Genomic DNA, 56,100 nt, shown 5'->3' on the forward strand with positions numbered 1-56,100 from the left:
CTCGAACAACATCTGCCGACACCTGCCACAAGGCATCAAAATCTCGCCGCGTGAATCGGTGACCGAGACCGCGATTAGGCGTCCCCCACCCGAGGAAATTAAGTTACCGACGAGTACACATTCGGCACAGAGCGTGAGTCCATATGAGACATTTTCCACATTGCATCCGCTCACCATCGCGCCAGTTGAACTGAGAGCAGCGGCGCCAACCGGAAAACGCGAATAAGGCGCGTACGCGCGCTCCATGACCTGAATCGCCTTGTCGCGCAAGGTTTTCCACTCGATATCGGCCATTGCGCACCCCTCGAAAGACCTGCGGCGGACCCCGATTTTCGGGCCTTCACGCCAGTATCGGACACCGAGAAAGGTTTACCTAACTCGCTGTTTTAGTGGCCAACGCCCGGTGATCCGAATTAGTTCCGCGTAACGGAGAGGATTAGAGTCATCCCAGATCGGTTCAGGTCCCGGCGCCAAGCCAGCGCTCCCTAGTATTACAGCGCGGCCACCTGGGTGTATTGCCTCTGCACGCAATAACTCGCGCGCAGGCGTCGGATCTGTGACCGGGTCCATCAACGACGTTGGAGGCACCGCACTCTATGACCACGATAGAAGCTCCGGCTCCGGCCCAGCCGAAGCGCAAGACGCTGTACCGCGGCGACCCTGGCATGTGGTCGTGGGCGCTGCACCGGATCACCGGTGTCACGCTATTTTTCTTCCTTTTCGTCCACGTGCTCGACACCGCGCTCGTGCGCGTGAGTCCTGACGTCTACGACCAGACGATCGCGACCTACAAGAACCCGCTCGTCGCGCTCATGGAAATGGGCCTTGTTGTTTGCGTGCTCTTCCACGCCCTCAACGGCGTCCGCGTGATCCTCGTCGACTTCTGGTCGCAGGGTCCGCGTTTCCAGAAGCAGATGCTCTGGACCGTGCTGGCGATCTGGATCCTGATCTCCGCCGCAGGCATCGGCCGCCAGTTCTTCTACCTGTTCACGGAGCACTGATCACATGAGCGTCGCACCTGTTATCGGAAAGTCCTACGACCGCCCGGCCAGCCTGGACCTCCCCCGCTCGCCGCGCCCCCGGTCCAACAGCAACTTCGAGAAGTACGCGTGGCTGTTCATGCGCTTCTCCGGTCTGCTGCTCATCGTGCTCGTCTTCGGGCACATGTTCATCATGTTGATGATCGACGGCGGCGTGCAGCGGCTGAACTTCGCCTTCGTCGCGGGTCGCTGGGCGAGCCCGTTCTGGCAGATCTGGGACCTGAGCATGCTCTGGTTGGCCCAGCTGCACGGCGGCAACGGTCTCCGCACCGTCATCGACGACTACTCGCGCAAGGACTCGACCCGCTTCTGGCTCAAGACCGCGCTCGTCGTCTCGATGATCCTCGTGCTGGTCACCGGCACGTACGTCATCTTCACCTTCGACCCCAACATCACTGGTTAGGAACAGGCCACTTCGCATGAGTGAATCCCGACCGATTCAGGAACACCGCTACGACGTGGTCATCGTCGGCGCTGGTGGCGCCGGCATGCGCGCGGCGATCGAGGCGGGCCCCCGGGCTCGCACCGCCGTCCTGACCAAGCTTTACCCGACCCGCAGCCACACCGGCGCTGCTCAGGGTGGCATGTGCGCCGCGCTGGCCAACGTCGAAGAAGACAACTGGGAATGGCACACCTTTGACACCGTCAAGGGTGGCGACTACCTCGTCGACCAGGACGCCGCCGAGATCATGGCCAAGGAGGCCATCGACGCGGTAATGGACCTGGAGAAGATGGGTCTGCCGTTCAACCGCACGCCTGAGGGCAAGATCGACCAGCGTCGCTTCGGTGGTCACACGCGCGACCACGGCAAGGCGCCCGTTCGCCGTGCGTGTTACGCCGCCGACCGCACCGGTCACATGATCCTGCAGACGCTGTACCAAAACTGCGTCAAGCACGACGTTGAGTTCTACAACGAGTTCTACGTGCTCGACCTGGTCATGACCGACACCGAACGCGGCCCCGTCGCGACCGGCGTTGTCGCCTACGAGCTGTCGACCGGCGAGATCCACGTCTTCCACGCGAAGTCGATCGTGTTCGCCACCGGTGGCTCGGGCCGCATGTACAAGACCACGTCGAACGCCCACACCCTCACCGGTGACGGCATGGCGATCGTGTTCCGCAAGGGCCTTCCCCTTGAGGACATGGAGTTCCACCAGTTCCACCCGACAGGTCTCGCCGGACTCGGCATCCTGATCTCGGAGGCGGTTCGTGGTGAGGGCGGCATCCTGCGCAACGCCTCCGGCGAGCGGTTCATGGAGCGTTACGCACCGACCATCAAGGACCTCGCGCCCCGCGACATCGTCGCGCGTTCGATGGTGCTTGAGGTTGCCGAAGGTCGCGGCGCTGGCCCGAACAAGGATTACGTCTACATCGACGTGACCCACCTCGGCGAAGACGTGCTCGAAGAGAAGCTCCCCGACATCACCGAGTTCGCGCGCACCTACCTGGGCGTCGACCCGGTCAAGGAGCTCGTCCCGGTTATGCCGACCTGCCACTACGTGATGGGCGGTATCCCCACCCGCATCCGTGGTGAGGTGCTGCGCAACAACACCGACATCGTCCCCGGCCTTTACGCCGCTGGCGAGTGCGCGTGCGTTTCGGTGCACGGTGCCAACCGTCTCGGCACCAACTCGCTGCTCGACATCAACGTGTTCGGTCGTCGCGCCGGTATCGCCGCCGCCGAATACGCGCAGCGCACCGAGTTCGTTGAGATGCCCGAAAACCCCGCGCAGATGGTGCAGGACTGGCTTTCGCTGATCCTGTCGGATCACGGCAACGAGCGCGTCGCCGATATCCGCACCGAACTGCAGGCGACGATGGATGCCAACGCGGGCGTGTTCCGCACCGAAGACACCCTCAAGAAGGTGCTCGGCGACATCCACGCACTCAAGGAGCGGTACACGCGAATCACGGTGCAGGACAAGGGCAAGCGCTACAACAGCGACCTGCTCGAAGCCGTCGAGCTTGGCTTCCTGCTCGAACTGGCTGAGGTCACCGTCGTCGGCGCGCTCAACCGCAAGGAATCGCGCGGCGGCCACGCTCGCGAGGACTACCCGGATCGCGACGACACGAACTACATGCGCCACACCATGGCGTACAAGGAGGGTCCGGAGCTCATCTCCGATATCCGCCTCGACTACAAGCCGGTGGTGCAGACCCGCTACGAGCCGATGGAGCGTAAGTACTGATGACTGCCGCCGTAACTGAGACTCCGCAGAAGGCCGCGCCGGTTCCCGACGGCTCGGTCCTGGTCACCGTCAAGGTGGCGCGGTTCAACCCCGAGGACGACAAGGGCGCGTACTGGGACACCTTCCAGGTGCCGGTGCTCCCGACCGACCGCTTCCTCAACGTCTTGATCTACATCAAGTCCTACCTCGATGGCACGCTGACCTTCCGGCGTTCCTGCGCCCACGGCGTGTGTGGTTCCGACGCGATGCGCATCAACGGCGTGAACCGCCTTGCCTGCAAGGTGCTCATGAAGGATCTGCTGCCCAAGGGCGACAAGACCCTGACGATGACCGTCGAACCGATCCGCGGCTTGCCCGTTGAGAAGGACCTCGTCGTCGACATGGACCCGTTCTTCGACGCGTTCAAGGCGGTGAAGCCGTACCTGATCACCTCGGGCAACGAGCCGACCCGTGAGCGCATCCAGAGCCAGGCCGACCGCGCGCGTTTCGATGACACAACCAAGTGCATCCTGTGCGCGTGCTGCACCACGTCGTGCCCGGTTTACTGGAGCGACGGCAGCTACTTCGGCCCGGCCGCGATCGTGAACGCGCACCGCTTCATCTTCGACAGCCGTGACGAGGCCGCCCGCGAGCGCCTCGACATCCTCAACGACACCGAGGGTGTGTGGCGCTGCCGCACCACCTTCAACTGCACCGACGCATGCCCGCGTGGCATCGAGGTGACGAAGGCGATCCAGGAAGTGAAGCGCGCCCTGCTCTTCACGCGCTAGGAAGTTGTTGGCCGAAAGCCGCTTACGTCCCCCGACGTGAGCGGCTTTCGTCGTTGCAGGGTCGAGTCCTGGTGCGGGACAAGCACTTTGGTCGATAGCATCGGCGCATGTCGCAATCGTGGGTTCCTCTCTTTTATGACCGCGCTCGCGGAGCTGAGATCGTGATGGGCGTCAGCGCGGTCGCCATCATCGTCGGGCTATGGCTGCCGATGCTGACGGGCAAGGACACCTTCCCGCGCCGCGAGGTGAGCTTTTCGGTATGGGACTTCCGCGATGCTGGGACGCCACTGGTTTCGTGGTTAATGATCGGTGCGCTCATCCTGCTCGGCGTCGCGCTGCTACCGGATCGCTACAACGCGTTGGTAGTCCGCACATTCGCACTATGCGTCGCCTTCGCCGAGGCAATCGCGCTGCCCATCGTGATCACGTTCGGCTACCGAGACGTGCCAAACGGCGACGTCTCAATAACCTTCACCCCGTGGTTGCTGGCCCTAATCCTCGCCGTCGCAGCCGCATTCGTTGGGGCGCTGATGGTGTTTGTAGCTGACTTCACGCGCGCGGCAGCAAGGCGTTGAGCGCGTCGGCTGGCTAGTGACCATTGTCGTGTCGCACGTCAGTCAGGGACGGGTTAAGCTACGCCGTTCCCCTGCCGGGGAACTTTAAACCCGTTGTGCGAAGGAACTTTTCAGCGTGGACAACTCGCTAGTGCCCGTCATTTCTAATCCGATCACCAAGTGGCTGTGGCGGTCGCGAGTCGCGATCATCGCGTTTGTCGTGCGCATGGGCAAGCAACACGTCGACGCGTGGACTCGGCCCGACGGCCGCGCGGCAATCGCCTGGGGCGCTGGCATGTTCCTCGGCCCGATCGGCATCCCTTTCGCCGTGGCACTGGGAGTCTGGTCGCTGCGCCAACTCGACCACGAGGACCAGAACGGCCGCGACCTAGCAATCGGCGCCCTAATCGCCGCCCTTGCATGGACAACCGCCGCAGCCCTGTACTTCCTCGCGTAACAGGCGCGACGAGGAGCTGCCCGCCTACTAATCTGATGGGTACGGTTCGCGCAGAAACTGGGTAGTGACTTGGTCGTGCACTTCGGTCGCGATGGCTTGCAACTCGGGGCTGCCGACATAGCGCCGGGTGCGGGCGTGGCCGACTGGGACAATCAGGCCCATTCGCTGAAGTTGCTGGATATCGCGCACGGAAACGTCGCGGGTGAGGTCTTCGTCGGTGGCATAGGTCGCCCGACGAAGATGGCCCTGAGCGGCGGCGTACAGTGCGGCGATGGTGCGTTCGGGAAGTCGGTTCCGCGTCGCGGCCTCATCCATCCGCGCCCACAACTGAGCCGCGAATTCGAACCGACGTTGCACTCCTTGAGCCTGCAAATGATGTGCGCGCAGAGAAAAGCGCACCCAGTGATGGGTGTCGTTGCCTGGCGAAAAGGTGCCCTTCTGGGTCTTGCGCAGCGCGGCGTAGTACTCAAGGGTGTTGATCTCCGACATTCCCAACCACTCCTCGATACTGGAGAACTCGGGGGCCAAGACCTGTTCACGGGCGAGGACAAGCGTGTGCAGACAACGCGACATTCGCCCGTTCCCATCGCGCCACGGATGGATCGAGACAAGATTCAAGTGGGCGAGCGCGGCGCGGACGTAAGGCGAGGCGTCGCGGTCGCCGTTGTTAAGCCAGTCGATCAATTCCGTCATTAACTCCGCGACCTCGTCGGCACCAGGTCCCTCGTATACCGGTGGCTGCCCTGCGCCGCCACTCACCCAAATGCCGCCGGGACGATAGCGCCCCGGCCATTGATCAAGATGGTGTTTCACCAGCATGAAGTGCAAGACCGAAAGCAGCATCTCCTCGTAGCGAAACGCGGCGAAATGAGCTGCCTGTTGGACGTAGGTGAGCGCATCCTTGTAGCCCTCAACCGCTGCTCGGGTGTCTCCGTCCGCCTCTGCCGACATCTGCTCGCCCGACGCGAGCGCCATCGCATCATCGACGCTGATGGTGTAGCCCTCGATGGTGTTGGAACCGCGAATCGCGGCCGCCGACAGACTGCGACGTAGTTGCCCTTGCCAACGGCGTGGTTCTGCCAGTCGGTGCCTAAACTGGTCGCGGAATTCCTCGATTTCCTCAAGTACTCGCAGGTCGGCGGCATCTAGTTCGGGCACTTGAAACAGCATGCGACGATGCTACCAGCCTGATAGCAACCGGCGGGCTAGTCGTCGGGTGGGGCCGGGGACCACTGTTCTCCCGCCACCACTATGTGGTCCAAAAAGCGTAAGCCCACCGCGGTGGCCGCGTGGTAGAGCAGGGCAGAGGCTCGGCGGTCGTCGGGGCTCGGGGTTGGGTCGCCCGATGGGTGGTTGTGGATTACCGCGAAGGCGCGGCCGTCGTTGCGCAAAACCGCGTTGAGGATTTCGCGTACCGGGACAGCGACGTGGTCGATGGCGCCCTGAGCGACGAAAACCTGTTGGCGTACCCGGTGGCGCGTGTCGCAAATCAGGACGAGCAGGCGTTCAACGCGTGCGTCGGCGAACAGCGGGATGGCGATGCGGGCGATGTCGGCGGGCGCGGAGAGCACCGGCGACAACGCGCGTATCCGCGAACGCGTGCCAAGGTGAAAAGCCGCGATGACCGTCGCCGCCTTCGCAGGCCCAATCCCCGCGCGCCGCGCCAACTCCTCGGGGCGCGCCGCCGACAAAGCGGCGAGATCGCCGTACTCACCAAGCAATTCGGCGGCTAACTCAAGCGACGAACGCCCACGCGTGCCCTGCCCAAGCAGCAGCGCGAGCAACTCCGCATCCGTGAGCGCTATTGGCCCGAGAGAAAACAACCGCTCCCTAGGCCGTTGCGCCACTGGCACATTCGCGATTGGTACCGACACTTTCGCACCCCCTCGATGACGTGGGGCTAGTGTCGCACCGACCACCGACAGGTTCGGCTAAGCGCTATTTGCCTCGGGAACGGGCGCGAGTATCGACTCGGCCATGAGCCGTTCGAGATTCCGTAGTTGACGCTCATGCACGACGATGCGTCGCAGCGCCTCGTTGATCGTCGCGTAGTTGTCGGCGGTACCCATGATGTGGGCGGCCGCGGCGAGCAGTTCGGCGTCAAGGTCGATCCGCAGGGTGGCCAAGCGTCCTCCTTCTCCATTCGCCATCTTGCGTTATCACCGGAAGCGACACCTGGCGATTCACCACGTCGTTACCCGAATGGCGCTTCGCAAGCACACACAGCAACACCAACAAGCAAGCATCAGCAACTGGACAGAAAACGCTGGTAAACGCGGCAATCGGTGCCCCAACTGAGCACTTTGCGCAGTTGTGTGGCTCGACGTTGTCGGTTCACGCGACCGGTGCTTGCCTTGAAACATGTTCACCGAGGCACAGTTGTACTCGCCGGTGACGCGCTCGCGCGACGGTGACGTAACCGTGCACTTGAGCGATGAGCACCCCGGCATCAACGACGCCGAATACCGAGCAAGACGCAACGCCATCGCCGCGCTCGCCCTCAATTACCAACCCGGCACCGGCATCCCCCACGTCAACTACACGCAGGCGGAGCAAGACGTCTGGCGTACGGTTTCCGCCGAGCTCAACGCGAAACATCAACGCCTCGCCTGCACCGAAATCCGTGACGCGGCAGCCGCACTCGCGCTCCCAACCGACCACGTCCCGCAACTCGACGAGGTCAGCGACCTACTCGCCCCGCTCACCGGGTTCAGCTACATCCCCGCGGCCGGCCTTGTCCCGCTTCGCGAATTCTTCGGCTCCTTCGCCGACCGCACCTTCCACGCGACCCAATACCTTCGCCATCACAGCGCCCCGCTCTACACCCCCGAGCCGGACGCGGTACACGAGATCATCGGGCACGCGACGCAACTCGCGAGCGAACGCTTCGCCGCGCTCTATGTCGAAGTCGGCGCCGCCATTTCACGCTTGGAAACCGAAGCGGCGGTGAAGTTCTTCGCCGACGTTTTCTGGTTCTCACTTGAGTTCGGCGTTGTCCGCGAAGCGGGCGAGGTGCGTTGTTACGGGGCCGGATTGCTTTCGTCGTATGGCGAGATCGAGGAGTTTCGCGACGCCGTCCTTCGCCCACTCGACGTTGGTGCGATGGGCACGATCGACTACGACATCACCCACTACCAGCCCGTGCTGTTTTGCGCTGAGTCAGTTGGTCACATCGAAGCGGTGCTCGGTGAGTTCTTCACCACCATCGACGACGAAACTCCTTCGCGCTACAGCTATTCCGCGAAGTCCGCGTCATAGCTAACTCGAAAAATGTTGTCGCAGAACACACTTCACTAAATCGTGGATCTCACATTTTGAGACGCAACGCGCGAGGAACAGGACGAGACTGTTAGGTTCGGAATGTTGTTTTTGAGCGTTTCGAAAGGGTCGGGGACCGACGAATGAGTGTGGACGTTACGGATACGCAGTCTGAGCAGACGCCAGAGGAGCCCGCCGCTCCGCTGTGGCTGCAGGGCCGCGAGGCGGTCATCGCCGCCGCCGCCCCCGAAGAGTGGCGTGAAAAGGCCCCCGATTACGCGCTGAGCCACGAGGTCATCCCGCGTGAGCGCGTCTCCGAGCACGCGCCGGGTTCGCTTGAGGCCATCGTCGAAGACCTCGTGAAGGTTTTCGAGATGGAGGTCTCGCACAAGGCCGATCCCGCGACCTGGCTGTCGGTCGTTGCCGAGCAGTACCGCGGTCGCGTCAACGGTGGCGTGTGGCAGGACGCCGAGGAGTTCGCTCGCATCGGCAGCTACAACATCCTCATCGGCGACAACCCGTACTACGACGGCGCCAACGAGACGTTCGACTCCTCGCACAAGATCTTCCACACCGCCTTCCCCGGCGGTTTCTTCTGGGAGGTCCTCGAGGTGCTTTCGGGCCCGCCGAACGTGACCATCCGCTGGCGGCACTGGGGCAAGTTCGAAGGTGAGTACAAGGGCCACGCCCCCACCGGCGAGCAGATCGAGATGTACGGCGTGACCATCGCTCGCGTGAGCGAAGACCTGCGCATCGTCGAGCTTGAGCACTTCTACGACAACAACCAGCTGCTGGGCCCGCTCGCCCACGGCTGCCCGGTCAAGCATTCCTGAGTTTTTGACCTACTCGGCGCGCCGTCATTTGACGGCGCGCCGAGTGCGTTCAGGCGGCTTAACCCCGTCTCGCTAGGCTCCTCGACGATGATCGCCCGCAACACCCGCGCAGACGCACGCGACCGCGTTCTCCGCAGCTGGGTTCGTGTCGCCGCTGCCACCGCAGTTACCTGCGCGACCGTCGCGTTAAGCGCCACCGCCTTCGCCGTACCGGCGAGCACAACAACGACGACGACAACGCCGTTCACCACGCCCAACACCGATAGTTGCCCGCAGAAAACGCAGCCTCCGCCGCCGATTGACGCGTCGGAAGTGCCGTTGCCTGGTCAGCCGACACCGTCGCCGTTGCCCGTCCCGCGCGACCCGATTGGTGGTCAGCGAATGGGCGAGTGCGGGCTCGTGCTGCCCAAGGGCGCTCCCCCGGTCCCCGAGGAAATCTCGGCGACGTCGTGGTTGGTCGCCGATCTTGACACCGGTCGGGTGCTTGCCGCGAAGGACCCGCACGGTCGGTATCGGTCGGCGTCGACGATGAAGATCGCGTTGGCGATCGTCGCGTTGCGCACGCTCGACATGGACAAAGTGGTCATCGGCACGCAGGCCGACGCTGACGTCGACGGCACGCGCGTCGGTATCGGACCGGGCGGTCGCTACACGAACCGGCAGCTGATGCAGGCGCTTGTCATGCACTCCGGCAACGACGCCGCCCACGCGATCGCCGCCCAGCTCGGCGGTGACGAAGCCGCCGTCGCGAAAATGAACGAAGTCGCGAAGTCGTTGCGCGCACTGGATACTCGCGCGTCGACACCGTCGGGCCTCGACGGGCCAGGCACCGCGATTTCGGCATACGACTTGGCCGTTTTGTTCCGCGAGGCGATGACCATCCCGCTGTTCGCCGAGCTCATCCACACTGAGCAGGTCGACTTCCCCGGCTACCCCGCCGACCCGAAAATCCCTGACGACAAAGATCATCCAGGCTTCCCGATCGCCAACGACAATCAACTGCTTTACAACTACGAAGGCGCGATCGGCGGCAAAACCGGGTTCACCGACGACGCCCGTCAGACGTTCGTGGCAGCCGCCGAACGCGACGGTCATCGCCTCGTCGTGACGCTACTCAAAGCCGACGTGCTGCCGATTCGCCCAGCGCCACAAGCCGCGCGACTGCTCGACTACGGCTTCGCGCTGGAAAACAACACGGCCGAGTGGATCGGCAAGCTGCCCGAAACCGGCGTGCACGCCGTGGCACCGACGGTCCCGTTGGCGACACCGCCAACTCGCACGGATGATGTCGGCGCGCTTGGCGGCGAAGAAGTGCCACACACCGCGGCTCGTCTCGCGGTGATGGTCGTTGGCCCGATCCTTGTGCTCGGCCTCCTGCTAGCCGCTTGGCGCAGTTTCCGCCGGCGCTGAATTGTTCAGCGCCGCTTGCCGATTAGCACCAACGCGAGCGCTGACAACGCCCCAGCGCCAAACAGCGCGGCCCCTGCCGACGGCGAAAGTGGACTATCGACTACGCGCGGCGCGATAACAACGGGTCCGGGCGCGGGGTGAACCTGCTGCGCGTTGAGTTTCGACGTCGCCGCCCACGCGGTCGCGAGCAAGAGAATGCGAAAAGTGACGTAGCTGAACACCATCAGGCCGATGATCGACCCGAACGTCGCGCCAACCGGACTCGTCATCACGGCACGCAAGTAAATCGCGGCGATGAGCTTGAAAATCTCAAACGCGATCGCCGCCAACGCCGCCGCCTTGAACGCCGACCGCAGCGAGACGGGTTCGCGTGGCAGGCGCGCGATCATCCACGCGAAAACCGCCCACGACGCGACCCAGCCCAACAGCATGGAGACCAGCGCCAACGCCATACCAGCGCCCGGCAGGTGCGACAGGCCGATGGCGTCGGCGATGCGTTTCGCGAAGCCGCCAGAGCCGATCGCGGAAAGACCAAGCGACACAACGAAAGCCAACCCGAGGCCGATCAGCGCGCCCAGATCCGACAGCTTCGTCTTCCACCACGGGTCATCGGGACTCTTCGCCACCCACTGTTCAGTAAGGGCGGCACGGAGATTCGCGATCCAGCCGAGCCCGCTGTAAAGGCCAGCAAGCAAACCGAGCACACCGACGGTGCCACGCGAACCAATGGCCTTGGAAATCAAGTCATTGATTTGCGTGCCGAAGTCGCCGGGAACGTTCTCAACGACCTTGTCCTGCAACTCATTAAGCCAGTCAGGGTGGCCGGCGAGCACAAAGCCAGCCACCGAGAACGCGACCATCAACAGCGGAAACAGCGAAAGCACCGTGAAATAGGTGATGCCAGCGGCGAAATAGTCGCCGCGCTGATCCTGGTAGCGCTCGCCCGCGCGCACGAGGTGGTGCAGCCAAGGCCGACGCCGCACCTCGCGCTGAAGCGCCGCGGTGATGTTGTCGATCAGCTGCATGCGCGCGCTCCTAGGAAGGGTCAGCGAGCGAGGAAGCCAACCCGCTCATACACCTGTGCCAATGTGTTGCTGGCGATCTCGCGTGCCCGTTCCGCGCCTGCGGCGAGAACTCGATCCAGCTCGGCCTGGTCATCAAGGTAGTCCTTGACGCGCTTTTGCACGGGCGTCACGAATTCAACGAGAGCGTCAGCTACTTCGGCTTTCAGGTCACCGTAACCCTTACCGGCGAAATTCTCTTCCAGTGTGACGAGCGGAGTTTCGGTCAGCGCGCCGAGGATCACCAACAAATTGCTCACGCCCGCTTTGTTTTCCGGGTCGTAGCGGATCTCGCGCTCAGTGTCGGTGACCGCCGAACGCACCTTCTTCGCGGTGACCTTCGGGTCGTCGAGCAGGTTGATCAGGCCAGCGTCGGTCGCGGCCGACTTGCTCATCTTCGCGGTGGGATCTTGCAGGTCAAAAATCTTGGCGGTGCCCTTGACGATGTGCGGCTCCGGCACGACGAACGTCTTCTTGAAACGAGTATTGAAGCGCTGCGCGAGGTTTCGCGTGAGTTCAAGATGCTGGCGCTGATCCTCGCCGACCGGCACCTGATGCGGGCGGTAAAGCAGGATGTCGGCGGCCATGAGGACCGGGTAGGTGAACAGCCCGACCGTCGCGTTGTCGGCACCCTGTTTCACCGACTTGTCTTTGAACTGCGTCATCCGACTCGCCTCGCCGAAGCCGGTGATGCAGGAAAGCACCCACGCCAGCTCAGCGTGCTCGGGCACCTGACTTTGCACGAACAACGTCGACTTGGCCGGGTCGATGCCAAGCGCGAGCAACTGCGCGGCGGCGGCCTTCGTGCGCGCGCGCAGCGCCTTCGGGTCTTGGCTCACCGTGATCGCGTGCATGTCGGGGATGAAATACAGCGCGTCGTACTCGTCTTGCATCGTCACCCAGTACTGCAACGCACCCAGGTAATTGCCGAGGTGGAAGGAGTCGCTGGTGGGCTGGATGCCCGACAGCACCCGCTGTTTACGTTCGGCCGACGCGGCCGGGGCAGGACTGGACATACCCCGAATCTTTCCATGCTGCTCAAGCGGAATTACGCTGCACCCAGTTGCGCGGATCCACACCGGGCATGCTGGCGCGGCCAGCGCGAATCATGCGCTGCTCGCGTCGGGCGATGAGCTGGTAGGAAGGGGCGCTGCGGCCAGCGAGCGCGTTCGCGAGCACGCGCGGGGCCAGCGGCGGCGCGACATGCGCGGTCCGAATACCGCGCGCGAACGCCTGGAACGCGACTTCGTCGGTAAGCGACCAGTCCATGCCATAAAGTCCGCGAACGCGTGCGGGCAGACTGCCCTGGACCAGCAGATAGAGCGCGGAACCTACCTGCTCGGCTGGTGGCTGCAACCGATACGCGCGCTTGTGGCCGGCGAGGTACGAGCCGACAAGTCGCGCTTCGTCGGTGAGAAAAAGTTCGGCCGATTTCAGATACGCCTGGAAAAAGCGGTCGAAGGCGAGGTAGTCGAGCGGGGCCGCGTTGCGCGGCATGCCGAACAGCTCGCCCCAGCGCACGAAGTCGGAATACAGATCGGCGCGTTCGGTGTCGGTGAGTTTGCGGACCAGCAGGTCGTGCATCGTCATCGCCGATTCGAAGGTGAACGCCATCGTCATGAACAGCAGGTCAGGGTCGAAGGCGGAGTACGGCGTGCCTGCGGGGTGGGCGTCGCCCGCGTTTTCGGGCAGGGTGCCGACGACGCTCGCGTGCTTGCGCTTGGTGAATTTCAGCGCGCGATCAGCTTCGGTTTTGCTGCCGAGAAACACCGCTTCAAACAGCGCGCCCGTGGTCGCGAGGCGGGTGTACGGGCTGTCGCGATGCGCGGAATGTTCGGCGGTGCCGACGTAAAGCAGCGGGTTGATCGCGCCAACAACGAGTGCGCGCAGGCCGTAAGTAAGGCCGACCGCGCGCTTGCGCATCACTCGGCGAATCATGGAGTCATCGGCGAAATATCCCGCTTCGCCCGCGCTTGTGCCCATCGCGGTGTCTCCTCATTGAGTGCGATCTGCCTCAAGAGTCCTCCCAAACGAACGCTTGGGCAAGAGGCAGTTCGCGCTCCGTGAGAGCTAGTCCGTGAGGGAGACGGCATCGAACATCGTCGCGGGACCTTGAATCACGACATGGAACGCGACTTCACGGCGTCCCCAGTAGGCGGCAGCGTCGCTCATCGCGCTGGCGAACCAGTCGCGTTCGACCGGTTGTTCGCTCAGCAGTTCGCGCGCATCGCGGATCGCGATCACGTAGCCGGGCGCGCGACCGATGAAGTCGTCGAGGTCGCGCAGGCACTCATCGAACGCGTCCTTGTTCGCCCCGAAGTAGTACGGGAATTGGAACGCGGCGGCGAACTCGTCGTAGAGGCTCGCGACGGTCCGCATCTTGTTCCCACGCAATTCGCGAACCTGGTAGTCGGCTGGTGCGTCGTAGCGGACGCCACTGAACTCGCTCGCGTCGACGTCGAGCGCGCCGAACACGCTTTTCTGCGTCGGGGCGAGAAATTCCTTGAGCCGCATCAGCGCATCCTCGTGAAGGTCTCGTAGTGGTCGCCGGTGTACCAAACGCTGCCATCGCTGCCGGTCACGATGCGTTCGGCGTCGCGTGAACGGTTCCGCGCCTTCGGATTGACGTCCCATTCCTGATAGCTGATCGACTTGCCCGACGCGTCTTTCGCAGGCAAATCACCGCCGCGATTCATCCACGGGTCGCCGCCTTTGGTGCCAGGCGCGTTGGCCGAATCGGGCCAGCGACCGGCGTCGATTTCGGCGAGCGTCACGTACGCACGGTCAGGGACGCCGGGTGCGCGGGCGGTTTGGGTGGTGACCGGCTGTGGTTTAGCTGCCGGTTTCGCTACCGAGGTTGTTGTCGTTGCTGCTTTAGTTGACGTCAGTTGCGTGCTGCCGCCAGCGAAAAGCGTGAGCAGCACCGCGACGATCACGAGCGCGAGCCCACCGAGCAGGCCGAGTGTTTTAGCGGAAAGTTTCATCGGTACTGCACCGTCACTGGCGCGTGATCGGACCAGCGCTGGTCGTACGCGGCGGCGCGTTCGACGATGGCCGACTTCGCGCGAGAGGCGATGTCGCCGCGCGCGAGGTGATAATCGATTCTCCATCCACTGTCGTTGTCAAAGGCGCGACCCCGGTACGACCACCAGCTATACGGGCCGCTCACACCCGGATGTAGCTCGCGCACAACGTCTTTGAAACCGGCGGCGATGAGGTCAGCGATCCATTCACGTTCCTCAGGCAAGAAGCCCGCCGATTTTTGGTTGCCCTTCCAATTCTTCAAATCGAGCTCGGTCGGGGCGATATTCCAATCGCCAGTGACAACGAAATCGCCCTGCTTCGCTTTCAGATAAGCACCAAATTCGGCCATGAATCGGTACTTCTCGTCCTGCTTTGGGGTGTTTTCCTCGCCGGAATGCACGTATACCGACGCGACAGTGACGTCGCCGAAGTCCGCTTCGATGTATCGGCCCGAGTTCGCGAATTCGGCACTGCCAAAGCCAATTCGGACCGCGTCAGGGGTGCGTCGCGACAGAATGCCAACGCCCGCACGACCTTTCGACTCCGGTTCGGCGTGACTGAGCACCCAGCCCGCGTCGAGCGCTGGGGCGAGAGCGGTCGCGGTTTGCGCGTCGGTGGCTCGGGTTTCCTGAAGGCACACAACGTCGACCTCGGTTGCGGCTAGCCAGTCGAGCATCCCCTTAGTTGACGCGGCACGGATTCCGTTGACGTTGACGGTTGAGCACAGAATTCCCACGTCAGAACCGTACAATGGCTAGTCAGGCCCATTTTCGAAGGGGTGATTGACAATGACGTCATCACGATCCACCACGCCCGCTTCCACCCGGCCCGCGCCTGTCGCGGCACTGCATCTCGGCAAGGGCGATCCGGTCCTGTTGCTGCACGGTTTCCTACTTTCGCCGCACTGTTGGGAACAGGTCGCGCGGCGAATGTCGTCGCATTGCGAGGTGTACGCGCCCGCGTTCGCCGGGCACTGGGGTGGGCCGGAGTTGCGCGGTTGGTCGCTTGATGTGTACGCCTTGGCCGACCAAATCGAAAGCCAACTTGACGAGCTTGGCTGGCAGACCTGCCACATCGCTGGCAATTCGCTCGGCGGCTGGGTTGGTCTTGAACTCGCGCGTCGCGGGCGCGCACGCACGCTCACCGCGATCGCACCCGCGGGCGGGTGGGGTTCGCCGTCGCTGACCGCGGTGCGCGTTGGGTTGAAGTTCGCTTCGCTGATCCCGTTCGTCGCGGTTGGGCGGCGATTGGGCGCTGGCATCGTTGACAACGCGATCATTCAGCAGGTCGCCGCGCTGGTCGTCGCGAAGTCGACCAGCTCGGTGCCCCGCCGCGACCTCACCAACATGCTGTCGGCGGTCCTTGGCTGCGACGCGATGATCCCGATGCTGCTCGGCAGCCTTCGCGCCCCCGCGATGCAAGATTTGGACGAACTGTCGACCCCGGTCCGCCTACTGCTCGCCGAATACGACCGAGTAATCCCCAACCACGTATACGCGACCCGCTACCTACGCGACCTCCCCGAAAACGCCGACCGAATCCTGGTACACGGCGTAGGCCACGTCCCGATGCTGGAATCCCCGGATCGAATCGCGACCCTAATAGCCGAACACATCTACGCGAGCCGAGGCCATTTGCGCGCGGTTTGACCCGGAAACGCAACAGCGCAGGTGGTCGCTGCCCGCGACTACCTGCGCTGCGTTGTTACTGAGCTATCAGGCCTTCGGCGGCGTGGTGTAGAAGCTCGAGCCGAGGAGCAGAGCCTTCAGCAGGCCGTCGACGCCAGCGGACAGGGTGGCCGAGCCAGCTTCCGGCTTGGGCGGAACGGTGGCGGCCGGAGGCGGTGTGACGGTGTCAGCAGCAGGCTTGACGTCAGCCGCAGGAGCCGAGCTGGAACCCGACAGCAGCGTGGCGCTACCGACGAGGAGGGTGGCCGAACCGGCATCCGGAGCGTCAGCCGGCGGGGTAACCGTGTCGGCGATCGGCTTCGGGTCAGCAGGCTTGGTCGGGGCAGGAGCCGCAGCCGAACCCGACGCGAGGGCGTTCAGGCCAGCGAGCAGGGTCGCCGAGCCAGCTTCCGGCTTGGGCGGGGTGGTGGTGGGCGGCGGGGTGGCCGGATCGGCGATCGGCTTGGGGTCAGCAGGCTTCGGGTCAGCAGGCTTGGTCTCGGCAGGAGCCGCGGCCGAACCCGACGCGAGCGCGTTCAGGCCAGCGAGCAGGGTCGCCGAGCCAGCGTCCGGCTTAGCCGGAGTGGTGGTGGGCGGCGGGGTGGTGGTCTGGGCCGACGCGGTGCCCGCGACACCCAGGACCAGGCCCGACGCGATAACGACGGCAGCGCCGACCGTACGGAACTTCTTCACAGAATTCTCCTCATCTAAGACTTCATCGCGATGTTTAAGCCCCACCGGTACTCGCGGACCGGCCAGAAAGATATCCGGCGAGCAATTTTTAACACAGGTTCGATCAAACGTCCAACTGTGTTCCTGTTGAGGTGCGGCTATACCAAAACAGCACTACAGAGCACAGATTCACGCAGCCTGAACGATATGGACTAAAGCATGATGGGAATCACAACCGCATGTGCCCACAAATTGAAATCAGGGCGGATTTAAAGGTTAACTAAACGTGAACATTCATTCCCGAAACGGAAATACTCGGCGTGAATTATTTACCGCTCGACTACGAAATTCCAGCCGTTATAGCTTTTGGGAATGCCCGCGACCTGCCAAAGCGACGGTGATGGTGAAAAGGGCGACGCCTGCTACTGCCAAGATCGCGCCGACGGCGGCGGGGGCGGTGTAGCCCAAACCTGCCGCGATTACTAAGCCGCCCAGCCATGCGCCTGCCGCGTTCGCGATGTTCAGGGCCGCGTGGTTCAAGGCGGCGGCGAGGGTCTGGGCGTCGGCGGCCACGTCCATCAGGCGCGTTTGTAGGGCCGGGGCCAGTGCCGCGCCCGATGCGCCGACAAGGAACGCGCCTACGCCCGCGCTGATGGGGTGGTGAGCGGCGGCGACGAAGCCCGCGAGGATGAAGACCATCGAGATCAAGGCGACGAAAATCGCCTTGTCGACGCCATGATCGGCGAGGAAACCACCCGCGACATTGCCTGCGACCATGCCCAAACCGAACAGCATTAGGACGAGTGGGACCGTTGCCGCTGACATGCCAGCGACGTCGGTGAGCGTCGTCGCGATGTAGGTGTACACGGCGAACATGCCGCCGAAACCGATCGCGCCGACCGCGAGCGTGAGCAACACCTGCGGGCGTTTGAGTGCGCTGAGTTCGGTCATCGGGTTCGTCGGCTTCAGCCCGGTCAGCTCGGGAACGAACCGCCACAGCGCGAATACCGTCGCGACGCCAATCACCGCGACAACGCCAAACGCGTCACGCCACCCCAAACTCTGACCGAGCCACGTCGCGGCGGGCACACCAACGACATTGGCCGCGCTCAACCCCAGCATCACCGCGGCAACCGCTTTAGCGCGCTGACCGGCGGGCGCGAGCGTCGCGGCGGCAAGGGAGGCGACCCCGAAATAGGCACCGTGCGGCAACCCGCTCACGAACCGGGCCAAGATCAGCGTGGGAAACGTGGGCGCGAACACGGTCGCGAGGTTGCCGAGCGTGAACGCGATCATCAGGGCGATGAGCAATTTCTTGCGCGGAACTCGCGCGCAAAGCGACGCGATCAGCGGCGCGCCAACAACCACCCCGAGCGCGTAAGCCGAAACAGCATGTCCCGCAGTGGGTTCCGAGACGGAGAACGCTTTCGCGATGTCGGGCAACAGGCCCATCGTGACGAACTCGGTGGTTCCGATCCCAAACCCGCCGAGGGAGAGCGCGAGCATCGCGGGGATGTGCCAGGAGACGCGAGGCTCGTGCGCGGGCGCGGTAAGAGAAGTCACTAGGTCCATGCAACGGCGTTGAGATAACAACCGCTACTCGAAACCGCCGTGATTAATGCCACGGGTGAAAAATAGTTATGGCTATCGCCCGGGCGCGGGGTGGGGAGAACCGCTCGTCGACCGGCTTCCCCGCCCCTTCGCTAACTCTTACCGCAGTGCGCGCGCCAGGTTCGTGTCCAGTGCGCCGAGGAACTCCTCGGTGCTCAGGTAACCCTGGTCGCCGCCGACAAGGGCCGCGAGGTCCTTCGTCATCTGACCACCCTCGACGGTCTTGATGACCACGTCTTCGAGGGTCTGGGAGAAGCCGATCACCTCGGGGGTGTTGTCGAGCTTGCCTCGGTGCTCAAGCCCACGCGTCCACGCGAAGATCGACGCGATCGGGTTAGTCGACGTCGGCTTGCCCTGCTGGTGCTGCCGGTAATGCCGGGTGACCGTGCCGTGCGCGGCCTCGGCCTCACAGGTGCGGCCGTCCGGGGTGAGCAGCACCGACGTCATCAGACCGAGCGAACCAAAGCCCTGGGCGACGGTGTCGGACTGCACGTCGCCGTCGTAGTTCTTGCACGCCCAGACGTAACCGCCCTCCCACTTCATCGAGGAGGCGACCATGTCGTCGATCAGGCGGTGCTCGTAGGTGAGTCCGGCGGCATCGAATTCAGCCTTGAATTCGGCTTCGAAGATTTCTTCGAAGGTGTCTTTGAACATGCCGTCGTAAGCCTTGAGGATGGTGTTCTTCGTCGAGAGGTACACCGGGTAGTTCTGCTGCAGGCCGTAGTTAAACGACGCGCGCGCGAAGTCTTCGATCGACTTCTTGAAGTTGTACATACCCATGACGACGCCGCCGTCTTCGGGCATCTTCACGACCTCGTGCACGATCGGTTCGCCGCCGTCTTCCGGCGTGAACGTGAGCGTGACGGTGCCCGCTTCGAACACCTTGAAGTCGGTTGCCCGGTACTGGTCACCGAAGGCGTGGCGGCCGATGATGATCGGCTTGGTCCAGCCCGGCACCAAGCGGGGCACGTTCGAAATAATGATCGGGGCACGGAAAATGGTGCCGCCCAGAATATTTCGAATGGTGCCGTTGGGTGAACGCCACATGTGCTTGAGCCCGAATTCCTTCACCCGCGCTTCGTCGGGGGTGATGGTGGCGCACTTCACGCCGACGCCATGCTTTTTGATGGCGTTCGCGGCGTCGACAGTGACCTGGTCATCGGTCTTGTCGCGGTACTCGATGCCGAGGTCGTAGTACTCGAGGTTCACATCGAGATACGGGTGGATCAGCTTGTCCTTGATGAACTGCCAGATGATCCGGGTCATCTCGTCGCCGTCGAGTTCTACGACGGTGCCTTCAACCTTGATCTTGGACATGGATCTTCGTGTCCTCCTCGGTGGGTGCCCTTATTGCACGGCCAGGCGAACACGCTTGTGAGCGGACCCCAGCAGTTCCAACAGACAACGTATATGCCCCGCGTTGTCGGCGGGACGTGTGGTGTCAAACATGACGAGCGTACTGCTGCCGAAGTCCTCACCGCGAGTCGATCCCCCGCTGTGCGCGACCGTCGTCACCGTCACACGCCATTAGTTCGTTCTATGACTGATACCACCTCGTCGCCCGACCTGCTGAGTATCGGGCACTGCGACTGTTCGGACAGCCCTTCGCCCTGCGCAACATCCGCGCCGCGCGCGAGAACGTGTCAGACGTATCGGTTACCATCAACGCAAGGTCATGAGTACCAGCGCCAAGCCCCGGCTCGCTGGTCGGCAACCCTCCAGCAGCGGTGGGGTGCTCCGGGTGATGACCGGGCCCTCGAAGGTCGTGGGCAAGCGCGCTTTGCAGGAGGCACCCGATGTGTTGTTGTCAGTCGATCCGCCCCAAATGACGACATAAACCCGGCTTTTCACTCCCCTGGAGAACTGATGACCGACGCAACCCAGCCTGAGCACTGGTCGTTCGAAACCAAGCAGATCCACGCTGGTCAGGCCCCCGATGCGGCCACCGGCGCGCGAGCGCTCCCGATCTACCAAACCACCTCGTATGCCTTCCGCGACACCGACCACGCCGCCGCGCTGTTCGGTCTCGCCGAGCCCGGCAACATCTACACGCGCATCATGAATCCCACCCAGGACGCGGTTGAGCAGCGCATCGCCGCACTTGAGGGTGGTGTCGCAGCCCTTTTGCTCGCATCGGGCCAGGCCGCCGAAACCTACGCGATCCTCAATCTTGCCCAGGCTGGCGACCACATCGTTTCCAGCCCGCACCTCTACGGCGGCACGTACAACCTGTTCCATTACTCGCTGCCGAAGCTGGGCATCGAGGTGTCGTTTGTCGACGATCCCGATGACCTCGCGCAGTGGGAAGCCGCCATTCGCCCGAACACTAAGGCGTTCTACGGCGAAACCATCGCTAACCCGAGCAGCGCGGTCCTCGACATCCCCGGCATCGCTGGCGTCGCGCACGCGGCCGGTCTGCCGCTCATCGTCGACAACACCGTCGCGACGCCGTACCTCATCCAGCCGCTCGCGCACGGTGCCGACATCGTCGTGCACTCGGCAACCAAGTACCTCGGTGGCCACGGTGCCGCGGTCGCTGGCGTGATCGTCGACGGCGGCACGTTCGATTGGCGCGTCACCGACGCCGACGGAAATTCGCGTTTCCCCGGCTTTACCGAACCTGATCCCAGCTACCACGGCGCGGTCTTCGCCGACCTCGGCGCGCCCGCGTTCGCGCTCAAAGCGCGCGTGCAGTTGCTGCGCGACTTGGGCGCGGCCGTCGCCCCGTTCAACGCGTTCCTCATCGCCCAGGGCTTGGAAACGCTGAGCCTGCGCGTCGAGCGGCACGTCGCCAACGCCGAAGCTGTCGCGAAGTTCGTCGCCGAGCAGCCGGGCGTCGACGCGGTGTATTACGCCGGGCTTGAAAACTCGCCGTGGTACCAGCGCGCGCAAGAGTTGGCACCGAAGGGCGCGGGCGCGATTGTCGCGTTCGAACTGGCTGGTGGCGTCGATGCGGGCAAGAAGTTCGTGGACGCGCTCAGCCTCCACAGCCATGTCGCTAACATCGGTGACGTGCGTTCTCTCGTTATCCACCCCGCGTCAACCACGCATTCGCAGCTCACGCCGGAAGAACAGCTGGCTGCGGGCGTCACGCCGGGCCTCGTCCGGCTCGCTGTTGGTATCGAGGGCATCGACGACATCTTGGCCGACCTTTCTGCCGGATTCGCGGCGGCGAACAGTTGACCGTGAGCACCCCCTTCCCGCCCGCACGCACCGCGCCCGGGGTGGCCCTGCTGCCACCACCGGGCGGGCAACTCGGCACGGTTTCCATCGGCGATGTCACGCTGGAAAACGGCGTCGTGCTGCCCGATGTGCATTTGGCCGTGCAGCGGTGGGGGGTGCTTTCCCCGACACTCGACAACGTTGTGCTCGTTGAGCACGCGCTCACCGGCGATTCGCATGTCATCGGCGACGCCGATTCCGCTCCCGGTTGGTGGGAAGGCATGGTCGGCCCAGGCGCGCCGATCGACACCGACGAATGGTGTGTCATCGCCACCAACGTGCTCGGCGGCTGCAAGGGCAGCACCGGCCCGTCCACGCTCGCGCCCGACGGCAAGCCGTGGGGTTCGCGCTTTCCCGAACTCACCATCCGCGACCAGGTCAACGCCGAAGCGCAACTGCTGAGCCTGATTGGCATCGACCGGCTCGGTGCCGTCGTCGGCGGGTCGATGGGCGGCATGCGGGTGCTTGAGTGGATCGTCAGCCAGCCGGAGCGGGTCGCCGCGGCGCTCGTGTTGGCGGTCGGCGCACGGGCTACCGCCGATCAGATCGGCACGCAGACCACGCAGATGGCCATCATCAAAGCCGATCCCGACTGGCAGGGCGGCGATTACCACGGCACCGGCCGCGTCCCGATGACCGGCATGGGCCTAGCACGGCGCATCGCGCATCTCACCTACCGCACCGAGGGCGAACTTGAGCACCGCTTCGCCAACTCCGCCCAGGGTGCGGAAGACCCGTGGCAGGGCGGTCGGTACGCGGTCCAGAGCTACTTGGAACACCAGGCCGACAAGCTCTGCCAGCGCTTCGATCCGGCCACCTACGTGCTGCTGAGCGAAGCGATGAACCGCCATGACGTCGGTCGTGGTCGTGGTGGCGTTGCCGCCGCGCTCGCTTCGACGTCGGTGCCGGTTGTGGTTGGTGGCGTCGATTCCGATCGGCTCTACCCGTTGCACACCCAAGCTGAACTTGCCGACGGTCTGCCCGGCTGCGCTGGGTTGGAAATCGTGCATTCCCGCGACGGCCACGATGGCTTCCTCACCGAGGCGGCGGCAGTGGCGAAGCTGCTCACCGAGACCATGCGATTGGCTCGCGAAAACCGCTGAGCTTTTAGGCCACACCCAACGTGTTGATCGTCGCGGCGAGAAACACGACGGAACTGCCGAGCGCGGCTAGCGCGGCAACATCGAATGGCTTGCTTCGCACGGCGAGCAGCCCAACCTGCACGGTTGGCAGGCACAGTCGGAACGCGGCGGCAACGAGCGCGGCACTGCCGAAAATCAGCGCGCCACGACGCCACCGTTCCCACACCACAAACGCGATGGCGATCACGATCATTGTCGAGACCACGGTCATCGGCAGGTGGCTGCGCAGGTAAAGCTGCCCCGCGCTCAACCGCACGACCCGATGCTTGCCGGTCGTCTCCGCCTTATTCACGGCCCCGATTGTTCCACAGGTACCCTGCTGCGAGTGTTCAACGTGATGTTTCACCAGCCGGTCATCCCGCCCAATACTGGGAACGCGATTCGGCTCGTCGCGGGCACCGGGTGCGCGTTGCACCTGATCGAGCCGCTCGGTTTCGATTTGTCGGAGTCGAAACTGCGACGTGCTGGCTTGGATTACCACGACCTCGCTTCAGTGACCGTGCACCCCAACATCGAAGCGGCGTGGGAGTCGATCGGCCCGCAGCGCGTATTCGCGTTCACCACCCAGGCGACAACCCGCTACACCGATATCGCCTACCAACCCGGCGACATTTTGCTTTTCGGCACCGAACCAACCGGCTTGCCCGACGACGTACTCGCCGATTCGCACATCACCGAACAGGTGCGCGTGCCGATGCTGCCTGGTCGACGGTCGATGAACCTGTCGAATACGGCTGCCGTCGCGGTGTACGAGGCGTGGCGGCAACTGGGCTTTCCTGAGGGCGTTTAAAGATCAACGTCGAAACGCTTGAACCGCGACGTCGCCCCAGCCGAAAGTCGCACCGACGATTTCGAAACACCAAAGTGCTTGGCTAGCAATTCGATTGCCGCTTTATTTGCTTTACCCTCAACCGCGGGGGCACGCACGTAAAGGGTGAGCGTGCCGTCGTCAGCGGTTTCGACAAGTGGTCCTTTACTGCTGTTCGGTTTGATCGTCGCCCGCACTGTCGGCACCGGGACGCTCCTTCCTTCCACCACGTCGAACCAATCGCCAAGCGAACCAAGCGATTCCGCCGATGATGCCGAAAAGACCGAGCCACGGGACGGCACTACCGGCAAAAACGACGGCATCTTGTAGCCAGTCGACTAGCGAATTCCAGCCTGCGACGACGCCATCCCAGAAACTGTCGGGATCGCTGGGCGTGCGGTCCGACGGTGCCGTGACGGTGATGGTGATCGTCGACAACGCGATTTGCTCGTCGAGTTGACGCTTCTGGCCGGTAAGGCTGTCGAGTTCGCCCTGTCGCGACGACAGCGCGCTTTCGGCGGCGATGAGGTCGGCGGTATTCGATGCGGTCGCCATGAGCGTGCGCAACCGGTCGACCGAGGCTTGTAGGGCGCGGATGCGCGCGTCGAGGTCTTCCCACTGCATGGTGACGTCGGCGCGGCTTGTGCTTACGCGCGTGACGTCGCCCGTGTCGGCGAGCCCGGTGAGCAACGCTTCGGTTTTGTCGGCGGGCACGCGCACGCTCAAGGTGGCGCGCGCGTTGCGCTTCTCCGATGCGGGCTGCTCGGTGCGCTCGTCGACTCGACCGCCGAGTTCGGTAACACGACCGGTGATGCTCGCTGCCGCGGCGATCGGGTCGGTGGCGGTCATGTCGACGCTGCCGGTGACAACTTCTTTGCGATCAACGGTCTGCTGTTTGTTTTGATCGCCAGGGCCGGATTGCTCACGAAATCCGGGGGCGACTGGCGCGGAGGCGGGATTGGGCGCGCCTGCGGAATCGCTCACCTCTTCGCCGCCGCACCCCGCTAGGAACCCGAGTCCAACGAGCAAAACACAGACCATCGCGAACTTGCGCATGCTCGCACCCTAGCTACTTCGCGATGTTTGGACACTGCCGTTAGGTTCAGCGGAAATCGCGCGAGCGCGAGATGACGCGTAGGTCGAGGGGTTCCAGATAGTCGGCGGTGACGCTCGCCGCGCCTTCCGCGTTTTGAATTCGACCGCGAATGATCAGGGCGGGCGCGCTTTGCGCGAGGGTGCGGTAGCGCGTCCACAACCCGACTGAGCAGACGATGTTGACCATGCCGGTCTCGTCTTCAAGGTTCATAAACGTGACGCCACCTGCCGTTGCCGGGCGTTGACGGTGCGTGACCGCGCCTGCGACCAAAATGCGCGCACCATCTTCGACGGTGAGCACATCGCACGCGGGCACAACGCCGAGCCCATTGAGGTGTTCGCGAAGGAATTCGGTTGGGTAGCTGTCGGGTGAGACGCCGCTTGCCCACACGTCAGCGGCAGCGAGTTCAAGCGCGCTCATGCCAGGCAACGCGGGTGCGGCGACGGCGGGGCCCGTTCCCGGCAACAATCCTGGACGTTCGCGCGCGGCCGCACCCGCCGACCACAGCGCGGCCCGTCTTGCCTGCCCGTCGGCGCTGTGCTTTTGGCCGGTCACCGCGTTTAGCGCACCCGCGGTAGCGAGCGATTCGACTTGCGCCACCGTCATTTCCACGCGTCCGGTGAGGTCGAGCATGGACGTGTATGGCCCCGACGCGACGCGCTCAGCCACAATTCGCTCAGCCAATTCCGTGCCGATATGGCGAATCGCGGCCAGCCCTAACCGAATCTCGGTGCCCTTGTTTTCCAATGTCGCCTCAGCCAAACTCGCGTTGACCTCAGCCGCGTGCACAACAACCCCGTGACGGCGCGCGTCAGCGATCAATGACTGCGGCGAATAGAACCCCATCGGCTGAGCCCGCAGTAGTCCCGCGCAAAACGCTGCGGGATGATGCAGCTTGAACCACGACGAGTAGAAAACGATCGACGCGAAACTCTGCGAATGCGATTCGGGGAAGCCGAAATTCGCGAAGGCGTAGAGCTTCTCGTAGATGCGATCGGCAACCTCGTCGGTGATGCCATGCAAATCCCGCATGCCCTGATACAGCCGGTCTTTGAGGCGCGCCATCTTCTCGGGCGACCGCTTCGACCCCATCGCCCGACGCAACTGGTCGGCTTCGGCGGCGGTAAAGCCAGCAACATCGACGGCCATCTGCATCAACTGTTCTTGAAACAGTGGGATACCGAGCGTGCGACCAAGCGACTTCTCCAACGAAGGATGATCGAAGGTCACCTTCTCTTTGCCGTTGCGCCGCCGAATATAGGGATGCACCGATCCGCCCTGAATAGGCCCAGGTCGAATAAGCGCGACCTCAACAACCAGGTCATAGAAGCAGCGCGGTTTCAGACGCGGCAGCGTGGCCATCTGCGCGCGCGATTCCACCTGGAATACCCCAACCGAATCGGCGCGCTGCAACATCTCATACACCCCAGGCTCGGCTAAATCGAGCGCGTGCAGCTCGACGGTCTCACCCTTATGTTCGGCAACCAGGTCGATCATGTAATGCAATGCCGACAACATGCCGAGACCAAGCAGGTCGAATTTCACCAACCCAACAGCAGCGCAATCGTCTTTGTCCCACTGCAACACACTGCGGCCAGCCATGCGCGCCCATTCCACCGGACACACATCGGCAATGGGTCGATCGCAAATCACCATCCCGCCGGAGTGAATACCCAAATGCCGAGGCAGCCCCTCGATCTCCCCAGCTAATTCGAGAACAGGGGTGGGGATGTCGGTGCCACTTTCGGCCGAAACGCCCGTCCACCGGCTGACCTGTTTGCTCCACGCATCCTGCTGACCGGGCGAGAACCCAAGTGCGCGAGCCGCGTCACGCACTGCCGACTTCCCACGGTAGGTAATCACGTTGGCAACTTGAGCGGCGTAATCGCGACCGTATTTGGTGTAGACGTGCTGAATCGCTTCCTCGCGCCGATCGGATTCGATATCGATGTCGATGTCGGGTGGCCCGTCGCGTTCGGGGGCAAGAAAGCGCTCGAAGAGCAGATTGTTCGCGATGGGGTCGACATTGGTGATGCCGATCGCGTAGCAGACCGCCGAATTCGCTGCCGACCCTCGACCCTGGCAAAGAATGTCGTTGTTCTTACAGAAACTGACAATGTCATGTACGACGAGGAAATAGCCGGGGAAATTGAGCTTCTTGATCACGCGCAGCTCATGCTCGATCTGGGCATAGGCGCGTTCATTTTCCGCCGCACTCCCGTACCGTCGCGCCGCACCCTGATAGGTGAGTTCACGCAGCCACGAACTCTCATCATGCCCAGCAGGCACGTCGAATGGCGGCAGATTCGGGGCGATGAGACCCAGGTCAAAGGCGAATTCGCGCGCGAGCTTGGCCGCGTTGGCAACAGCGTGCGGGTACTCGGCGAACAGGTGTGCCATTTCGGCACCCGAGCGTAAATGCGCGCCGCCAGCAGGGGCGAGATAGCCCGCGAGGTCATCGAGACTGCGACGCGAACGAACTGCGGCAAGCGCCATCGCTAAGCGTCGCTGAGGTGGCGCGGCGAAATGCGCGCCGGTGGTTGCCAATACGGGCACGTCGACTCGGTCGGCGAGCGCGACGAGGAGGTCATTACGTTCATCGTCGGTCGCGACACCGTGATGGGTGAGTTCCACGCTCACATTGCCGTCGCCGAATCGCTCAAGCAAATCCCGAAGTGCCGCTTCCGTTTTGGGCAGACGCAGCGCACCTTCGCGTAAATCCTCATCAAGCGCGATCCGTACATGCCCTTTACGACAACCGGTGAGAATGTGCCAATTCCCCTCGGCCGCAGCCGAAAGCGCGTCGAAGTCATAACGCAGCACGCCTTTCTCCCCCGCCGCCATATGCGCTGCCGACATTTGCCGCGACAGTCGGCGATACCCCTCCTGCCCACGCGCTAAAACCAGCAAATGCGGGCCGAGCGGATCGGGCGTTTCGGTGCGCGGTTGCGAATCAGGCACGTCAGCAGAACGACGCCGGGCCGCAACCCCTCGGCCCGGCGTCGCCTTCGCATCGGTTCCCAGTGACAGTTCGGCACCGAAAACCGTTGGCATTCCCCATTCCCGGGCCGCCTCAGCGAACCGGACAGTTCCGTAGAAACCGTTGTGATCTGTGAGCGCGATAGCTTCCAGCCCGAGGCGCACGGCTTCCTCGACCATGGCCTCGGGCTGGCTCGCGCCGTCAAGAAAGCTGTAGGCCGAGTGAGCGTGCAGCTCGGCGTACGGCACTGTCGGCTCGACCGGCCGCGCGAGTTCGCTCGCCGTATAAGGCTTGCGACGCGACGCCGCCGGGCTGTCTTCGGCAGGATCGGGCAGGTCACGCGCGTGCGCTGGCCTGCCAGAGAGCACGCGTTCGAGTTCGGCCCACGACGGGGGCCCAGTACGCCAACCCACCCGATCCTCCTTGTCTCACTGGTTAATTCGTCGGTAGTCGCTCCATCGAGCTCGCCGCCAACGCCGCTTCAACATGCCCAAGCCCGGAGCGAATCACTTCGCCGTACGCGTCGTCGGCGAGCACATCGAGGTGGCCGCGCGCGATGGCCAACTGCATGTGCGCCATCTCGAAATCACCCACTCGCCGGTGACTGTCGGCGAGGTTGAGATAGAGCGAGGGCAAGAACCCACGCAGTCCCTCGTCGAGGGGAACACCCGGTTGAAATACCGCGCCGAGCGCCCGCTGATCCCATAGCAGCGCCGCATCAGCTGAGTCCTGCACATCCGCGAGGTGATGTGCGATCACGCAGCGATGAATCGGGTCGCCGCCTTCCCCAATCTCGTCCCAGAGCCTGGTCAGGGCGGTGCGCGCCGCCATAGGGTCGCCACCGCCGAGCCGCACCGCGGCATAAATGTCCGCCATCCGATCGTCCGCCATGTGCATCAGTATCGCACATACGTTCGAACAAGCGCGAGCCAGATTCGAACGTGTTTTCGAGTTTGCGAAGAAGCTCGCAAGGCGATCTTACTTTGGAGTAAGTTCGACGCAGGACCTGCGAAGGAGCAGCAATGGCCACTGCCAAACGTCGCCGCGACCTCACCGGCGCACATGTCGTCATCACCGGTGCGTCCTCGGGTATCGGGCGCGCCGCCGCCCACGCTGTCGCGGCCAAAGGCGGTGTCGTTTTCCTGCTCGCTCGCCGCGCCGACGAACTCGACGCTGTCGTCGCCGAGATCCGCGCCAACGGCGGCCAGGCGTTTGGTTACCCGTGCGATGTCACCGACGCCGAATCCGTCGACACCGCGACCAAGGCCATCCTCGATCAGCACGGCCACGTCGACATGCTGGTCAACAACGCGGGCAGGTCCATCCGGCGCGCCATTCACCGTTCAACCGACCGCATGCACGACTACGAGCGCACCATGGCGGTGAATTACTTTGGCGCGCTACGCATGACGTTCGCGTTGTTGCCGCAGATGCGGGAACGCGGATTCGGCCACATCGTCAACATCTCAAGTGCGGGCGTGCAAGTAGCGACGCCACGTTTTTCGGCCTATCTGGCATCCAAGGCCGCACTCGATAAGTTCGCCGATGTCGCCGCTGCCGAAACCCTTTCCGACGGAGTCACTTTCACCACGATCCACATGCCGCTAGTACGCACACCGATGATCGCGCCGAGTGGTGCGCAAGGTCCCGCGGAATCGCCCGAGTGGGCGGCCGACACCATCGTGCGCGCGCTGATCGAGCGACCCAAGCGCATTGACGTGCCCCTCGGCACGCTCGCGGAATACGGTGCCATCTTCGTACCCAAATTGCGCGACCGCATTATGCACCGGTACTACCGCGCGTTCCCGGATTCGCCTGCGGCAAAGGGCGAGGTAGCAGCCGAGACCGTTGCGGAAGTGGTTGCTACTCAAGCTGATTCAGGTCGCCAATCCACCATTGGCCGGGCTGGCCGAAACGTGGTGCGACGTGCGGCGCGTTGGGTGCCCGGCACTCATTGGTGAGCTTTTACAGCTCGACAACCGACGCGGGCTCTAGGTAGGTCGCGGGTTTCGGGGCAGCACCGCAGCTCGCTTGCCGAGGCAGCGCGGGCATGGTGCGCGCGGTCACCAACCAGCGTCGACCATCGCGATGGGCAACTTCGGCAGCACCCGCGATGGTGGGATCGGTTGTTGTTTCGGGGGCTCGACACACAGTGAACGCGTCTACCCCTTCATCCGGATTTGCTTGTCGCACAACAACTTCGGCAAGTTGCTCAACGGGGTCGTACGCGCTTCGACCGCGCAGGCCGGCCAACGAGACCTCGTTTTTGTCGGCGGCCGCGAGTAATCTCTGGGCAGCGGGGATATCAACACGGCCGTAGGTGAGGCCGGTGGGCAGTAATACAACGGCAGGGGCAAAACGGTGGCCGCCGGTGTGGGACGCCTCCCACACCCGATTCGGATGATCAGTAGCTAACGCGCCCGCGATTGGTCTACCAAAAAGAGCACAGCACTGGTCTCGTTTGCCGTGCGCGCACACCAAAACCACCGGTTCGGTGACCAGTGTGCCCACGCCCGGGGGCGGGCCTTCCACCACATGGAGGTCGAGATCAAAAAGCTCACGCAAGTCAGTGATTTCGAGTCGCTCGCACCAGGGATTCTCCGGTCGCGAACTCGCGAGCAGCACCGTGCGCGTCTTAGTCGCGGGCTGTCTTCCCGGCCTACGAATCAAGGTCGGGCGCACTTTCGCCGCCGCTGTTCGCGCGCCCAATTCCGGGGTGATTTCCGGGCCAAGTACCGCGTCGCCGATCACGTCGCGACCCCACGCACCAGGGTGTTCGATACACAACCACCCGGATACCTGCGCGGCGGTGCCTGGCAGTGGGAGGTCGGTGGCAGCGGCCGAACACAGCATTCCCTCGAACGGGTTCACCGGTTCACCACTTCACCACACGAGGCTTCATAAGGTCATCCTAACTCCCTACTCGTATACCCCCTCGGCATGCCAGGTGGGGGTCAGATAGCGCAAAAGCAAGGTACGGATCTCGGGTTCAGGTGCGTCGAGTTGCACCTGAGCGCGTGCGGTGGGGGCGGTCTGTGCCCCTTCCGCACTCCACCACTGCTCGTCGAGCGGCCACGGGCCCGCCCAACCGAGCAACGCCCACTGCTTGCTGCCCCACCGCAGCAGCGCGGGCGGCGCACTGAACAAACCACGAGCGGTCACGTGCACAGCGGTGCCGTCGGCTGCAAGCAGGTCAACAGGAGGACGGTTGCGTAACAACAACGTTGGCGCTGGTTCAGGCAATCTGCCAGGCCAAGGATGGGTCGGATCGGCGGTTGGGGTTAGTTCGTCGCCAAGCGGAATCATGGTCACGCGTTCGGCGGGTCCACGTCCGCCATTGAGCACGCCAATCCGCACGGCTTCGCCGCCGAGTAGCCCCTGCACGCGAACAAGCGCGCGTCTCGCCCGTTCGGTTTCCTCACCTTCGCCGCCCCACAAGCCAAGCTGCAGCGCGCCCGATGCCACCACTTCCACCGGTTCTAGCCGCAACGCGACGATGGGCGCGGTTGGGCGGTCACGCCGAGTCAGCCAGCCGTCGAGTTGCCAGCGGATGCGGTCGGCGGTGTCGGCGGGCGTCAGCGGTCGAGCGCAGCGCCAAATTCGCGACAGTTCCTCGCCTGCCTCGGTGCGCGCGGTAATCGCGAGTCGGGTGCACGCGGCGTTGGCTGCCGCGAGTGCGGTGTGTAGCCGGGTCGCCAACGTGCGACCTGCGAACGCAGCGGCGTCGATGCGGTCGATGGGCGGATCGCAGTCGAGTTCAACGGCCAACTCCGGCGGTGCCGAACGCGCTGATGGTGGACGTTCGGGCAGCGCGCGGGCACATCGGTGCGCCGCCGCCGCGTCGGCACCAAACCTCGACGCCACCTCGGTGGGAGTGAGCTTGGCGAAGTCGCCGATGCGGCGTAGGCCAAGTCGGTGGAGCAGGTCAACGAGGTCGCTTCGATCGGTCGTCGCCAAGCTTGGTTCAACGGCCAGTTCCGTCACCGGCAGCGGCGCGAGGAAAGCCGCGCCCTCGTTCGGCGGCACGATGGTTGCGTGTCGTGCGGCGAGCACGGCGGTCGACAAGGTGTCGGCGATCCCGATCTGCGCTTCCGCGCCTGCCGCCGCGCACGCGTCGATCAGTGCCACGGCGGCGGTGTCTTCCGAGCCGAAGAAGCGCGTGGCGCCCCGCACACCCAGCACAAGCAGGCCGGGGCGCAGCACTTCAACGCCGGGCACCGTCGCGTCGATGGCGGCGGCGATCGGTTCGAAGAACTTGGCGTCGCGATCCGAATCCGCTTCCGCGACAACAAGTTCCGGGCAGCACGACTGCGCGTCGCGGCGCCGTTGCCCGCGCCGCACCCCTTCCGCCCTTGCCAGTGCCGAACAGGCAACCACCCGATTGGCGCGAAACACGGCAACGGGCCGCTCCACCGAAATGCCAGTGGCGGCCGCGGCGGCGAGCGCGGGCCAGTCGGGGCACCACAGCGCGAGCACGCGTTCGTTGCGTGTCATCGCCGCACTGTTCGGGTTAGGGCAGTTGCTCGGGTTAGGGCGGCCGCTCGGGTTAGGGCTGCGACTCGGATTGGGACGCCAGCTCGGGTTCGGGCGACAGCTCGGGTTCGGGCGCCAGCTCGGGTTCGGGCGACAGCTCGGGTTCGGGCGACAGCTCGGGTTCGGACGCCAGCTCGGGTTCGGACGGCAGCTCGGATTAGGGCGGTACCTGATTCCCGCATTAGGACGCGACTTCCGCTGCGATGTTGCCCGGGTGGCTCACCAGGGCGAACCGGTTCAGCGGTTCGCGCGTCTGCCACTGGGTCCGCCCCGCACGCGCGCACAGGTCGATGCGGCCCTGTCGGGATGGGCCCGACTTCGCGCTTACGCGCACGTCAAGACAGATCGAGCGCAGCCGGCCACGGCCCGCACCCAAACCCTGATATCCAGCAACGCGCGTATCCAGGCGCAGCGATGGGTTCACCCAGCTACCGCCTGCCACTACGAGCGTGGTGTTGCGGTTGCGCGCACGCGCGGCGAGCACGCGGCAGCGAGCTGGCGGCACCGCGACGCCATCGAGGCCGAGCACAACCAAATCAATGCCGTCGAGCAACACCGCGGCCACCTCGACCGGGTCGTCGCCCGGTTCGGCGATCACCGCCAACCGCGACAGTTGCGCGCCCATTTCGACAGCGGCCAGCAAACCCAATCTTGGCATGCCAACTACTGCGGCGTGGCCGCCTTTTCCCGTCACTTCGGCGAGCAGGCCAACAAGCATCGAATGCGCGCCCGAGTAGGCGACAACCGACCCCTTCGCCAGGCCACCATCGGGCAAAAGCTCAGCGAGTGGCGCGGGAACCGGCAGCATATCGCGACTATGCGCGCGCCCAGTTGGCACGCGCTCGGCCGTCGACGCCCCCTTGCCGGGGATCGCGGCCATGCGCCTGCGCAAGTCTTCGAGCGTGCGCTCTTTGCGCTCAACGCGCTCTTGCGCCGTAGCCGTTTCCATCACAACCACCTACTTCCACGATGGACCAGCAACCGATCAGCATCGTTCCAGCTATCGATCGTATTCGAATATACGTTCGATGTCGCCAAGCCTGACAGTCGGGACGGTCAATGTCCACCGGCATTCCTCCCGCGTGTACACCGCACAATGCGAGATTCGACTACCCTCGCACCCGTGACCGAACGCGCTCGTCCCCATATCGGCCCCGACTACCTAGTCGCGGGTCGCTACCGTCTGCAGTCGAAATTGGGCGGCGGTGGCATGGGCGCGGTCTGGTTGGCCACCGACCGATTGCTGAATCGGGAAGTCGCGATCAAGCAGGTGCTTTCCACCGCAGGGCTCAGCGAAGCCGAAGCCGAGTCGATTCGGGCCAACATCGTGCATGAGGGTCGCGTCGCCGCCAAGCTTTCGCATGAGCACGCCATCGCGGTCTACGACGTCGTCATCGAGGCAGGCGAGCCGTGGTTGGTGATGGAGTACCTTCCTTCACGCAGCGTCGCCAAGGCACTCGCGCTCTATGAGACCCTGCCCGCGGTGGAAGTCGCGCAGATCGGCGCGCAGGTTGCCGACGCGCTCGCCGCCGCACACTCGGTCGGCATCGTCCATCGCGATATCAAGCCCGGCAACATCCTCGTCGCCGATCGTGGCGATGAAGTAGGCAAAGCCAAGCTCAGCGACTTCGGCATCTCGCGTGGCATCGGCGACGGCGACGACCCCGACGGCACCATCACCGGCACGCCCGCTTACCTGCCGCCGGAAGTGGCGCGTGGCGCGAAGCCAACCGAGGCAAGCGACGTATTCTCGCTCGGCGCAACGCTTTACACCACCTTGGAAGGGCAGCCGCCTTTCGGTTTCGATTCCGACGACAACGACGTGGTGACGGCGGCTGCGATGGGCCGCATCATCCCGCCTACGCGGTGCGGCATCCTTACCCAGCCGATCCTGCACATGCTCGAACCAGCGCCGCAACGTCGTCCGTCGATGGCCGAAGCGCGCGATGAAATCCTCACCGCCGCCTTCGGTCCTGGCACCGCCACCTACATCCTCGGCGTCCCGCTACGCACCGAAGACGGCACTATCCCGGCGTGGGCGGCACGCAATTCCGCTAGCGGACAACGGCATCCGCACGCCACTCCCCTACCGCGCCCGCAACGCGCGGCAAGTACGGGCATTGGCACGGGCGCACAGTCGCAGGCTCCCACGCAACGGACCGGCAGCTTCATCGACAACTTGCCCAACGGTGCCCCGCTAGCCGTCGGCGCAGGAATTCTGATCGGCTTAGTGATCTTGATCGGGATCATCATCGCCGTGATGTGAGGCGAAACCCGATCGGGCGCAGCCCAATTCGCCGCAATGGGAGGCGAACCGAATCGGCGCGGCGCACCTGCGCAGTTTCACTCGATCCGACGACGATGCGCCCATCGCGTTAGCGCGTTTCGGTTCGACTGCTGGGTCTTCCGCAACACGTTCGACGCGTGTGTCTCCACCGTTTTCACTGAGATGAAAAGCGATTCGGCGATTTCGCGGTAGGTGTACCCGCGTGCGAGTAGGCGCAGCACTTCCAGCTCGCGCGGGGTGAGGGAATCGAGTTCAGGGTCCAGCGGCGGCTCGGGCACCGGCGAACGACCGGTGAACGAGTCGAGCACGAACCCGGCAAGGCGCGGCGAGAACACCGCGTCTCCGCCTGCTACCCGTCTAATGCCATCAGCAAGTTCCGCACCGGAAATGGTCTTGGTGACGTACCCGCGCGCACCTGCGCGAATCACCGCGATCACGTCTTCAGCGGCATCGGAAACACTCAACGCCAAACACACCGGCCCTGGCGCGATCCGTGTCAGCACCGCGACACCACCACCGTCAGGCATGTGCACGTCAAGCAACACGACATCGGGCCGGTTGGCATCAATGCCAGCCACGGCTTCCGCGACGCCACCGGCTTCGCCAACGATGTCGATATCGGTTTCCCTACTCAGCTCCGCCCGGACTCCCGATCGGAAAACCGCATGATCATCAACGAGGAAAACCCGCACTGCCACCGCTCCCACTCCTTCGCGCCCAACTTAGGTCCGGCGTCAGTATTCATCTTCCATCGCCGAGCCGCTGTCGTTGCGCGGCATCACGATGCGCACTTCGGTACCGCGGCCCATTGTGGATTCGATCTCAGCGCTGCCACCTCGACGTTCGATGCGCGCGGTGATGGATTTCGCGATGCCTCGGCGGTCGGTGGGAACCGCTTCGGTGTCAAAGCCGGCGCCACGGTCACGCACGAAGACGCTCACCTGATGCGCTTCGGTTTCGGCGAAGAGGTCGATTTCGGGCACGTTGGCGTGCTTCGCCGCGTTGACGAGCGCTTCGCGGGCAGCGCCGAGCAGGGCGGTGAAGTGCTCTTTCGGGAGCCCAGCGCCGGTGTCGCCGGGGTCCATCGACACATCACCGACCGTGACGATGGTGACCTTGATGCCGTGCGCGTCCTCCACCTCGCCCGCGATCGTGCGCAACGCGGCAGCCAGGCTCGATTGGGTTGGCGCGCTGTCATCGAACAGCCATTTGCGCAGTTCACGTTCCTGACTGCGCGCCAACCGCAACACCTCTTGCGAGTCTTCGGCCTGTCGTTGAATCAACGCGAGCGTTTGCAGCACCGAATCGTGCAGATGCGAAGCGATTTCCTCGCGTTCGTCGTTGCGAATGCGCGCGGCGCGTTCGGCGTTCAGCGCGCGAACCATGCGCAACCACAGCGGCACGGTCAGCAAACCGGCGCCGATGAGCGTGACCGCGACCGCGATCAACGCCGACCCAAGCGAACTCAGGTCGATGCGCGCCAACACAACGACGCCAAGCCCAACAACGATCAGCGTCGCACCGGCAACGATGCGCGACCACGTGATCACCGACGGCCGCGTTGGCAGCCCGAAAAGGGCGCGCGGACCGGTGGCGGCAACATCGTATTCCCGCCACACGAGCGCGGCACCGACGGCGACAACAACAATCGGCGCGATCACCTTCGCCGCGGTGCCTTGAAACAGCCAGCCGACGGTGATGGCGAGCGCGAGCCCAAGCAGCGCGAGCCCGACCGCCTGCCTGCGCTCGTCGCCGGTCGGCGCGGTTTCGTCGGCGCCGCCGGGCGTGAAGATCCACAGCAGCCCGTAGGCGACCATGCCCGCACCGACCAACGCCGACAGCAAAACGAACGCCATCCGCACTTTGAAGACGTCGACGCCGAGATGGTCGGCGAGGCCGCCCGCGACACCGCCGACCACGCGCCCGCCGGTGCGCCGCACCAAACGCGGCATCGCGGGTTCATTTTCGGGAGGCGGGGTCGGTGACGGGATCGCTGGCCGATATCCCGACTGCGGCGGATACGTGGGGTAGGTCGGGTAGCCGTAGCGGGGCGCGCGGGGCGGAACGAAACCTGGGTGGCGCCGAGCGTGAAACCCGAACGGCCCATGTTGCCGATGGGTCATCCCAGCGGCACCGGGGACGGGAACAGACGGGTCCATGCTTCGATACTTCCACGCATCGCGACCTGCCGGTATCGGGAAGGTCCCTGATCCGTAAAGCTCAGGGTTACCCCCGATGCGCGAACCAGGCATTCGGACCCACGATGGACGCTATGAGCAGAACGAGCTTCGGCGACCAGCTCCAGCAGATGTGGCACACCCGCCCGGTCCGGTTGCCGCGTCAAGGTCCAATCGCGGGCGTCGCCGCTGGTTTCGGCAGGCGGTACGGCGTCGATCCGGTGCTGGTCCGCGTTGCCTTCGTTGTGTCGACCATTTTCGGCGGTGCGGGCATTGTGCTGTACCTGCTCGCGTGGCTTGTCCTTGGTTCGGCGGGCAACGAGCCGTCGCCTGCCGAAGCGTGGAACGGGCACCCGCACGGTAGTCATTCGCAGACCAAAACCATCGTGCTGATCGTCGCGCTCGCCATCGCGGTGTCGACGATGGGCCCGATGGGACTTGGCCTCGGCGGCTCCGGCGTGATCAGCATGGGGTTGATGCTCGGCGGCTGGTGGCTGCTGTATTTGCGCCGACCCGAACTACCGCCCGGCGCGGATAGCTATCCGTCAACGGGAGTCGGTGCAACCGGCTATCCCGGTGCCGCGTACCCGACAACGGTCGGCACACGCGATCCCTATACCGGCTATTCGCCGTATACGAATCTGCCTGACGCGTACGAGCCCGAGCCGGTCATGCACGTCGACGCGGCCGACACGGTAGTGCTGCACAAGCCGGACGAGAGCCAGGACGCGACCGCCGTACTCGCACGCCCAACGGCAGAACCGACCGCCCTCGCGCAGCCCCACACTGACTCCGCAGCAAGCTCGCCTGCCGCGACCAACTCGCCAACTGACTTGGTCAAGCACCAGGCTGACTCCACAGCGAACCCGACTGCCGACTTAGCGAAGCAGCCAACCGCCGCCGACCCAGCCACAGCCGACGAGCTTGGCTCAACCGCTCAACCTGACGTGGCAACCAACACAACCGACTCCGAATCACCCACGCGCGACCAAGCAGTCAACGCTGTCGACATCACCAAGCTGCCACCAGCTGAACCAGACCAGGCTCGCCCTGACCAAGCCGACGCGACCAACGACGGCACCCCATCCCCCGACCCCATCACCTGGCACAAGCTCGCACCCCAACGCGACCCCAACGCCCACGCCGAAGTCCCGCATGGCTGGGACCCTCTCGCCGTTGCCCCGCTCGCCTGGGAACTCCCCGAACCGGCACCGCAGTACGCCGTCGCCGTCCAACCTGCGCCCAAGCGGCCACGTTCGCGCCTAACCCCCATCACGATCGGGCTCGCGATTATCGCCGCCGCGATGGCGGGCGGAGCCGCGGCGGCTGGCGTCGAGTGGATGACTCCGGCGCGCATCGCGGCGATCGCTCTCGCGGTTGTCGGCATCGGGCTCGTTGTCGGCGCGTTCTTCCATCGCGGATACGGGTTGCTCGTGCTGATTGGTCCGCTCGCGGGCTTCGTTTTGCTCGCTGGTCTCATCGGTCCGATCAACTTCAACGATGGCAGCATTGGTGACCAAAAGTGGGCGCCCACTTCAGTTTCGGAGTTGAAGTCCCGTTACGTGATGAAGATGGGCTCGGGCACGCTCGATCTACGTAACCTAAATCTCACTGAAAACCGCAGGGTAGAAGTCGAAGTCAACGTGGGCGAAGCGAAAGTGCTTCTCCCAGAAGGAATGACGGTGCAAACCACGTGCAACATCCTTGACGACAACAGCTCTCGCTGCGTCGATGGACTGAGCGGCCCGAAGACCCCGGGTGCACCCGTCCTCGACCTACACGTTTCCGTTCACGTCGGCGATGCGGAGGTGTCCCGTGGCTGAGGAAATCAAAAAGCGCCGATCGCCGTCAATCCCCATGTTGCTCACCGGAATTCTCGCGCTGACGCTCGCAACCTGGGTTTTCCTCGGCACCCCAACCCCATCCAATGCTGGCGTGCTCCCAGTCGGCTGGACCGTCGTCAGTGTGGCGACTGTCGTCGGCCTGCTGCTTGTCCTGAACCCTCGTCGCCATCGCAGGTAGGCAAACAAAAAAGTGGCCGTGCCCCGCAATCGGGGGCACGGCCACTTCCTAACTCACTCCCACTCGATGGTGCCCGGCGGCTTGCTCGTCACGTCGAGCACAACCCGGTTCACGTCGGCAACCTCGTTGGTGATGCGCGTGGAAATCCGTTCAAGCACGTCGTACGGCAACCGCGTCCAGTCGGCGGTCATCGCGTCTTCACTCGACACCGGGCGCAGCACAATCGGGTGACCGTAGGTGCGACCGTCGCCCTGCACACCAACCGAACGCACGTCGGCGAGCAAAACAACCGGGCACTGCCAGATCTGCCCGTCGAGACCGGCAGCGGTGAGCTCTTCGCGAGCGATCGCGTCGGCCTGGCGAAGCAGGTCGAGCCGGTCCGCGGTCACTTCACCGACGATGCGGATCGCAAGACCCGGACCCGGGAAGGGTTGGCGCGCGACGATTTCCTCAGGCAGGCCAAGTTCGCGACCAACCGCGCGGACCTCATCCTTGAACAGCAGCCGCAGCGGCTCGACAAGATCGAACTCAAGGTCATCGGGCAGCCCGCCAACGTTGTGGTGGCTCTTGATGTTGGCCGTGCCGGTGCCGCCGCCCGATTCGACGACGTCGGGGTACAGCGTGCCCTGGACGAGGAACTCGACCTTGGGGATTTCGCCATCGACGGCACCCTGTTCGGTCACGATGCCAGCGACCGCGTCCTCAAAGGACCGAATGAATTCGCGCCCAATGATTTTGCGCTTCTCTTCGGGGTCGGAAACGCCCTTGAGTTCGCCGAGGAACTTGTCGACCGCGTCAACCGTGACCAGCTTGGCCCCGGTCGCGGCGACGAAGTCCTGCTGCACCTGCTCACGCTCGCCCGCACGAAGCAGTCCGTGGTCGACGAAAACGCAGGTGAGTCGGTCGCCGATCGCGCGCTGCACGAGCGCGGCGGCAACGGCGGAGTCGACACCACCGGAGAGCCCGCAAATCGCGTGGCCGTCGCCGATCTGCTCGCGCACGTCCTCGATCAGCGCTTCGGCGATATTGGCAGGCGTCCACTGCGCGGGAATGCCAGCGACGTCGTGCAGGAAGCGCGAAAGCACCTGCTGACCGTGCGGCGAATGCAGCACCTCAGGGTGGTACTGCACGCCAGCGAGGCGACGCGCGCGGTCTTCGAACGCGGCGACCGGCGCGCCAGCCGACGTCGCGGTGACGTCAAAACCCTGCGGTGCGTCGGTGACCGCGTCGCCGTGGCTCATCCACACCGGCTGCAAGGTGGGCAAGCCGCCGTGCAGGATGCCACCGTCGACGCTGAGCTCGGTACGACCGTATTCGCGGGTGCCGGTCTGGGAGACGGTGCCGCCCAACGCCTGCGCCATAGCTTGGAAGCCGTAGCAAATACCGAAAACCGGGACGTTCAAATCGAAAAGTCGCGGGTCGAGTTGCGGTGCGCCGTCGGCGTACACGCTCGACGGGCCGCCGGACAGGATCACCGCGAGCGGCTCCCGTTCAGCGATCTCTTCAACGGTGGTGGTATGTGGAATCACCTCGGAGAACACGCTGGATTCGCGCACGCGACGCGCGATCAGTTGGGCGTACTGCGCGCCGAAGTCGACGACGAGGACCGGTCTCTGGGTTTCTGCCACCGGCATAGTTTAGTGAGCGGTGACCATCGATGATCACTCGGTGTCGATGCCGCGCACATGCGGCTGTGATTCCGTGCGCGCGCCGCCAACGGGCTGGCTATCCTCGTGCACGTGCCATTCGCCCGCGCGATCGATGCCGACATTCACTACGAGGACAGCGGTGGCGCGGGCCCTGTCGTTTTGCTAGCCCACGAGTTCTTCATGGACCGCACCATGTTCGCCTCGCAAACCGCGGCACTCGCACCGGAATTTCGGATCGTTTCGTGGGATGCGCGCGGTCATGGCCGCACGCGCGACCAGCGGTTGCCTTTCACGTACTGGACCTCGGCGCGCGACGCGCTCACGGTGCTCGACACCATCGGCGCTGAGCGCGCGATTGTGGGCGGTACCGCACAAGGGGGCTTTACGGCATTACGCGCCGCGCTTGTCGCACCGGAACGCGTTGCCGCGTTGATCTTGATCAGCACCGAGGCGCACGGCCCGACGCCCGAACAGTCCAAGGCGACGCAGCGCTTTCTCGACGAGTGGCGCGACCCAGGTTCCCGCGAATCGGCCGCGGTCCGCCTCGCCGACTGGCTCATCGGCGACGACGAGTGGTACCGCAAAATCTGGACTCGACGCTGGATCGGCGAAGCCCATCACGGCCTCGACGCCGCCGTCGGCTGCCTGCTTGGCCGCGACTCGATCCTCGACCGCATCGCCGAGATCACCTGCCCGGTCCTGCTGATTCACGCCACTCACAGCGGCATCGCCGACGACCGCGCGCGCCTGCTCGCCGAAGTGCTCAACGCGACCTACGTCGAAGTCGAAGGTGCCCGGCTCGCGGTGACGATGACCCACCCCGAGCCGGTCAACGCCGCGATCACGAAATTCCTCCGCGATCGCGTCGCGCTGACCAACGCACGCTAATTAGCGAACGGAAAGCCCAACCTTCTGGAATTCCTTGAGGTCGCTGTAGCCGGCCTTGGCCATCGAACGACGAAGGCCGCCAACGAGATTCAGCGAACCGAACGGGTCGTCGGACGGGCCGTAGAGCACGCGATCCAGGCTCGGCCGTGCGGGAACGCCAGCTTCGCCGTCGAGCCAGGTCTCATCGACGGGCAGGAACGACCCACGCGGCACCGACGGGTGCGCGGTCGCCGACGGCCAGTACCAGCCGTGACCAGGCGCTTCGGCAGCCGCCGACAGCGGAACGCCGAGCATCACGGCGTCGGCACCGCAGGCGATGGCCTTGGCAAGCTGACCCGAAGTCGCGATGTCGCCGTCGGCGATCACGTGGACGTAGCGACCACCGGTCTCGTCGAGGTAGTCGCGACGGGCAGCGGCCGCGTCGGCGATGGCGGTGGCCATCGGGACGCCAATGCCGAGCACCTCGCCGGTCGTGGTCGCGCCCGGGTAGGAGCCGTAACCGACGATGACGCCAGCCGCGCCAGTGCGCATCAGGTGCAGCGCGGTGCGGTGGTCGCTGACACCACCCGCGACGACGGGCACGTCGAGTTCGGCGATGAAGGTCTTGAGGTTAAGCGGCTCTTCCCCACCGACGTGCTCGGCCGAGATGATCGTGCCCTGCACAACAAGCAGGTCGATACCTGCCTGAACCAGCGCGGGAGTGAGCGCGCGCGCGTTCTGCGGGCTTACGCGCACCGACGTGGTGACGCCAGCGGCACGCACCTGCGCGACCGCGGCAGCGAGCAGGTCGGGCTGCATCGGCGCGGCGTGCAGCTCCTGTAGGAAGCTGATCGCCTGTTCGTAGCTGCCCTTGTCGACGAGCGCGATGAGCTGCTCGATCTTGTCGGCGACGTTGGCGTGGCGAGCCCACAGCCCCTCGCCGTTGATGACGCCAAGGCCACCAAGGCGACCGAGCTCAATCGCGAATTCCGGCGAAACGAGCGCGTCGGTTGGGTGCGCGACGACCGGGATCTCAAAGCGGTACGCATCGAGCTGCCACGCCACCGAAACCAGCTGCGATGAGCGGGTTCGACGCGAAGGCACGATGTCGACGTCGTCGAGTTCATACACCCGACGAGCAACGCGGCCCATCCCAATTTCCACCATGTCGCGCACTGCGGCTCCCTGCTTGTCGGGCGCGCATGCGCGCGCATTTGGCGAGAAGGTCCTCGCATGACTGTGCGCCGGGAGATCTTCGCCCCCCGGCGCACAAACGGATCTAGTGTACTCAGCCGCGACCGGTGTAGTTCGGGGCCTCGACGGTCATCGTGATGTCGTGCGGATGGCTTTCCTTGAGACCGGCAGCCGTGATCTGCACGAACTGCGCGTTCTGCAAGTGTTCGATGTTCTGCGAACCGGTGTAGCCCATCGCCGCGCGCAGACCGCCAACAAGCTGGTGAATCACCTGGTTGACCGGGCCGCGGAACGGAACTCGACCCTCGATGCCCTCGGGAACGAGCTTGTCTTCGGCGAGCACGTCGTCCTGGAAGTAACGGTCCTTCGAGTAGGACTTGGCTTCGCCGCGTCCCTGCATCGCGCCGAGCGAACCCATGCCGCGGTAGCTCTTGAACTGCTTGCCGTTGACCAGGATCAGGTCGCCAGGCGACTCTGCGGTGCCCGCGAGCAGCGAACCGAGCATCACCGTCGACGCACCGGCCGCGATGGCCTTAGCGACGTCACCGGAGTACTGCACGCCACCGTCAGCGATGACCGGCACCCCGGCGGGCTTGCATGCGGCGTTGGCTTCGAGGATCGCGGTGATCTGCGGCGCGCCGACACCGGCGACAACACGCGTGGTGCAGATCGAGCCGGGACCGACGCCAACCTTGACCGCGTCGACACCAGCTTCGACGAGCGCGGCAGCACCGGCACGCGTCGCGACGTTGCCGCCGATGATCTGAATGCGATCGCCAACTTCGGCCTTCACCTTGGCGACCATCGCGAGCACCTGCGACTGGTGCCCGTGCGCGGTGTCGACAACGAGCACGTCGACGCCAGCGTCGGCCAGGCTCATCGCACGCGACCACGAATCGGCACCAACGCCGATGGCAGCGCCGACGAGCAGGCGGCCGTCGCGGTCCTTGGTCGCGTTGGGGTACTGATCGGTCTTGACGAAGTCCTTGACCGTGATGAGCCCACGCAGCTTGCCGTTGCCATCGACGATCGGCAGCTTCTCAATCTTGTGGCGACGCAGCAGCCCCAGCGCGGCTTCGGCGGTGACGCCTTCCTGTGCCGTGATGAGCGGCGCCGGCGTCATGACCTCGTCGACGCGACGGTTCTGGTCGACCTCGAAGCGCATGTCGCGGTTGGTGATGATGCCGACAAGGCTGCCAGTCTCATTGACAACCGGTAGGCCGGAGATGCGGAAACGCGCGCACATCGCGTCGACCTCGGCGAGCGTGGCCGACGGCCGACAGGTAACCGGATCGGTGACCATGCCAGCCTCGGAACGCTTCACCGTCTCGACCTGACCGGCCTGGTCGGCAGCGGAGAGGTTGCGGTGCAGCACACCCATGCCGCCAGCGCGGGCCATCGCGATCGCCATGCGCGCCTCGGTGACGGTGTCCATCGCCGAACTGACAAGGGGGGTGCGCAAAGTGATGTCGCGGGTGAGGCGCGAGCCGGTCTCGACCGAACTGGGGATGAGATCCGAGGCGGCAGGCAGCAGCAACACGTCGTCGAACGTGAGACCGAGCATCGCGATCTTGTTCGGATCGTCGCCACCCGTCTGAGGGCGCACCGCGTTTCGTTCGCCCGTCACGGGATTACTCATTCGGATCGACCCCTCCTGGTCGTCGGAGCAACCGACGCCGGAAGCGCGGCGCGACGGTGCTGAGCGAGAAACAAGCTTGGAACTCCATCGTATCGGGAACGGAAAAACCGCCGTGAAGTGAGGTCTTTGGCGAACTTGCCGGGCTCTATAGCTGGCGCGGACCCCCTGCCAATGCGTACCGTGGGGATGTGCGTGACCATCTACCACCTGGACTGCCGCCGGATCCCTTCGCCGGCGACCCCGCCGACCCGTCAGCCGCCCTCGACGCGATCGAGCCCGGTGAGCCGTTAGATGCCCACGAGCGGCTCGCGGTTGAGGAGGATCTCGCCGACCTCGCCGTCTACGAAGCGCTGCTTGGCCATCGCGGTATCCGTGGGCTTGTCGTCAGTTGTGAAGACTGTCGCCAGGATCACTACCACGACTGGGACATGTTGCGGGCCAACCTACTTCAGCTGCTCGTCGACGGCACGGTCCGTCCACACGAGCCTGCCTACGACCCAACGCCCGAGGCTTACGTCACGTGGGATTACTGCCGTGGCTACGCCGACGCATCGATGAACGAAGCGTTCCACGGCGACGGCTTCGACGGGTTCGACAACTAATTTCTTACGCGCGAGCGTCGCGAGCATCGGAACAGGTCACGCACTATTCCGGCGCCCGCGACGTTTTTACGTTCGCAACCCTCACGCGCATAAGCCCTCACGCACACATAGGCGAAGGCCCCGAACCAGGTGGTTCGGGGCCTTCTGCGCTAAACGGCGACGCTGTGACATGAATCGCTAAGCGATCATCGCGGCAACGGTGCAACCGGCTGCTGCGGAACTGCGGTCGGAATCGGCGCGATCGTCGCGGCGGTCGGTACCGGGACCAACGTCGGCAACGCGGTCGGCACGACGGGAACCGACGACGGAGCCGCCGTCGGTACAGTGACCGGCGGCGGTTCGGCGATTGTCGTTGGCGGCAGCGATGGTTGCGTTGTCACCGGTGGAACCGTTGTCACCGGTGGAGGCGTGGTGACCGGCGGTTCCGTCGTTTCCGGCGGTGCGACGGGCCTGGTGTCCGGCGGAGTGGTCGGCAATGTGGTCACCGGCGGCTGCGTCGGTTTGTCGGAACTGCCAGGGCCGCCCGTAATGGTCGGATCAACCCCGGTACCAGGCGCGACGGGCGCGGTGGTGCTACCCGGGCTGGTTGGGCCCTGCTGCGAACCAGGCGGTGTCGGCTTCGGCGTCGCGGGCGGCAACGTGGTCTTGGGCAGCTGCGCGCCAATTTCGGGAGCAACCTTCATCAACTGCTCTCGAAGCTGATGCCAGCGCGCGGCGAGGTCGTCGCGCTTGCCCGGATCGTTGACCTGACCAGCCGCGTTCGACGCCTGTTCAAGCAGCGCCTTGGCCTGCTCAGGGTTGCCCTGGGCGATCAGGTTCTGCGCGGCGACAAGGTCGCCGTCGGCTTGCGCGACAACGGTCGACTGCGCCTGCTCACTGAAGACGACCTCCTTGACCTTCCACAACGCGTCGCCGGGGGCGGCGTTGTAGGAGAGCCCGGTAAGTCCACCAAAAACCACAGCGAGTGCGGCGGCCGACGCGAGCAGCGGACGAACCAGCCGCAGCCGACCGCGTGAAGAAGCGCCAACTCGCACCCCACGCGCGCCGATTTCCTGATTGACCGCGGCGAACACGGTGTCGAGGTTCGGACCCGCGGGCATCGGGGTGGACAGCAGCTCGCCTCGCCAATCCGCGAGCAACGAGGCAAGCTGGAATTCCTCGGGGCTGTTGGTATGAACCAGCCCGTCGCTGGCGATCGCATCGATCAGCGCATCGTCGCCGCGTACCGCCGCGATGTCGACCGGACCGGAATCACCGGCATCATCGACCTCACCAGCCCTAGCCATACATCTCACCTGCCCTCGCCACTTGTGACTTCAGTTTCGCGAGCGCCCGGTGTTGGGCCACTCGTATCGCTCCCGCCGTGCTGCCTACTGCGACGGCGGTTTCCTCTGCTGACAGACCCACAACCAGGCGCAAGATCAGGATTTCTCGGTGTTTCTCGGGGAGGGTGGCTAGCAGAGTGTTCATCTGCCTGCTCGTCTCCGAGTCGAGAGCTCGCTGTTCGGGTCCGTGGTCGGTGGATATGACATCTGGTACTTCGGCCATTGCCTCCGCCTTGTTACGGGCGGCGTTGCGATGGGCGTCGGCGACCTTGTGCGAGGCGATTCCGTAGACAAACGCCATGAACGGCCGACCCTGATCCTGATATCGGGGCAGGGCGGTCATCACAGCTAGACAGACCTCTTGTGCAACGTCGTCTGCGGAGAGCTGTCCGCGCTCCGCAGCCCCGATCCGTGCCCTGCAGTAGCGAACCACCAAGGGACGAACCAGTTCCAGTACCCGAGCTAAAGCGGATCTGTCGCCCTGCGCAGCCGCAGCGACGGCGAGGTCCAACTCTTCGCCCATATGCGTCATCGTCAGAGATTTTCCTGGCGTTACGAGTGGCGCGGTCAACTGTGACCGAGCTTCCACCGAAGGGGTGGAACGGAATCAACAATAGCGACCCTGGCCGGGGTCGCTATCTGGCCGGTGAGTACTCGCGAGTCAGTTTGGGACGAACGTCCCACCTAGGTTCGCGAGACGCGCCGCGTGAGCTGCAGCTTCCTCAGTAGCCTGCACGGCGGCCGCCCCTTCGCAAACGCCCGCACGCAGCATCGCGGTCGCCCATCGCAGCGGCAAAAGCGCGTGTTCGGCGCACGTGGCGTCGACTTCGGCGGCCAATTTCGCCGATTGTGCGAGATCACCAACGGCGGCCGTCGACGCCGCGACGAGCAGCGCCGACTTCACCTGATGCCGCACCGACGACATCGCGGCCGCGAGTTCGACACCACGTCGCGCGTCGACGAGTGCGTCGCCCCCGCGACCGCCCGCCAACGCGGTCTCGGCGCGCACCCAGTGCCAACGCACCCGCGCGCGCGACGGCGCTTCGGCGAGCAACGGCTCAACGCGACCGAGCAACCGCGACGCGAGCGCGAGTCGGCCGATGCCCAGCGCGTCGGCGGCCAGACCGGTGTAGGCGTCACAGAGTGGTTCGGCTCGCACGCTTGTGGGTAAGTCAATCGCGAGCGCGGCAGCGCGACCGTCGTAGGTCGCGGCGGCACGATGTCCGCCGAGCTGTCGCATCAGCGAGGCGCGGGTCGAATCGACGAGCGAGCGCAGCGCCGGATCGATGCGCGCCCGCGTAAGCACCGATAGGTCGGCGCGAGCGGCGGCGTAGCGGCCCTGACCTGCGAGGGCGACAGCGCGATGCCACCGGTCGCGTGGCGTTGCCGGAATCGGCAATCGGTCAGCTGCCCGACCCGGTCGCGGTCCGAAAGCTGTCATTTCGAGGATTTCAGAATCGATTTCCGCGGGTGAGGCCGTTGTACGCACGGCCCGACTGTATCCGGGGCCGTTCGCGGCGCTCGACAGCTACTAATCAGCATTTCTTCGGGGTATCGATGTTGCCAGTAGGTAAAACTCCGCTCGCGCGCAACGCTCAACCAATGGTTCGAATTCATATGCGTTTCGCGCAATTAACCTAAACGCCCTGTTTGCGCCATCTTTGGGGTAACACCGAACCTAACGGTTTGTGATCCAGTTCACCCGAGTCGGCGGCGAAACGCGGACCCAATCCAACGACTGACCGGCGCGACCTGGGGAAACGCCCAATCCGACCGACACGCCGGAGGGAACGATCCATAGCCAACCGAACAGTATGGATCGCACGAATGTGAAATGTAAACAGAACGCAGGTTAAATTTCAGCTTCGAGCATTTGTGGAAGCAATGCGTCGAACTATTGACGGAAATTCCCGCGTGCCCCTAACGTAGCTCATCGTCACCTCGGGCGCCGCGCGAAATCGCAGCATCCGGCGTGGCACGTCAGGCACCGTCGAAAGACCTGCCACACCGTCGCTCGACAACGCTGACGAGCTCGCGCATCACGAGGAGTTCACTATGCCCATGCCCACCCACCTTCCCGGCCCCAACGCCGATGTCTGGGATTGGCAGATGCGCGGTTCTTGCCGCGGCCAGGATTCCGCGGTCTTCTTCCACCCCGACGGCGAGCGTGGCCGCGCACGCACCGCGCGCGAAATGCGCGCCAAGGAAATCTGCCGGGCATGCCCGGTGCTCATGCAGTGCCGCACCCACGCGTTGAAGGTGTCGGAGCCCTATGGCATTTGGGGCGGCATGTCCGAGACCGAGCGTGAGATGCACGCGCGTCGCAACCGTCGTCGGATGGCTGTCTAGCCAGTCGGCAATTCTTTCCCATCCGCCCGGCGGGCCGCGCCGAATCCCTAGCAAACAGCTAGCTTTCGGCCAAACCACCCCCGGGCGGAAGGAGGTTATTCCGGCGCGCTAAGTTCGTGACCGATGACACAGAATGGGTTCCGACGCGAAGCCTTCCCACCTACCGTGGATTCTGCGCCTTCCCAGCGCGCTGCTGAAGGCATCGAGCTATCTGCCCTGCTCCTGCGTTGCGGGCAGGCCGACCAACAAGCATTCGCCGAACTCTACGACCGCACTAGCGCGCGCGTATTCGGCCTCATCCTGCGCGTCTTGCACGATCCCGGCTACGCCGAGGAGACAACGCAGGAGGTCTACCTCCAAGTCTGGCGCACCGCAACCACCTTCGACCCTGCGAAGGGTTCAGCGGTTACGTGGCTAATGACGCTTGCCCACCGTCGCGCTGTCGACCGGGTTCGCGCCGAGCACGCCCACACCCAACGCGAAGTCGCCTACGGGATAAGGGCGCTCGGCCACGAATTCGACGAGGTCACCGAGGAGGTGGAACGCAGACTTGAACAACAGGCCGTCGTCGCGGGGTTGGAGAAACTCACTCACACTCAGCGCGAGGCCATTTCGCTCGCCTACTACGGCGGGCGTACCTATTCCGAGGTGGCAAGTTACCTCGGGATCGGATTGCCAACAGTGAAGTCCCGAATTCGGGACGGCTTGACACGACTGAAGAAAAGTTTGGGGGTGACGTGAGATGACCGACGCGCTCGTCGATCTCGCGCACGCCGTCGCGCTCGGATCGATCGACGACGAAGACCATCATGCTGTCGCGGAACTCATTAATAGTCCAGATACGTTGCTGCGCACCGAGTTTCAGCGCGAAGTTGACCGCACGCACGCGGCGCTCGCACAGTTGACACCCGAGGTCGCACCGCCGCCGCGCTTGCGTGCGGCCTTATTAGCCGCCATCGCCGCGGAGTAATTAGCAAGAAAGCCCGCCACCTCCGAAGGTGACGGGCTTTCCGGTTTTATCGGGCGTTCGCGCTTTTAGTGCGAGTGGCCGTGATGCCCGTGATCTTCTTCCTCAGCGGGCTTCTCGACGATCGCGCTCTCGGTGGTGAGGATCATCCGCGCCACCGACGCCGCGTTCACGACGGCCGAGCGGGTCACCTTGACCGGGTCAACGACACCCTCGGCGAGCAGATCGCCGTAGGTGAGGGTGGCAGCGTTGAACGCGCCGGGGCCTTCGGCCACCTTCGCGACGACGACGGCACCGTCGAGACCAGCGTTGGTCGCGATCCAGAACAGCGGGGCCTCAAGGGCCTTGCGCACGACCTCAACGCCGACGGCCTTGTCGCCTTCGAACGAGTCACGCAGCGCGTTCAGCGACTTCGCCGCCTGCACGAGCGCCGAACCGCCACCGGCGACGATGCCCTCTTCAACCGCGGCCTTGGCAGCGGCGACGGCATCTTCAACGCGGTACTTGCGCTCCTTGAGCGCGGTCTCGGTGGCAGCGCCAACCTTGATCACCGCGACGCCACCGGACAGCTTCGCAAGACGCTCTTCGAGCTTCTCGCGATCCCAATCCGAATCGGTCGCTTCGATTTCGCGACGCAGCTGCGCGGCGCGGGCGGCGATGTCGGCTTCGGTGCCAGCGCCGTCGATGATCACCGTGTTGTCCTTGGTGACGACGGTGCGACGGGCCTGGCCGAGCTGCTCAAGGGTGGCTTCGCGCAGCGTGATGCCCAGGTCGGGGTTGATCACGGTGCCGCCGGTGACGACAGCGAGGTCGTCGAGGAACGCCTTGCGACGGTCGCCGAAGAACGGCGCCTTCACCGCGACAGCCTTGAGGGTCTTGCGGATCGAGTTCACGACCAGCGTCGAAAGCGCTTCGCCTTCAACATCTTCGGCGATGATTAGCACGCCCTTGCCCGAGCCCGCGATCTGCTCAAGCAGCGGAAGCAGGTCGGGAAGCGACGAGATCTTGTCGCGGTGCAGCAGGATGTAGGGGTCCTCAAGGACGGCCTGCTGGTCTTCGGGATCAGTGACGAAGTAGGGCGAAAGGTAGCCCTTGTCGAACTGCACGCCCTCGGTGATGACGAGTTCGGTGTTGAGCGTCGACGACTCTTCGACGGTGACAACGCCGTCCTTGCCGACGGTGGTGAGCGCCTTGCCGACAAGCTCGCCGATCTCGGGGTCACGCGAGGAAACGGTGGCGACCTGCGCGATGGCCTCTTCGCCGGAAACCGGCTTGGCGGCGGCGAGCAGCTCTTCCGACACCTTCTCGGCGGCGGCGGCAATGCCCGCACCGAGGGTGATCGGGTTGGCACCAGCGGCCACGTTCTTCAGGCCGCCACGAACGAGCGCCTGCGCGAGCACGGTCGCGGTTGTCGTGCCGTCGCCAGCGACGTCGTTGGTCTTGGTCGCGACGCTCTTGACCAGCTGCGCGCCGAGGTTCTCGAAGGGGTCTTCGAGGTCGATGTCACGCGCGATGGTGACACCGTCGTTGGTGACGGTCGGGCCACCAAAGGCCTTCGCGAGCACCACGTGGCGGCCACGCGGGCCGAGGGTCACCTTGACGGCGTCGGCGAGCTTGTCGACACCGCGTTCCAGAGATCGCCGAGCCTTCTCGTCGAACTCAATCTGCTTCGCCATTGCGAATTCAGCTCCTGTGTGGGGTTTTTGGGGATTAACGCACTCCGCCCCGGGTCGGGAACCGACGCCGGGGCGAAAAGCATGAGCGGCCGGTTGGGGCCTACTTGGTCACGACTGCCAGGATGTCGCGCGCCGACAGGATGAGGTAATCCGCACCGTTGTACTTGATCTCGGTGCCGCCGTACTTGCTGTAGATGACGACGTCGCCTTCCTTGACGTCGACCGGGATACGGTCACCCTTCTCGGAGATGCGACCCTCGCCCACGGCGATGACGGTGCCCTCCTGCGGCTTCTCCTTGGCGGTGTCCGGGATGACCAGGCCGTAGGCCGTCGTCGTCTCGGCCTCGTTGGCCTGGACGAGGATCTTGTCCTCGAGCGGCTTAATGTTCACGCTCGCCACGTTGAGCCCTCCACTTTCAGGGGAATTGTCCAAGACTGTTGTCTCGGACCGGGTTTCGGTTCGCTTGCGACCCTGCGCTTCTAGCCCCGTCGTCGCGGGTGCCGGGACCCAATGCCCAGTGGTCGACTGGCACAAGCACAACTACCCAGTGCCGACTAGCACTCTATACGTGAGAGTGCCAGCGCTCAAGAGCGACGTGTGCCAACACGGTCCCAATCTCGCATTTCCGACACGCCCACCCTGCCGCGTGATCTTCCTATAACACAAGAGTATGAGTAACGTTCGCATAACATGCTGCGAAGGTTCTCCCAAGCGACACAGTGATTTTCCTGGCTGCCCTGAAATGTCCTCAGGAGGTGAACATGCGATCGGCCCTAGGCATCTCCGCAGGTAGTGACGTGGTGTGCTCGGCGGTGGTCACCGTCAGCGACACCGGCGAGCAGAGCTTCGACTATCGCGTCGTCTCGGCCGATCCCGCCCATTCCGATCTTGGTGATTTGGTCGCGTCGTCGATCGAGTTGATGACCACCGGCAACGGGGTTAGCACCGCGAAACCGAGCGCGGTCGCTGTCGCTTATCGGGATAAAGCTCAGGCTGAGGCGATTCGCGCGGCGACCACTCGCCGTCGTGGCGTTCGCCTTGTCACCGAAGCCGACGCTTCGCTGGCCTATCTGCGCGACACCGGGCTGCTCGCCCGCTACGCGACCATCGGGCTCATCGACATGGGCGCTTCCGGGCTCACCGTCACCGTCGCCGACACCGCCACCGGCGAGGTGCTGCACAGCGAGCGCGCGACGAGCCTCGGTGGCGTCGTCATCGACGAATTGCTGTGCCAGCACCTGATCGACCTCCACAGCGACCGGACAACCCGACCAAGCCGCGCCACCCTCACCAGCCGCGCGCGGGCCGCGAAAGAGCATCTGTCGATCGCGCCCGCCGTCAGCATCGACCACGGCGGCACGATGCCCCTTTCGATGACGCGCGGCGACTTCGACGAAATCATCGGCGGACTGCTGCGGAACATCGCGCGCTTCATCACCGCCGCGTTCACGCATTCGCCCACCTATCCCGACGCCATCGTCGTGATCGGCGGGTGCGCGAACATCCCGGCGGTCATCGACACCGTGCGGTTCCGTCGTCCCATCCCGGTGATCACCGTTGACGATCCAGAAGCAGTGATCGCGAAAGGTGCCGCGCTGCTTGCCCTTGACTTGCCGAGCGCGCCCGCACCTACGCCGCAGGACGCGCCGAACGGCACGCTCGCGAAGGCGATGGGGGTGCTGGCCGGAGTCACCGTCGTGCTGGGTCTGATCATTGGTTACGGCGTGCAGACAGTGCACCCCGATAACCATGACGTGTCCCCCGCTGGCACGTCTTCTACTGTGCGCCAAGGCATTTCGCCGATCCCGCCCCCGCCTACCTCGGTACGCGAGGCACCGACGCCAACATTGACCAACGCGCCACCGCCACCCCCGTCGTCACCGGACAGCCCGTCCGCGCCGCCGTCGTCGGCAAGCAGCGCGAGCCCGAGCGCTCCGGTCTCCGCAACGGCCCCGACGTTGCGCCCCGACCCGAACCTGCCGGAAATTCCCTACCCGTCACAGTCGTCATTTGGCCAGTTGGACGCGGGCTCGGGCGTTCGCTAGCGCCAGATTGTTTGCCCCACAGGGCGATTCAGCCCTGGAGCGCGCTCACCGACACCGGCAAGCCCGGGTCCGTCGCTACCGTCAACGCCGCGGGCTGCGCCCCAGCCGCGATCACATGCGCGCCGAGCGCCGCGATCATGACGCCATTGTCGGTGCACAGTCGCGGTTTTGGCACACGCAACGTGATTCCCGCCGCAGCGCAACGCTCTTCGGCGAGCGAGCGGATGCGTGAGTTCGCTGTGGCACCGCCGCCGAGCACAATCGTGTCGACGCCAACATCTTTGGCCGCGCGCACCGCCTTCATGGTCAGCACATCAGCGACGGCTTCTTGGAACGACGCGGCGATGTCGCTGATCGGCAGGTCGGCAGGCGAAACACCTTGGCGCTGAGCCGATTCGACGTAGCGGGCAACCGCGGTCTTCAAGCCGGAGAACGAGAAGTCATAGCGCGCGTCCTGCGGGCGGGTCATGCCGCGCGGGAACGCGATCGCGCGCGGGTCGCCATCCTGGGCCGCCGCGTCGAGGTACGGGCCGCCGGGGTAGCCGAGGCCGAGCAGTCGCGCGACCTTGTCGAACGCTTCGCCCGCCGCATCGTCGACGGTGCTGCCCAATTCGGTAATCGGCTGACCAAGATCAGCGACCTGCAACAGGTGCGTGTGCCCGCCGGAAACAAGCAGCGCGACAGCGGGCGGCAGCGGACCGTGCTCAAGCGTGTCGACCGCGACGTGTCCGCCGAGGTGGTTGAGCGCGTAAAACGGCACGTCCCACGCTGCCGCGTACGCCTTGGCAGCGGCGACGCCGACGAGCAGCGCACCGGCGAGACCTGGGCCGATCGTGACCGCGAGCGCGTCCGGCTTCTTGATGCCAGCCTGGGCGAGCGCGCGGCGCATCGCGGGGACGATGGCTTCCAAATGCGCGCGCGACGCGATCTCGGGAACAACTCCGCCGAAGCGCGCGTGCTGGTCGACGCTGCTCGCTACCTCGTCGGCGAGCAGGTCGAGCGTGCCGTCGTCGTTGCGGCGAACAATGCCCACTCCCGTTTCGTCACAGGAGCTTTCGATACCCATGACGATCACGAAAGCACCTCGTCGGTTCGCGCCCGCGCCGCCCACTCATCGGCGGCGATGGTGAGTTCGGGCCGTCGCATCGTGTACGCGTCGGCACCGCTCGGGTGGTAGTAGTTTTTGCGCAGCCCGATGATGTGAAAACCGTGCTTGGCATACAGCCCGATCGCGGGCTGATTGTCGGTGCGGACTTCAAGAAACACCGGACCGCCGCGTTCAGCGGCAGCCGCAAGCAGCGCTTCAAGCAGCAGCGTGCCGATGCCGCCGCGATGCGCGAGCGGGTCGACGCCGATGGTGTGGACCTCAGCTTCGGGGTGCTCGGCGTCGCCCAGCAGCGCGATGCCCGCGTACCCGACCATCGCGCCCGACTCGTCACGCGCGGTCAGGTAGCGATTGTGCGCGGCGGCCAGCTCCGAATGGAACGACACCGCCTGCCACGGATCGTCTTCGGGGAAAAGCAGGTGCTCAAGTTCGACGCAACGGTCGATGTCGGCTGGCGTCATCGGTGCGATCGAATACCGCCCGCTCATGCGCCACTCCGATCTAGGGTGCGGAAACTGTTCTCAACGGCATCTGGCCTGCGTAAATACAGCGGGACTAGCGGTTCAGGAGGAGCACCAGAGACTAGCGCGTCGGCGGCGACGCGCACCAATCCGGCTGGCGAAGGCGTCTCGCTCGGCAGGACGGGCAGGTCGAAAAAGTCGACATGGGCGGCCGATCCAGCGATCGCGACCGCATTGTCGGCGGGCACTTCGGCGGCGCGAATCACGTCCGGCCCGGCGACCCGTTCGCCGTTGAGGTAGCGCGCCCAGTACACCTCGCGACGACGCGCGTCGGTGACGACGAGCAGTTCGCCCGCTTCGCGCTGCTCAGGCGCGGCGTCGGCGGCGATCGCGTCGAGGCTCGACACCCCGTAGACCGGGAGGTCGAGCGCGTCGGCGAACGCGGCGGCCGTGGCCATGCCGACGCGCAGTCCGGTGAACGGGCCAGGCCCGATCCCGACGACCACAGCGTCGAGGTCTTCGCGCGCGACCCCGGCCTCAGTTAGACACTCAAGAATTTGCGGTGTGAGCACCTCGGCGTGCGCGCGAGCGTCGACTTTCACGCGGGCGGCGAGCGTGGTGATCACCGGCCGCGCATTCGCGTCGTCGGCAGGTGACAGATGCACCAATCCCGCTGTAACGGCGGGTGTCGCGGTGTCGACTGCTAATACGAGCATAATTGGGTCAACAATACCGGGTGGTATCGGCGCATGGTGCGCGCCCGCTCAAGCTCGCCCGTGCCATTCCCAGATCGCTGTTCGCACATCGGATTCCGGCTCGCGCGCGAGCTGCACGCGCAAGTGACGGTCCGAAAGGTGCTCAACCACGCCCTTACCCCACTCGACGACGACAACCGCGTGATGCAGGTCGGTGTCGAGGTCGAGTGCGTCGAGTTCATCAAGGTCGCCGCCAAGTCGGTAGGCGTCGACGTGCACGAGCGGGATGCCGGGCGTTCCGTCGGGGCGCGTGCCTGCGCGGTGGGCGCGGGCGATGATGAACGTGGGCGAGCTCACGCGACCAGCGACGCCAAGACCAGCGGCGATGCCCCTGGTCAGTGCGGTTTTTCCAGCGCCGAGCGGCCCGTCGAGCACAACGAGGTCGCCCGCGCGCAAGTCGTCGGCGAGCTCACGGCCGAAGGCCTCGGTGTCTTCGACCGTTGGCAAAATCCGTTCAGCCACCGACGGCCTCATTTCCAGCATCAGCGCCAACCCCGGCGCGTACGAGCAGTCGATCGAGTGCGTCGGTGACCTCGTCGGCGAACTGCAATTGCGGCATGTGCGCGGCATCGGCGACGCGCACGAGTTCGGCGCTGGGCAGTCGTTGCGCGAGCACGCGGGAGTTCACGAACGGAATCACCATGTCGTGTGC

The 56,100-nt window shown here is 64.6% G+C and carries 59 protein-coding genes and 1 riboswitch (2 of these 60 running past the window's edge); of the genes, 23 read left to right on the forward strand and 36 right to left on the reverse strand.

Annotation, left to right across the window (positions count from 1 at the left end; genetic code table 11):
* On the reverse strand, positions 1–294 hold the 5' portion of the coding sequence (locus IEX78_RS15410; protein ID WP_188829708.1) for a cytidine deaminase. It extends 120 nt beyond the left edge of the window; the window shows 294 of its 414 coding nt (coding positions 1–294); the start codon lies at positions 292–294; its stop codon lies off the left edge, out of view.
* 302 nt (positions 295–596) lie between these two features.
* Between IEX78_RS15410 and sdhC the strand changes: the two genes are divergently transcribed.
* The 6 genes from sdhC to IEX78_RS15440 all read left to right on the forward strand — a co-directional run bounded on the left by sdhC (position 597) and on the right by IEX78_RS15440 (position 5,010).
* Positions 597–1,001, forward strand: coding sequence for a succinate dehydrogenase, cytochrome b556 subunit (gene sdhC / locus IEX78_RS15415; RefSeq protein WP_188829709.1), 405 nt, complete (start codon positions 597–599; stop codon positions 999–1,001).
* A gap of 4 nt (positions 1,002–1,005) precedes the next feature.
* Positions 1,006–1,443, forward strand: coding sequence for a succinate dehydrogenase hydrophobic membrane anchor subunit (locus IEX78_RS15420; protein WP_188829710.1), 438 nt, complete (start codon positions 1,006–1,008; stop codon positions 1,441–1,443).
* 16 nt (positions 1,444–1,459) lie between these two features.
* Entirely contained in the window at positions 1,460–3,229 is a 1,770-nt protein-coding gene (gene sdhA, locus IEX78_RS15425; RefSeq protein ID WP_229684025.1) for a succinate dehydrogenase flavoprotein subunit, read from the forward strand.
* Positions 3,229–3,999, forward strand: coding sequence for a succinate dehydrogenase iron-sulfur subunit (locus IEX78_RS15430; protein ID WP_188829711.1), 771 nt, complete (start codon positions 3,229–3,231; stop codon positions 3,997–3,999). The genes sdhA and IEX78_RS15430 overlap by 1 nt, the downstream gene beginning before the upstream one ends.
* Positions 4,000–4,106: 107 nt before the next feature.
* Positions 4,107–4,574, forward strand: coding sequence for a hypothetical protein (locus IEX78_RS15435; protein ID WP_188829712.1), 468 nt, complete (start codon positions 4,107–4,109; stop codon positions 4,572–4,574).
* A gap of 115 nt (positions 4,575–4,689) precedes the next feature.
* Entirely contained in the window at positions 4,690–5,010 is a 321-nt protein-coding gene (locus IEX78_RS15440; RefSeq protein ID WP_188829713.1) for a hypothetical protein, read from the forward strand.
* Between the two features lie 27 nt (positions 5,011–5,037).
* Here the strand turns inward: IEX78_RS15440 and IEX78_RS15445 are convergent, their stop codons facing one another.
* Genes IEX78_RS15445 through IEX78_RS15455 form a run of 3 tightly spaced genes read right to left on the reverse strand, consistent with a single transcriptional unit; the run spans position 5,038 to position 7,136 of the window.
* Entirely contained in the window at positions 5,038–6,180 is a 1,143-nt protein-coding gene (locus tag IEX78_RS15445) for a Fic family protein (RefSeq protein WP_188829714.1), read from the reverse strand.
* Positions 6,181–6,215: 35 nt separating this feature from the next.
* Positions 6,216–6,884 (reverse strand): JAB domain-containing protein, encoded by a 669-nt coding sequence (locus IEX78_RS15450; RefSeq protein ID WP_188829715.1) that lies wholly within the window; start codon positions 6,882–6,884, stop codon positions 6,216–6,218.
* 57 nt (positions 6,885–6,941) lie between these two features.
* The gene (locus IEX78_RS15455) at positions 6,942–7,136 is read right to left on the reverse strand and encodes a type II toxin-antitoxin system VapB family antitoxin (protein ID WP_188829716.1); all 195 of its coding nucleotides are present in this window, start codon (positions 7,134–7,136) and stop codon (positions 6,942–6,944) included.
* A gap of 235 nt (positions 7,137–7,371) precedes the next feature.
* Between IEX78_RS15455 and IEX78_RS15460 the strand changes: the two genes are divergently transcribed.
* The 3 genes from IEX78_RS15460 (at position 7,372) to IEX78_RS15470 (ending at position 10,511) form a co-directional block, all read left to right on the forward strand.
* Entirely contained in the window at positions 7,372–8,268 is an 897-nt protein-coding gene (locus IEX78_RS15460) for a phenylalanine 4-monooxygenase (protein WP_188829717.1), read from the forward strand.
* Between the two features lie 143 nt (positions 8,269–8,411).
* Positions 8,412–9,101 carry an ester cyclase gene (locus tag IEX78_RS15465; RefSeq protein WP_188829718.1) on the forward strand — a complete coding sequence of 230 codons (690 nt, stop codon included), beginning with the start codon at positions 8,412–8,414 and terminating at the stop codon, positions 9,099–9,101.
* An 87-nt stretch (positions 9,102–9,188) separates the two neighbouring features.
* Positions 9,189–10,511 (forward strand): D-alanyl-D-alanine carboxypeptidase family protein, encoded by a 1,323-nt coding sequence (locus IEX78_RS15470; protein ID WP_188829719.1) that lies wholly within the window; start codon positions 9,189–9,191, stop codon positions 10,509–10,511.
* 5 nt (positions 10,512–10,516) lie between these two features.
* On the opposite strand, the gene yhjD is transcribed toward IEX78_RS15470, so the two are convergent.
* From yhjD to IEX78_RS15500, 6 genes are all read right to left on the reverse strand, one after another.
* A complete protein-coding gene (gene yhjD, locus IEX78_RS15475) occupies positions 10,517–11,536 on the reverse strand; it encodes an inner membrane protein YhjD (RefSeq protein ID WP_188829720.1) in 1,020 nt (339 codons plus the stop codon).
* A gap of 20 nt (positions 11,537–11,556) precedes the next feature.
* Positions 11,557–12,588 (reverse strand): tryptophan--tRNA ligase, encoded by a 1,032-nt coding sequence (trpS, locus tag IEX78_RS15480; RefSeq protein ID WP_188829721.1) that lies wholly within the window; start codon positions 12,586–12,588, stop codon positions 11,557–11,559.
* 22 nt (positions 12,589–12,610) lie between these two features.
* Positions 12,611–13,555: an oxygenase MpaB family protein gene (locus IEX78_RS15485; protein WP_188829722.1), complete on the reverse strand. Its 945-nt coding sequence runs from the start codon at positions 13,553–13,555 to the stop codon at positions 12,611–12,613.
* A gap of 87 nt (positions 13,556–13,642) precedes the next feature.
* Positions 13,643–14,086 (reverse strand): barstar family protein, encoded by a 444-nt coding sequence (locus IEX78_RS15490; RefSeq protein ID WP_188829723.1) that lies wholly within the window; start codon positions 14,084–14,086, stop codon positions 13,643–13,645.
* The gene (locus IEX78_RS15495) at positions 14,086–14,556 is read right to left on the reverse strand and encodes a guanyl-specific ribonuclease (RefSeq protein WP_188829724.1); all 471 of its coding nucleotides are present in this window, start codon (positions 14,554–14,556) and stop codon (positions 14,086–14,088) included. Before IEX78_RS15495 ends, IEX78_RS15490 begins: the two co-directional genes overlap by 1 nt.
* A complete protein-coding gene (locus IEX78_RS15500) occupies positions 14,553–15,332 on the reverse strand; it encodes an exodeoxyribonuclease III (protein WP_188829725.1) in 780 nt (259 codons plus the stop codon). The genes IEX78_RS15495 and IEX78_RS15500 overlap by 4 nt, the downstream gene beginning before the upstream one ends.
* Before the next feature lie 52 nt (positions 15,333–15,384).
* On the opposite strand from IEX78_RS15500, the gene ephH reads away from it, so the two are divergent.
* Positions 15,385–16,245, forward strand: a complete 861-nt coding sequence (ephH, locus tag IEX78_RS15505; RefSeq protein WP_188829726.1) for an epoxide hydrolase EphH — start codon at positions 15,385–15,387, stop codon at positions 16,243–16,245.
* A gap of 66 nt (positions 16,246–16,311) precedes the next feature.
* Here the strand turns inward: ephH and IEX78_RS15510 are convergent, their stop codons facing one another.
* From IEX78_RS15510 to IEX78_RS15520, 3 genes are all read right to left on the reverse strand, one after another.
* Entirely contained in the window at positions 16,312–16,956 is a 645-nt protein-coding gene (locus tag IEX78_RS15510; RefSeq protein ID WP_188829727.1) for a hypothetical protein, read from the reverse strand.
* A 336-nt stretch (positions 16,957–17,292) separates the two neighbouring features.
* Complete coding sequence (locus tag IEX78_RS15515) at positions 17,293–18,441, reverse strand: MFS transporter (RefSeq protein WP_188830223.1); 1,149 nt, start codon at positions 18,439–18,441, stop codon at positions 17,293–17,295.
* Between the two features lie 204 nt (positions 18,442–18,645).
* The gene (locus IEX78_RS15520) at positions 18,646–19,863 is read right to left on the reverse strand and encodes an NADP-dependent isocitrate dehydrogenase (protein WP_188829728.1); all 1,218 of its coding nucleotides are present in this window, start codon (positions 19,861–19,863) and stop codon (positions 18,646–18,648) included.
* 354 nt (positions 19,864–20,217) lie between these two features.
* Positions 20,218–20,328: riboswitch (SAM riboswitch) on the forward strand.
* 84 nt (positions 20,329–20,412) lie between these two features.
* Between IEX78_RS15520 and IEX78_RS15525 the strand changes: the two genes are divergently transcribed.
* Both IEX78_RS15525 and metX read left to right on the forward strand, forming a co-directional pair.
* Positions 20,413–21,729, forward strand: coding sequence for a bifunctional o-acetylhomoserine/o-acetylserine sulfhydrylase (locus tag IEX78_RS15525; RefSeq protein ID WP_188829729.1), 1,317 nt, complete (start codon positions 20,413–20,415; stop codon positions 21,727–21,729).
* Positions 21,726–22,871, forward strand: a complete 1,146-nt coding sequence (gene metX, locus IEX78_RS15530) for a homoserine O-acetyltransferase MetX (protein WP_188829730.1) — start codon at positions 21,726–21,728, stop codon at positions 22,869–22,871. The genes IEX78_RS15525 and metX overlap by 4 nt, the downstream gene beginning before the upstream one ends.
* Positions 22,872–22,875: 4 nt before the next feature.
* Here metX and IEX78_RS15535 read toward each other — a convergent pair whose 3' ends face one another.
* Positions 22,876–23,202: a DUF3017 domain-containing protein gene (locus tag IEX78_RS15535; RefSeq protein ID WP_229684026.1), complete on the reverse strand. Its 327-nt coding sequence runs from the start codon at positions 23,200–23,202 to the stop codon at positions 22,876–22,878.
* 33 nt (positions 23,203–23,235) lie between these two features.
* Between IEX78_RS15535 and IEX78_RS15540 the strand changes: the two genes are divergently transcribed.
* Entirely contained in the window at positions 23,236–23,700 is a 465-nt protein-coding gene (locus tag IEX78_RS15540; RefSeq protein WP_188829731.1) for a tRNA (cytidine(34)-2'-O)-methyltransferase, read from the forward strand.
* Here the strand turns inward: IEX78_RS15540 and IEX78_RS15545 are convergent.
* The 4 genes from IEX78_RS15545 to IEX78_RS15555 are packed head-to-tail and all read right to left on the reverse strand — an operon-like array spanning position 23,697 to position 28,685.
* A complete protein-coding gene (locus tag IEX78_RS15545) occupies positions 23,697–23,924 on the reverse strand; it encodes a DUF167 domain-containing protein (RefSeq protein WP_229684027.1) in 228 nt (75 codons plus the stop codon). The genes IEX78_RS15540 and IEX78_RS15545 overlap by 4 nt on opposite strands.
* Positions 23,884–24,774, reverse strand: coding sequence for a DUF4349 domain-containing protein (locus IEX78_RS24295; protein ID WP_229684028.1), 891 nt, complete (start codon positions 24,772–24,774; stop codon positions 23,884–23,886). Before IEX78_RS24295 ends, IEX78_RS15545 begins: the two co-directional genes overlap by 41 nt.
* Before the next feature lie 46 nt (positions 24,775–24,820).
* A complete protein-coding gene (locus IEX78_RS15550; RefSeq protein ID WP_188829733.1) occupies positions 24,821–28,207 on the reverse strand; it encodes an error-prone DNA polymerase in 3,387 nt (1,128 codons plus the stop codon).
* Positions 28,208–28,229: 22 nt separating this feature from the next.
* Positions 28,230–28,685, reverse strand: a complete 456-nt coding sequence (locus tag IEX78_RS15555) for a hypothetical protein (RefSeq protein WP_188829734.1) — start codon at positions 28,683–28,685, stop codon at positions 28,230–28,232.
* Between the two features lie 131 nt (positions 28,686–28,816).
* Here IEX78_RS15555 and IEX78_RS15560 point away from each other — a divergent pair, with 131 nt between their 5' ends.
* The gene (locus tag IEX78_RS15560) at positions 28,817–29,755 is read left to right on the forward strand and encodes an SDR family NAD(P)-dependent oxidoreductase (RefSeq protein ID WP_188829735.1); all 939 of its coding nucleotides are present in this window, start codon (positions 28,817–28,819) and stop codon (positions 29,753–29,755) included.
* Positions 29,756–29,759: 4 nt separating this feature from the next.
* Here the strand turns inward: IEX78_RS15560 and IEX78_RS15565 are convergent, their stop codons facing one another.
* From IEX78_RS15565 to imuA', 3 genes are all read right to left on the reverse strand, one after another.
* Positions 29,760–30,647: a ferredoxin family protein gene (locus IEX78_RS15565; RefSeq protein ID WP_188830225.1), complete on the reverse strand. Its 888-nt coding sequence runs from the start codon at positions 30,645–30,647 to the stop codon at positions 29,760–29,762.
* Positions 30,648–30,713: 66 nt separating this feature from the next.
* The gene (locus tag IEX78_RS15570; protein ID WP_188829736.1) at positions 30,714–32,288 is read right to left on the reverse strand and encodes a DNA polymerase Y family protein; all 1,575 of its coding nucleotides are present in this window, start codon (positions 32,286–32,288) and stop codon (positions 30,714–30,716) included.
* A gap of 220 nt (positions 32,289–32,508) precedes the next feature.
* Complete coding sequence (gene imuA' / locus IEX78_RS15575; RefSeq protein ID WP_188829737.1) at positions 32,509–33,276, reverse strand: DnaE2-dependent mutagenesis accessory factor ImuA'; 768 nt, start codon at positions 33,274–33,276, stop codon at positions 32,509–32,511.
* Positions 33,277–33,450: 174 nt separating this feature from the next.
* On the opposite strand from imuA', the gene IEX78_RS15580 reads away from it, so the two are divergent.
* Positions 33,451–34,593, forward strand: coding sequence for a serine/threonine-protein kinase (locus tag IEX78_RS15580; RefSeq protein WP_188829738.1), 1,143 nt, complete (start codon positions 33,451–33,453; stop codon positions 34,591–34,593).
* Between the two features lie 77 nt (positions 34,594–34,670).
* Here the strand turns inward: IEX78_RS15580 and IEX78_RS15585 are convergent, their stop codons facing one another.
* On the reverse strand, positions 34,671–35,306 hold the full coding sequence (locus tag IEX78_RS15585) for a response regulator (protein ID WP_188830226.1): 636 nt from the start codon (positions 35,304–35,306) through the stop codon (positions 34,671–34,673).
* A gap of 42 nt (positions 35,307–35,348) precedes the next feature.
* Positions 35,349–36,566 carry an ATP-binding protein gene (locus IEX78_RS15590; protein ID WP_188830227.1) on the reverse strand — a complete coding sequence of 406 codons (1,218 nt, stop codon included), beginning with the start codon at positions 36,564–36,566 and terminating at the stop codon, positions 35,349–35,351.
* A gap of 320 nt (positions 36,567–36,886) precedes the next feature.
* Between IEX78_RS15590 and IEX78_RS15595 the strand changes: the two genes are divergently transcribed.
* Entirely contained in the window at positions 36,887–38,614 is a 1,728-nt protein-coding gene (locus tag IEX78_RS15595; protein ID WP_229684030.1) for a PspC domain-containing protein, read from the forward strand.
* Positions 38,607–38,813 carry a hypothetical protein gene (locus tag IEX78_RS15600; protein ID WP_188829740.1) on the forward strand — a complete coding sequence of 69 codons (207 nt, stop codon included), beginning with the start codon at positions 38,607–38,609 and terminating at the stop codon, positions 38,811–38,813. The genes IEX78_RS15595 and IEX78_RS15600 overlap by 8 nt, the downstream gene beginning before the upstream one ends.
* Before the next feature lie 53 nt (positions 38,814–38,866).
* On the opposite strand, the gene guaA is transcribed toward IEX78_RS15600, so the two are convergent.
* Positions 38,867–40,447 carry a glutamine-hydrolyzing GMP synthase gene (gene guaA / locus IEX78_RS15605; RefSeq protein ID WP_188829741.1) on the reverse strand — a complete coding sequence of 527 codons (1,581 nt, stop codon included), beginning with the start codon at positions 40,445–40,447 and terminating at the stop codon, positions 38,867–38,869.
* Between the two features lie 105 nt (positions 40,448–40,552).
* Here guaA and IEX78_RS15610 point away from each other — a divergent pair, with 105 nt between their 5' ends.
* Positions 40,553–41,350 carry an alpha/beta fold hydrolase gene (locus IEX78_RS15610; RefSeq protein WP_188829742.1) on the forward strand — a complete coding sequence of 266 codons (798 nt, stop codon included), beginning with the start codon at positions 40,553–40,555 and terminating at the stop codon, positions 41,348–41,350.
* Here the strand turns inward: IEX78_RS15610 and IEX78_RS15615 are convergent, their stop codons facing one another.
* Complete coding sequence (locus tag IEX78_RS15615; protein WP_188829743.1) at positions 41,351–42,505, reverse strand: GuaB3 family IMP dehydrogenase-related protein; 1,155 nt, start codon at positions 42,503–42,505, stop codon at positions 41,351–41,353. It lies immediately after the preceding gene.
* Between the two features lie 112 nt (positions 42,506–42,617).
* Entirely contained in the window at positions 42,618–44,162 is a 1,545-nt protein-coding gene (gene guaB / locus IEX78_RS15620; protein ID WP_188829744.1) for an IMP dehydrogenase, read from the reverse strand.
* A 188-nt stretch (positions 44,163–44,350) separates the two neighbouring features.
* Here guaB and IEX78_RS15625 point away from each other — a divergent pair, with 188 nt between their 5' ends.
* Positions 44,351–44,764: a DUF5319 domain-containing protein gene (locus tag IEX78_RS15625; protein WP_188829745.1), complete on the forward strand. Its 414-nt coding sequence runs from the start codon at positions 44,351–44,353 to the stop codon at positions 44,762–44,764.
* Positions 44,765–44,949: 185 nt separating this feature from the next.
* On the opposite strand, the gene IEX78_RS15630 is transcribed toward IEX78_RS15625, so the two are convergent.
* The 3 genes from IEX78_RS15630 to IEX78_RS15640 form a co-directional block, all read right to left on the reverse strand.
* Positions 44,950–46,050 carry an anti-sigma-D factor RsdA gene (locus IEX78_RS15630; RefSeq protein WP_188829746.1) on the reverse strand — a complete coding sequence of 367 codons (1,101 nt, stop codon included), beginning with the start codon at positions 46,048–46,050 and terminating at the stop codon, positions 44,950–44,952.
* Entirely contained in the window at positions 46,043–46,621 is a 579-nt protein-coding gene (locus IEX78_RS15635; RefSeq protein ID WP_188829747.1) for a sigma-70 family RNA polymerase sigma factor, read from the reverse strand. The genes IEX78_RS15630 and IEX78_RS15635 overlap by 8 nt, the downstream gene beginning before the upstream one ends.
* 129 nt (positions 46,622–46,750) lie before the next feature.
* Positions 46,751–47,530 (reverse strand): hypothetical protein, encoded by a 780-nt coding sequence (locus IEX78_RS15640; RefSeq protein ID WP_188829748.1) that lies wholly within the window; start codon positions 47,528–47,530, stop codon positions 46,751–46,753.
* A gap of 614 nt (positions 47,531–48,144) precedes the next feature.
* Here IEX78_RS15640 and IEX78_RS15645 point away from each other — a divergent pair.
* The 3 genes from IEX78_RS15645 to IEX78_RS15655 all read left to right on the forward strand — a co-directional run bounded on the left by IEX78_RS15645 (position 48,145) and on the right by IEX78_RS15655 (position 49,408).
* On the forward strand, positions 48,145–48,438 hold the full coding sequence (locus IEX78_RS15645) for a WhiB family transcriptional regulator (protein WP_022567299.1): 294 nt from the start codon (positions 48,145–48,147) through the stop codon (positions 48,436–48,438).
* 123 nt (positions 48,439–48,561) lie between these two features.
* On the forward strand, positions 48,562–49,179 hold the full coding sequence (locus IEX78_RS15650) for a sigma-70 family RNA polymerase sigma factor (protein WP_188829749.1): 618 nt from the start codon (positions 48,562–48,564) through the stop codon (positions 49,177–49,179).
* Position 49,180: 1 nt separating this feature from the next.
* Complete coding sequence (locus IEX78_RS15655; RefSeq protein WP_188829750.1) at positions 49,181–49,408, forward strand: RskA family anti-sigma factor; 228 nt, start codon at positions 49,181–49,183, stop codon at positions 49,406–49,408.
* 65 nt (positions 49,409–49,473) lie between these two features.
* Here IEX78_RS15655 and groL read toward each other — a convergent pair whose 3' ends face one another.
* On the reverse strand, positions 49,474–51,081 hold the full coding sequence (gene groL / locus IEX78_RS15660; RefSeq protein WP_188829751.1) for a chaperonin GroEL: 1,608 nt from the start codon (positions 51,079–51,081) through the stop codon (positions 49,474–49,476).
* Positions 51,082–51,181: 100 nt separating this feature from the next.
* Positions 51,182–51,481, reverse strand: a complete 300-nt coding sequence (groES, locus tag IEX78_RS15665) for a co-chaperone GroES (protein WP_188830228.1) — start codon at positions 51,479–51,481, stop codon at positions 51,182–51,184.
* Between the two features lie 362 nt (positions 51,482–51,843).
* Between groES and IEX78_RS15670 the strand changes: the two genes are divergently transcribed.
* A complete protein-coding gene (locus tag IEX78_RS15670; protein ID WP_188829752.1) occupies positions 51,844–53,127 on the forward strand; it encodes an Hsp70 family protein in 1,284 nt (427 codons plus the stop codon).
* 28 nt (positions 53,128–53,155) lie between these two features.
* On the opposite strand, the gene tsaD is transcribed toward IEX78_RS15670, so the two are convergent.
* The 5 genes in view from tsaD to IEX78_RS15695 are tightly spaced (at most 48 nt apart) and all read right to left on the reverse strand, a layout consistent with a single transcriptional unit that may run on beyond the window.
* Positions 53,156–54,202 (reverse strand): tRNA (adenosine(37)-N6)-threonylcarbamoyltransferase complex transferase subunit TsaD, encoded by a 1,047-nt coding sequence (tsaD, locus tag IEX78_RS15675; RefSeq protein ID WP_188829753.1) that lies wholly within the window; start codon positions 54,200–54,202, stop codon positions 53,156–53,158.
* Positions 54,199–54,720: a ribosomal protein S18-alanine N-acetyltransferase gene (gene rimI / locus IEX78_RS15680; RefSeq protein ID WP_188829754.1), complete on the reverse strand. Its 522-nt coding sequence runs from the start codon at positions 54,718–54,720 to the stop codon at positions 54,199–54,201. Before rimI ends, tsaD begins: the two co-directional genes overlap by 4 nt.
* A complete protein-coding gene (gene tsaB, locus IEX78_RS15685; RefSeq protein ID WP_188829755.1) occupies positions 54,717–55,409 on the reverse strand; it encodes a tRNA (adenosine(37)-N6)-threonylcarbamoyltransferase complex dimerization subunit type 1 TsaB in 693 nt (230 codons plus the stop codon). Before tsaB ends, rimI begins: the two co-directional genes overlap by 4 nt.
* A gap of 48 nt (positions 55,410–55,457) precedes the next feature.
* The gene (gene tsaE / locus IEX78_RS15690) at positions 55,458–55,910 is read right to left on the reverse strand and encodes a tRNA (adenosine(37)-N6)-threonylcarbamoyltransferase complex ATPase subunit type 1 TsaE (RefSeq protein WP_373291600.1); all 453 of its coding nucleotides are present in this window, start codon (positions 55,908–55,910) and stop codon (positions 55,458–55,460) included.
* Positions 55,903–56,100 carry the end of an alpha/beta fold hydrolase gene (locus tag IEX78_RS15695; protein WP_188829756.1) on the reverse strand. Its footprint extends 879 nt past the window's final position, so 198 of the gene's 1,077 nt are visible here — the last part of the coding sequence; its start codon lies off the right edge, out of view — the gene reads right to left on this strand; its stop codon occupies positions 55,903–55,905. Before IEX78_RS15695 ends, tsaE begins: the two co-directional genes overlap by 8 nt.

Origin of the sequence: Nocardia camponoti (genome assembly GCF_014646135.1) — a bacterium.
Classification (GTDB): Bacteria; Actinomycetota; Actinomycetes; order Mycobacteriales; family Mycobacteriaceae; genus Nocardia; species Nocardia camponoti.

Excerpts from the sequence above, each read along its gene's own strand:
- IEX78_RS15430 (WP_188829711.1), top strand. The coding sequence starts at position 3,229 with ATGACTGCCGCCGTAACTGAGACTCCGCAGAAGGCCGCGCCGGTTCCC.
- IEX78_RS15640 (WP_188829748.1), bottom strand. The coding sequence starts at position 47,530 with ATGACAGCTTTCGGACCGCGACCGGGTCGGGCAGCTGACCGATTGCCG.
- IEX78_RS15670 (WP_188829752.1), top strand. The coding sequence starts at position 51,844 with ATGCGATCGGCCCTAGGCATCTCCGCAGGTAGTGACGTGGTGTGCTCG.
- sdhA (WP_229684025.1), top strand. The coding sequence starts at position 1,460 with ATGAGTGAATCCCGACCGATTCAGGAACACCGCTACGACGTGGTCATC.
- guaA (WP_188829741.1), bottom strand. The coding sequence starts at position 40,447 with ATGCCGGTGGCAGAAACCCAGAGACCGGTCCTCGTCGTCGACTTCGGC.
- IEX78_RS15470 (WP_188829719.1), top strand. The coding sequence starts at position 9,189 with ATGATCGCCCGCAACACCCGCGCAGACGCACGCGACCGCGTTCTCCGC.
- yhjD (WP_188829720.1), bottom strand. The coding sequence starts at position 11,536 with ATGCAGCTGATCGACAACATCACCGCGGCGCTTCAGCGCGAGGTGCGG.
- IEX78_RS15595 (WP_229684030.1), top strand. The coding sequence starts at position 36,887 with ATGAGCAGAACGAGCTTCGGCGACCAGCTCCAGCAGATGTGGCACACC.
- IEX78_RS15515 (WP_188830223.1), bottom strand. The coding sequence starts at position 18,441 with ATGCTCGCGCTCTCCCTCGGCGGGTTTGGGATCGGAACCACCGAGTTC.
- IEX78_RS15420 (WP_188829710.1), top strand. The coding sequence starts at position 1,006 with ATGAGCGTCGCACCTGTTATCGGAAAGTCCTACGACCGCCCGGCCAGC.
- IEX78_RS15520 (WP_188829728.1), bottom strand. The coding sequence starts at position 19,863 with ATGTCCAAGATCAAGGTTGAAGGCACCGTCGTAGAACTCGACGGCGAC.
- IEX78_RS15590 (WP_188830227.1), bottom strand. The coding sequence starts at position 36,566 with ATGCCGCGTTTGGTGCGGCGCACCGGCGGGCGCGTGGTCGGCGGTGTC.
- rimI (WP_188829754.1), bottom strand. The coding sequence starts at position 54,720 with ATGAGCGGGCGGTATTCGATCGCACCGATGACGCCAGCCGACATCGAC.
- IEX78_RS15560 (WP_188829735.1), top strand. The coding sequence starts at position 28,817 with ATGGCCACTGCCAAACGTCGCCGCGACCTCACCGGCGCACATGTCGTC.
- IEX78_RS15635 (WP_188829747.1), bottom strand. The coding sequence starts at position 46,621 with ATGACGCATATGGGCGAAGAGTTGGACCTCGCCGTCGCTGCGGCTGCG.
- IEX78_RS15460 (WP_188829717.1), top strand. The coding sequence starts at position 7,372 with ATGTTCACCGAGGCACAGTTGTACTCGCCGGTGACGCGCTCGCGCGAC.
- IEX78_RS15435 (WP_188829712.1), top strand. The coding sequence starts at position 4,107 with ATGTCGCAATCGTGGGTTCCTCTCTTTTATGACCGCGCTCGCGGAGCT.
- IEX78_RS15570 (WP_188829736.1), bottom strand. The coding sequence starts at position 32,288 with ATGACACGCAACGAACGCGTGCTCGCGCTGTGGTGCCCCGACTGGCCC.
- IEX78_RS15495 (WP_188829724.1), bottom strand. The coding sequence starts at position 14,556 with ATGAAACTTTCCGCTAAAACACTCGGCCTGCTCGGTGGGCTCGCGCTC.
- IEX78_RS24295 (WP_229684028.1), bottom strand. The coding sequence starts at position 24,774 with ATGCGCAAGTTCGCGATGGTCTGTGTTTTGCTCGTTGGACTCGGGTTC.
- imuA' (WP_188829737.1), bottom strand. The coding sequence starts at position 33,276 with ATGGAAACGGCTACGGCGCAAGAGCGCGTTGAGCGCAAAGAGCGCACG.
- IEX78_RS15630 (WP_188829746.1), bottom strand. The coding sequence starts at position 46,050 with ATGGCTAGGGCTGGTGAGGTCGATGATGCCGGTGATTCCGGTCCGGTC.
- trpS (WP_188829721.1), bottom strand. The coding sequence starts at position 12,588 with ATGTCCAGTCCTGCCCCGGCCGCGTCGGCCGAACGTAAACAGCGGGTG.
- IEX78_RS15655 (WP_188829750.1), top strand. The coding sequence starts at position 49,181 with ATGACCGACGCGCTCGTCGATCTCGCGCACGCCGTCGCGCTCGGATCG.
- ephH (WP_188829726.1), top strand. The coding sequence starts at position 15,385 with ATGACGTCATCACGATCCACCACGCCCGCTTCCACCCGGCCCGCGCCT.
- sdhC (WP_188829709.1), top strand. The coding sequence starts at position 597 with ATGACCACGATAGAAGCTCCGGCTCCGGCCCAGCCGAAGCGCAAGACG.
- IEX78_RS15485 (WP_188829722.1), bottom strand. The coding sequence starts at position 13,555 with ATGGGCACAAGCGCGGGCGAAGCGGGATATTTCGCCGATGACTCCATG.
- IEX78_RS15525 (WP_188829729.1), top strand. The coding sequence starts at position 20,413 with ATGACCGACGCAACCCAGCCTGAGCACTGGTCGTTCGAAACCAAGCAG.
- groL (WP_188829751.1), bottom strand. The coding sequence starts at position 51,081 with ATGGCGAAGCAGATTGAGTTCGACGAGAAGGCTCGGCGATCTCTGGAA.
- IEX78_RS15645 (WP_022567299.1), top strand. The coding sequence starts at position 48,145 with ATGCCCATGCCCACCCACCTTCCCGGCCCCAACGCCGATGTCTGGGAT.
- guaB (WP_188829744.1), bottom strand. The coding sequence starts at position 44,162 with ATGAGTAATCCCGTGACGGGCGAACGAAACGCGGTGCGCCCTCAGACG.
- IEX78_RS15650 (WP_188829749.1), top strand. The coding sequence starts at position 48,562 with ATGACACAGAATGGGTTCCGACGCGAAGCCTTCCCACCTACCGTGGAT.
- IEX78_RS15565 (WP_188830225.1), bottom strand. The coding sequence starts at position 30,647 with ATGCTGTGTTCGGCCGCTGCCACCGACCTCCCACTGCCAGGCACCGCC.
- IEX78_RS15465 (WP_188829718.1), top strand. The coding sequence starts at position 8,412 with ATGAGTGTGGACGTTACGGATACGCAGTCTGAGCAGACGCCAGAGGAG.
- IEX78_RS15555 (WP_188829734.1), bottom strand. The coding sequence starts at position 28,685 with ATGGCGGACGATCGGATGGCGGACATTTATGCCGCGGTGCGGCTCGGC.
- IEX78_RS15445 (WP_188829714.1), bottom strand. The coding sequence starts at position 6,180 with ATGCTGTTTCAAGTGCCCGAACTAGATGCCGCCGACCTGCGAGTACTT.
- IEX78_RS15490 (WP_188829723.1), bottom strand. The coding sequence starts at position 14,086 with ATGCGGCTCAAGGAATTTCTCGCCCCGACGCAGAAAAGCGTGTTCGGC.
- tsaB (WP_188829755.1), bottom strand. The coding sequence starts at position 55,409 with ATGCTCGTATTAGCAGTCGACACCGCGACACCCGCCGTTACAGCGGGA.